General features: G+C 61.9%; 41 protein-coding genes and 1 tRNA gene. 23 read left to right on the top strand and 19 right to left on the bottom strand.

Features of this window, described 5'->3' with window-relative positions; genetic code table 11:
• Positions 1–123: winged helix-turn-helix domain-containing protein (locus tag AC1DWF_RS09015; RefSeq protein ID WP_476841614.1), on the top strand; the 123-nt coding region annotated here is incomplete at its 5' end.
• A complete protein-coding gene (locus AC1DWF_RS09010) occupies positions 120–1,505 on the top strand; it encodes a sensor histidine kinase (RefSeq protein WP_476782740.1) in 1,386 nt (461 codons plus the stop codon). The genes AC1DWF_RS09015 and AC1DWF_RS09010, both read left to right, overlap by 4 nt.
• Before the next feature lie 3 nt (positions 1,506–1,508).
• Here AC1DWF_RS09010 and AC1DWF_RS09005 read toward each other — a convergent pair whose 3' ends face one another.
• Positions 1,509–2,273, bottom strand: a complete 765-nt coding sequence (locus AC1DWF_RS09005) for a DeoR/GlpR family DNA-binding transcription regulator (RefSeq protein ID WP_476782745.1) — start codon at positions 2,271–2,273, stop codon at positions 1,509–1,511.
• A gap of 217 nt (positions 2,274–2,490) precedes the next feature.
• On the opposite strand from AC1DWF_RS09005, the gene AC1DWF_RS09000 reads away from it, so the two are divergent.
• From AC1DWF_RS09000 to AC1DWF_RS08990, 3 genes are all read left to right on the top strand, one after another.
• Complete coding sequence (locus AC1DWF_RS09000; RefSeq protein WP_476782741.1) at positions 2,491–3,375, top strand: phosphotransferase; 885 nt, start codon at positions 2,491–2,493, stop codon at positions 3,373–3,375.
• 2 nt (positions 3,376–3,377) lie between these two features.
• Positions 3,378–5,819, top strand: a complete 2,442-nt coding sequence (locus AC1DWF_RS08995; protein ID WP_476782742.1) for a GcvT family protein — start codon at positions 3,378–3,380, stop codon at positions 5,817–5,819.
• Between the two features lie 74 nt (positions 5,820–5,893).
• A complete protein-coding gene (locus AC1DWF_RS08990) occupies positions 5,894–6,379 on the top strand; it encodes a CAP domain-containing protein (protein ID WP_476782743.1) in 486 nt (161 codons plus the stop codon).
• A 3-nt stretch (positions 6,380–6,382) separates the two neighbouring features.
• Here the strand turns inward: AC1DWF_RS08990 and AC1DWF_RS08985 are convergent, their stop codons facing one another.
• From AC1DWF_RS08985 to AC1DWF_RS08955, 7 genes are all read right to left on the bottom strand, one after another.
• A complete protein-coding gene (locus AC1DWF_RS08985) occupies positions 6,383–7,303 on the bottom strand; it encodes a DMT family transporter (RefSeq protein ID WP_476787974.1) in 921 nt (306 codons plus the stop codon).
• A 111-nt stretch (positions 7,304–7,414) separates the two neighbouring features.
• Positions 7,415–7,627: a hypothetical protein gene (locus AC1DWF_RS08980; protein WP_476841613.1), complete on the bottom strand. Its 213-nt coding sequence runs from the start codon at positions 7,625–7,627 to the stop codon at positions 7,415–7,417.
• 100 nt (positions 7,628–7,727) lie between these two features.
• Positions 7,728–9,020 carry an amidohydrolase family protein gene (locus AC1DWF_RS08975; RefSeq protein ID WP_476783132.1) on the bottom strand — a complete coding sequence of 431 codons (1,293 nt, stop codon included), beginning with the start codon at positions 9,018–9,020 and terminating at the stop codon, positions 7,728–7,730.
• Positions 9,017–9,958, bottom strand: a complete 942-nt coding sequence (locus AC1DWF_RS08970; protein WP_476783131.1) for an ABC transporter permease — start codon at positions 9,956–9,958, stop codon at positions 9,017–9,019. The genes AC1DWF_RS08975 and AC1DWF_RS08970 overlap by 4 nt, the downstream gene beginning before the upstream one ends.
• Before the next feature lie 2 nt (positions 9,959–9,960).
• Positions 9,961–11,010: an ABC transporter permease gene (locus AC1DWF_RS08965; protein ID WP_476783130.1), complete on the bottom strand. Its 1,050-nt coding sequence runs from the start codon at positions 11,008–11,010 to the stop codon at positions 9,961–9,963.
• Positions 11,000–12,538, bottom strand: a complete 1,539-nt coding sequence (locus AC1DWF_RS08960) for an ABC transporter ATP-binding protein (RefSeq protein ID WP_476783129.1) — start codon at positions 12,536–12,538, stop codon at positions 11,000–11,002. Before AC1DWF_RS08960 ends, AC1DWF_RS08965 begins: the two co-directional genes overlap by 11 nt.
• A gap of 173 nt (positions 12,539–12,711) precedes the next feature.
• Positions 12,712–13,737 carry a BMP family protein gene (locus tag AC1DWF_RS08955; protein WP_476783128.1) on the bottom strand — a complete coding sequence of 342 codons (1,026 nt, stop codon included), beginning with the start codon at positions 13,735–13,737 and terminating at the stop codon, positions 12,712–12,714.
• Positions 13,738–13,958: 221 nt separating this feature from the next.
• Between AC1DWF_RS08955 and AC1DWF_RS08950 the strand changes: the two genes are divergently transcribed.
• From AC1DWF_RS08950 to AC1DWF_RS08935, 4 genes are all read left to right on the top strand, one after another.
• Positions 13,959–15,713 carry an ABC transporter ATP-binding protein gene (locus tag AC1DWF_RS08950; RefSeq protein ID WP_476783127.1) on the top strand — a complete coding sequence of 585 codons (1,755 nt, stop codon included), beginning with the start codon at positions 13,959–13,961 and terminating at the stop codon, positions 15,711–15,713.
• Positions 15,714–15,878: 165 nt separating this feature from the next.
• Entirely contained in the window at positions 15,879–16,526 is a 648-nt protein-coding gene (locus tag AC1DWF_RS08945; protein WP_476787986.1) for a glutathione S-transferase family protein, read from the top strand.
• A 12-nt stretch (positions 16,527–16,538) separates the two neighbouring features.
• A complete protein-coding gene (locus AC1DWF_RS08940) occupies positions 16,539–16,892 on the top strand; it encodes an ArsR/SmtB family transcription factor (protein ID WP_476783126.1) in 354 nt (117 codons plus the stop codon).
• Positions 16,889–17,359, top strand: a complete 471-nt coding sequence (locus AC1DWF_RS08935) for an SRPBCC family protein (RefSeq protein ID WP_476783125.1) — start codon at positions 16,889–16,891, stop codon at positions 17,357–17,359. The genes AC1DWF_RS08940 and AC1DWF_RS08935 overlap by 4 nt, the downstream gene beginning before the upstream one ends.
• Positions 17,360–17,361: 2 nt before the next feature.
• On the opposite strand, the gene AC1DWF_RS08930 is transcribed toward AC1DWF_RS08935, so the two are convergent.
• Both AC1DWF_RS08930 and AC1DWF_RS08925 read right to left on the bottom strand, forming a co-directional pair.
• Positions 17,362–18,840, bottom strand: a complete 1,479-nt coding sequence (locus AC1DWF_RS08930) for an aldehyde dehydrogenase family protein (RefSeq protein WP_476783124.1) — start codon at positions 18,838–18,840, stop codon at positions 17,362–17,364.
• Between the two features lie 120 nt (positions 18,841–18,960).
• Positions 18,961–19,605: a carbonic anhydrase gene (locus AC1DWF_RS08925; protein ID WP_476841612.1), complete on the bottom strand. Its 645-nt coding sequence runs from the start codon at positions 19,603–19,605 to the stop codon at positions 18,961–18,963.
• 234 nt (positions 19,606–19,839) lie between these two features.
• On the opposite strand from AC1DWF_RS08925, the gene AC1DWF_RS08920 reads away from it, so the two are divergent.
• Positions 19,840–20,010 (top strand): hypothetical protein, encoded by a 171-nt coding sequence (locus tag AC1DWF_RS08920; RefSeq protein WP_476783122.1) that lies wholly within the window; start codon positions 19,840–19,842, stop codon positions 20,008–20,010.
• Positions 20,011–20,025: 15 nt separating this feature from the next.
• Here the strand turns inward: AC1DWF_RS08920 and AC1DWF_RS08915 are convergent, their stop codons facing one another.
• The 7 genes from AC1DWF_RS08915 to AC1DWF_RS08885 all read right to left on the bottom strand — a co-directional run bounded on the left by AC1DWF_RS08915 (position 20,026) and on the right by AC1DWF_RS08885 (position 28,065).
• Positions 20,026–21,339, bottom strand: a complete 1,314-nt coding sequence (locus tag AC1DWF_RS08915; protein ID WP_476787972.1) for a BatD family protein — start codon at positions 21,337–21,339, stop codon at positions 20,026–20,028.
• Positions 21,336–22,901, bottom strand: a complete 1,566-nt coding sequence (locus tag AC1DWF_RS08910) for a vWA domain-containing protein (protein ID WP_476787971.1) — start codon at positions 22,899–22,901, stop codon at positions 21,336–21,338. The genes AC1DWF_RS08915 and AC1DWF_RS08910 overlap by 4 nt, the downstream gene beginning before the upstream one ends.
• Positions 22,898–23,905, bottom strand: a complete 1,008-nt coding sequence (locus AC1DWF_RS08905; protein WP_476804391.1) for a vWA domain-containing protein — start codon at positions 23,903–23,905, stop codon at positions 22,898–22,900. The genes AC1DWF_RS08910 and AC1DWF_RS08905 overlap by 4 nt, the downstream gene beginning before the upstream one ends.
• Entirely contained in the window at positions 23,892–24,419 is a 528-nt protein-coding gene (locus tag AC1DWF_RS08900; protein WP_476785960.1) for a DUF4381 domain-containing protein, read from the bottom strand. The genes AC1DWF_RS08905 and AC1DWF_RS08900 overlap by 14 nt, the downstream gene beginning before the upstream one ends.
• A gap of 2 nt (positions 24,420–24,421) precedes the next feature.
• Entirely contained in the window at positions 24,422–25,423 is a 1,002-nt protein-coding gene (locus AC1DWF_RS08895) for a DUF58 domain-containing protein (RefSeq protein WP_476785959.1), read from the bottom strand.
• A gap of 11 nt (positions 25,424–25,434) precedes the next feature.
• A complete protein-coding gene (locus AC1DWF_RS08890) occupies positions 25,435–26,409 on the bottom strand; it encodes an AAA family ATPase (RefSeq protein WP_476787969.1) in 975 nt (324 codons plus the stop codon).
• 87 nt (positions 26,410–26,496) lie between these two features.
• Positions 26,497–28,065 carry an arylsulfatase gene (locus AC1DWF_RS08885; protein WP_476787985.1) on the bottom strand — a complete coding sequence of 523 codons (1,569 nt, stop codon included), beginning with the start codon at positions 28,063–28,065 and terminating at the stop codon, positions 26,497–26,499.
• A gap of 372 nt (positions 28,066–28,437) precedes the next feature.
• Here AC1DWF_RS08885 and AC1DWF_RS08880 point away from each other — a divergent pair, with 372 nt between their 5' ends.
• The 13 genes from AC1DWF_RS08880 (at position 28,438) to AC1DWF_RS08820 (ending at position 43,230) form a co-directional block, all read left to right on the top strand.
• Positions 28,438–29,445 carry an HAD family hydrolase gene (locus tag AC1DWF_RS08880; RefSeq protein ID WP_476841611.1) on the top strand — a complete coding sequence of 336 codons (1,008 nt, stop codon included), beginning with the start codon at positions 28,438–28,440 and terminating at the stop codon, positions 29,443–29,445.
• 35 nt (positions 29,446–29,480) lie between these two features.
• On the top strand, positions 29,481–30,449 hold the full coding sequence (locus AC1DWF_RS08875) for a polyphosphate kinase 2 family protein (RefSeq protein ID WP_476783653.1): 969 nt from the start codon (positions 29,481–29,483) through the stop codon (positions 30,447–30,449).
• Between the two features lie 13 nt (positions 30,450–30,462).
• The gene (locus tag AC1DWF_RS08870) at positions 30,463–31,416 is read left to right on the top strand and encodes a formylglycine-generating enzyme family protein (RefSeq protein WP_476783654.1); all 954 of its coding nucleotides are present in this window, start codon (positions 30,463–30,465) and stop codon (positions 31,414–31,416) included.
• Between the two features lie 211 nt (positions 31,417–31,627).
• Positions 31,628–31,819, top strand: a complete 192-nt coding sequence (locus AC1DWF_RS08865; protein WP_476783655.1) for a hypothetical protein — start codon at positions 31,628–31,630, stop codon at positions 31,817–31,819.
• 385 nt (positions 31,820–32,204) lie between these two features.
• A complete protein-coding gene (locus tag AC1DWF_RS08860) occupies positions 32,205–33,200 on the top strand; it encodes a BMP family lipoprotein (RefSeq protein ID WP_476783656.1) in 996 nt (331 codons plus the stop codon).
• Positions 33,201–33,216: 16 nt separating this feature from the next.
• Positions 33,217–34,800 (top strand): ABC transporter ATP-binding protein, encoded by a 1,584-nt coding sequence (locus tag AC1DWF_RS08855; protein ID WP_476841610.1) that lies wholly within the window; start codon positions 33,217–33,219, stop codon positions 34,798–34,800.
• Positions 34,775–35,872 carry an ABC transporter permease gene (locus AC1DWF_RS08850; RefSeq protein WP_476841609.1) on the top strand — a complete coding sequence of 366 codons (1,098 nt, stop codon included), beginning with the start codon at positions 34,775–34,777 and terminating at the stop codon, positions 35,870–35,872. Before AC1DWF_RS08855 ends, AC1DWF_RS08850 begins: the two co-directional genes overlap by 26 nt.
• Before the next feature lie 2 nt (positions 35,873–35,874).
• Positions 35,875–36,834 carry an ABC transporter permease gene (locus AC1DWF_RS08845; RefSeq protein WP_476841608.1) on the top strand — a complete coding sequence of 320 codons (960 nt, stop codon included), beginning with the start codon at positions 35,875–35,877 and terminating at the stop codon, positions 36,832–36,834.
• A gap of 1 nt (position 36,835) precedes the next feature.
• Entirely contained in the window at positions 36,836–37,633 is a 798-nt protein-coding gene (locus AC1DWF_RS08840; protein WP_476783660.1) for a purine-nucleoside phosphorylase, read from the top strand.
• A 44-nt stretch (positions 37,634–37,677) separates the two neighbouring features.
• Positions 37,678–38,664 (top strand): sugar-binding transcriptional regulator, encoded by a 987-nt coding sequence (locus AC1DWF_RS08835; protein ID WP_476787964.1) that lies wholly within the window; start codon positions 37,678–37,680, stop codon positions 38,662–38,664.
• Positions 38,661–39,896: a phosphopentomutase gene (locus AC1DWF_RS08830; protein ID WP_476787095.1), complete on the top strand. Its 1,236-nt coding sequence runs from the start codon at positions 38,661–38,663 to the stop codon at positions 39,894–39,896. The genes AC1DWF_RS08835 and AC1DWF_RS08830 overlap by 4 nt, the downstream gene beginning before the upstream one ends.
• Positions 39,889–40,887: a deoxyribose-phosphate aldolase gene (gene deoC / locus AC1DWF_RS08825; protein ID WP_476787984.1), complete on the top strand. Its 999-nt coding sequence runs from the start codon at positions 39,889–39,891 to the stop codon at positions 40,885–40,887. Before AC1DWF_RS08830 ends, deoC begins: the two co-directional genes overlap by 8 nt.
• A gap of 15 nt (positions 40,888–40,902) precedes the next feature.
• Entirely contained in the window at positions 40,903–43,230 is a 2,328-nt protein-coding gene (locus AC1DWF_RS08820; protein ID WP_476804392.1) for an aldehyde dehydrogenase family protein, read from the top strand.
• A gap of 426 nt (positions 43,231–43,656) precedes the next feature.
• On the opposite strand, the gene AC1DWF_RS08815 is transcribed toward AC1DWF_RS08820, so the two are convergent.
• Both AC1DWF_RS08815 and AC1DWF_RS08810 read right to left on the bottom strand, forming a co-directional pair.
• A complete protein-coding gene (locus AC1DWF_RS08815; RefSeq protein WP_476787962.1) occupies positions 43,657–44,268 on the bottom strand; it encodes a hypothetical protein in 612 nt (203 codons plus the stop codon).
• A gap of 200 nt (positions 44,269–44,468) precedes the next feature.
• A tRNA-Arg gene (locus AC1DWF_RS08810) sits at positions 44,469–44,545 on the bottom strand.
• Positions 44,546–44,561 lie beyond the last annotated feature (16 nt).

Below are 44,561 nucleotides of genomic sequence, written 5' to 3'. Positions count from 1 at the left end.
ATCCAATCCAACGCGCTCGACACGCATGTGTCGCGGCTGCGGCGCAAGCTGRCTGAAGCCGACGGCAAGGTGGAGATCAACGGCGTGCGCGGCGTCGGCTACCTGTTGCGCGAGATTTCATGAACTTCTTCTTGCGGATTCTCCGGCCGGTCACGCGCTTCTTCCGCCCGATCTCGCTGAAATGGCGGCTGGTATGGCGGCTGGTGGTGCTGCAGGTCGTCCTGCTCACGCTGCTGATCTTCATGATCCTCGGCGCGCTCATCGTCACCGGCGTCATTCCGGACGAATATGAAGGCCGCGCGGTCGAAGTCCTCAAAAAAGCTGTCCAAAAGGACGCATCGGGCGAACTCGTTCTCAAACAGGGCCGGGCGCTGACCGACCTGCGCGAAGAGGTGCCCGACCTGTGGTTCGTGCTGCGCGACGAGCAGGGCCACACCCTTTCCGAAGGCACCGTGCCCCCTGAATTCACCCGCATGGCCGCCGCGCTCGACCATATCGACAATGCCAAGCTGGTCTGGAAGAAGGGCACGACACTGCCCGCTGCGACGGTTCAGTGGTACGACACCAGCGCTGGCAGGGTTCAGATTTTCACCGGCGCGCAAGGCCGGTTCCAGATCACCGCATTGCTTGCCGTGACACCCGAACTCTTCATGGAGGTCATCCTCCCTGTCGGCGGGGTGATGGCGGTGGCGACGTTGCTGGTGATCCCGCTGGTGGTGCGTAGCGCCTTCCGGGGCCTGAGGCAGGCAGCGGCGCTGGCTGAGAAGATCGATATCGATGAGCGCGGCGTGCGACTGCCGGTCGATCGCATCCCCTCGGAGATCGCGCCGCTGGTCAAGGCCGTCAACGGCGCGCTCGATCGCCTCGACAAGGGCTATGAACGACACAAAAGATTCCTGATCGACGCAGCGCATGAATTGCGCACGCCGGTCGCGATCCTCAACACCCGCATCACCTCACTGCCGGCGACGCCCGAGCGGGCGAGGCTCTTGCAGGACACGGCGCGGCTGTCGACGCTGACCGATCAGCTTCTCGACATCCAGCGCCTCAGCCGGCAGGCGCAAAGCTTCTCCCGCATCGACATGGTGGCGGTGGCGCGTGGAGTTGTCCTTGATCTCGCGCCGATGGCGTTTGCGGCAGGCTACGAGATGTCGTTTGAGCCAGCGCGCGGCGAGCTGTTCGCCAAAGGCGACCGGACCGCAGTAGAACGCGCCATCACCAATCTCGTTCAGAACGCGATCGAACATGGCGGCGGCACAGGCAAGATCACGATTGCGGTGAACAGCCCGGCCATCGTCGAGGTTTCAGACGAGGGCGACGGCGTGCCTGCAGCCGAGCGTGAAAAAATCTTCGAGCCCTTCTACCGGCTGCGGCCGCGCGGGCATGGGGCGGGCCTCGGGCTCAACCTGGTGCAGGAGATCATGCAGATACATGGCGGTCGTATCGAGCTTGCGTGCAGCGAGCAAAAAGGCGCCTGCTTCAGGCTGGTCTTCGTACAGGCTTAAGCCTCAGGCGCCGGCGATGGTGAGCTGCGCGCCAGCGTCTGCAAGCGCTTTCGCCAGGTCGGCCGATGGCTGCTGGTCGGTGACCAATTCGGTGAAGCCGGAGAAGCCGCAGACCTGGACCAGGCCCTGGCGGCCAAACTTGGTGTGGTCGGTGACCACGACCGATCGCTGGCCGCGCGACAACACCACGCGGGCGAACTCGGCCTCTTCCAGATTGTAGTCCATCACACCGTTGGCGACGTCGACAGCACCGGCCGAAATCACCGCGTGGGTGACGGCGAAACGGCTGACGAATTCGATTGCCGAGACACCGAAGGCCGCACCGCTGTCGCTGCGCAGTTCGCCGCCCGCCATGTAGACCTTGTTGCCGTTTACGGTGGCCAGCGTGCGGGCGATGTCGGACGAATTGGTCACGACCGTCAGGCGGCGGTGGCCGAGCAGCTCGCGGGCGAGGTAGCTGGTGGTGGTGCCGGTATCGAGCATGACCGCCTCGCCGTCATGGATCGTTGCCGCGACCGCCCTGGCGATGGCGCGCTTGGCGTCGGCATTGTCGCGCATTCGCCGTTCGAAGGGCGCTTCGCCCACCACCGACGGCAGGCCGATGGCGCCATGCATCTTCAGGATCGACCCGTCCGCCGTAAGCGGCTTGACGTCGCGCCGCACGGTTTCCAGCGACACGCCAAGCTTGTTGGCGAGGTCGGCGATGGTGATCGTGCCCTCATCGTTGAGCAGGCGCAGGATTTCGTTGTGGCGCTTGGAATGGTTCATCATGCGGCCCTGGTCGAATGCGCGGCATGGCCGCAAATGGGGAGTTTTCTGCCCGAGTCTACCGCGACATTGCGCTCCATCTCAACAGATACGGTCATAAAAACAACTAAAGCCACAAACTTGCGTTGACATCGGCGCTTCCGCTGCGTGAGACTATCACCCAATAAGATCAAGACGCGACAATGGGGAACGCGTCATGCACAGCGCGGAGGGCTGGATGACGACGAGCGAGGACCGCATCCGCGCCCTGCCGCTGTGGAACGGGGCGCTGACGATCGCCCCGCTCAAGGGCGGGATCAGCAACGAAAGCTGGGTGGTGAGGGATGCCTCAGGAGCCCACGTGGTACGCTTCGGACAGGATTTTCCCTTCCATCATGTCTTTCGCGACCGCGAGGTGATGGTCGCCAAGGCAGCCCATGAGGCGGGCTTCGCCCCGGAATTGCAATACGCCGCGCCTGGTGTGATGGTGACCGAATTCCTCGGTGCCAAGACTTATGGCGCTGACGATGTGCGCGCCAATGCGGCACGTATCGCGAAGCTGGTCAGGCGCTTCCATGACGAGATGCCCTGGCATGTCTCGGGCCCCGGCTTCATGTTCTGGGCGTTCCATGTCATCCGCGATTATGCCCGCACGCTCGAGGCCGGCAAAAGCCGGATGGCGGCCGAGCTGCCGCGCTATCTCGCATTGGCCGACGCGCTGGAAAAGGCGCAGACGCCGCTGCCGATCATCTTCAGCCACAACGACCTGCTGCCGGCCAACTTTCTCGACGATGGCAAGCGGCTTTGGCTGATCGATTTCGAATATGCCGGCTTTTCGACCGCGATGTTCGATCTTGCCGGCACGGCTTCCAATGCCGGGATGACATCCGAGGAGTCTGACGAGTTGCTTGCCAATTACTTTGGCGCGGCGCCCGACCGGGAAATCAGGCGCTCGCACGCGGCCATGCAATGCGCCTCGCTGCTGCGCGAAGCGATGTGGAGCATGGTCTCGGAACTGCACCTCTCCGCCCCCGGTGTCGACTACGTCGCCTACACCACCGAGAACCTCGAAAAGCTCGAGACGGCACTCGAAACCTATCGCACGCAATACGGAAAGCTCTGACAATGGCCCTCCCCTCACATGCGCAGATCGTCGTCATCGGTGGTGGTATCATCGGCTGCTCGACGGCCTACCATCTCGCCCGCGACCACAAGGCCGACGTCATCGTGCTTGAGCAGGGCAAACTGACCTCTGGTTCAACCTGGCATGCGGCCGGTCTTGTCGGGCAGCTGCGTTCGTCGGCGTCGATCACGCGCGTGCTCAAATATTCGGTCGACCTCTACAAGGGGCTGGAGGCTGAGACGGGGCTGGCCACTGGCTGGAAGATGACCGGGTGCCTCAGGCTCGCCACCAACCAGGCCCGCTGGACCGAATACAAGAGGCTGGCAACGACGGCAAAGAGCTTCGGCATGGACATGCAGCTGGTGTCGCCGCAAGAGGTCAAGCGCATGTGGCCCTTAATGGAGACGTCCGATCTTGTTGGCGCCTCTTGGCTGCCGACCGACGGCCAGGCAAGCCCCTCCGACATCACCCAGTCGCTCGCCAAGGGAGCGCGCATGCATGGCGCCAAGCTGTTCGAGAATGTGTGCGTGACCGGCTTCGAGATGAAGGACGGCCGCATCCTGAAGGTGAAGACCGACCAGGGCGACATCGCCTGCGACAAGGTGGTGAACTGTGCCGGCCAATGGGCGCGGCAGGTGGGTGCCATGGCCGGCATCAACGTGCCGCTGCAGCCGGTGAAGCACCAGTACATCATCACCGAGAAAGTGCCGGGGCTTTCGACCGACGCACCGACCATTCGCGATCCCGACCGCCGCACCTATTTCAAGGAAGAGGTCGGCGGGCTTGTGATGGGCGGCTACGAGCCGAACCCGCAGGGATGGACCACCGGCGATGTGCCCAATGACTGGGAGTTCCGCCTGTTCGACGACGACTACGACCATTTCGAACAGCACATGACGCAGGCGATCGCGCGCGTTCCGGCCTTGGAGACCGTCGGCGTCAAGCAGATGATCAATGGCCCGGAGAGTTTTACGCCTGACGGCAATTTCATTCTCGGTTCGGCACCGGAATGCTCGAACATGTTCGTCGGTGCCGGCTTCAACGCCTTCGGCATCGCCTCGGGCGGCGGTGCGGGCTGGGTACTGGCGCAATGGGTGGTCGACGGCGAAGCCCCGCTCGACCTTTGGGTCGTCGACATCAGACGCTTCTCCAACCTGCACCGCGACCGCCAATGGGTGTCGGACCGCACGCTCGAAGCCTATGGCAAGCACTACACGATCGGCTTTCCGCATGAGGAATATGAAAGCGGCCGGCCCTACATCGTCTCGCCGCTCTATGAGCGGCTGAAGAAGCATGGCGCGGTGTTCGGCTCCAAGCTCGGCTGGGAGCGCCCCAACTGGTTCGCGCCTGATGGCATCGAGGCCAAGGACATCTATTCGATGGGCCGGCAGAACTGGTTCCAGCCCGTCGGCGACGAACACGCTCATGTGCGCAAGGCGGTCGGCACTTTCGACCAGTCGTCCTTCGCCAAATACGAGATGAGCGGCCCAGACGCGCAACAGGCGCTCGATTTCATCTGCGCCAACGACGTGGCGAAGCCTGCAGGGCGACTGACATACACGCAATTGCTCAACACCCGTGGCGGCATCGAAGCCGACCTAACCGTAGCGCGGCTGACTGACGACAAATTCTACATCGTTACCGGCACGGGCTTCCGCACGCATGACCTTGCCTGGATCAGCGACCACATCCCATCAGGGCTCGACGCCAGGCTTGTCGACGTGACCGAGGAATTCGGCACGCTTTCGCTGATGGGGCCGAAAGCGCGAAACGTGCTGGAAGCCGTGACAAAGGCCGATGTTTCGAACGCTGCTTTCCCGTTTGGCCATGCCCGCGAAATCGTCATTGCAGGCACGACCGTCAGGGCGCTGCGCGTCACCTATGTCGGCGAACTCGGCTGGGAACTGCATGTGCCGATCGCCGCCACCGGCGAGGTGTTCGACGCACTGATGGCAGCGGGCAAGACGCACGACATCCGCCCCATCGGCTATCGCGCGCTGGAATCGCTGAGGCTGGAGAAAGGCTACCGCGCCTGGGGCTCCGACATCACGCCCAACGACACGCCATTCGAGGCAGGGCTCGGCTGGGCGGTGAAGCTCAGGAAAAACACCGATTTCCTCGGGCGAAAGGCGCTGGAAAAACTTGCCGGCACGGCCCCAACCAAGCGGCTCGCCGGCTTCACCGTCGACGACAAGGACGTGGTCCTGGTGGGGCGCGAGACGATCCTGCGCAATGGCGAGCCGGTGGGATATCTGACCAGTGGCGGTTACGGCTACACGGTGGGCAAGAACATCGGCTACGGCTATGTCCGCAACCCGTCAGGCGTCAGCGACGACTTCCTCAAATCGGGCGACTACGAACTCGTCGTGGCGACTGAAAAAGTGCCCGCCAGGATTCATCTCGACCCAATGTTCGACCCGACAGCAAAGCGCGTGAAGGCCTGAAGATCGCCGGAATTCGCCAAAAAGCCATGATCTGCACTATCAAGGCTGGCGGGGGACGGAACAAGGATCGGACAATGGCTCAGCGGATGATCAGCGCAGTGTCGCGCGCAATGACGATGGGCGGCTTGCTATTCCTGGCGGCCTGCCAGACGGGTTCGAACGTTGTCGGCGAAGGCGGCGGCGCTTCGACGACCGGTGTTGCCTACCTCCAGACCATCCGCTCGGAGCACGGCTTGCCGCCGCTGACGCCCAACCCCACGCTGGAGCGCGCCGCGCTACAGCAGGCCGGCTATATGGCGCGCGCCGGGCGCATGGCGCACACCACGGGCCTCGGCAAGGATTTTGCGACGCGCATGAACGCCAATGGCGTCGAAGGTGCGGCCGCTGAAAACATCGCCCATGGCCGGATGGAGCCGGCCAAGCTGTTTTCGATGTGGATGAACTCGGACGGCCATCGCCGCAACATGCTCGACCCGCGCTTCTCCAGCTTCGGCCTCGCCTATGTGCGCGCCGACGCCGGCAGCGAAGAACGCTATTGGGCGCTCGTGCTGGGCAGATAGGCCTCAGTGAACACTGGTCGGGACCGTCTCGGGCTCGGCCTTGTCCACCACTTTCTGACGGTGGAAGATGAACAGGCCGGCAACGACGATGATCGCGGAACCTATGAGGCCCTGCGCGTCGGGGTAATCGCCGAAGAAGACGATGCCCATGACCACCGCCCACAACAGCAGCGTGTATTGCAGCGGCGCCAATAGCGAGGCCGGCGCGAGCTTGAGCGCGCGCGTGATCATCAGGTGCGCCGCGCAAGAGACGACGCCGAGCAGCAGCATGGCCGACCAGTCGAGCGCATTTGGCGTGCGCCAGTCGGCGATCGCAAGCACGCCGCCGACGGCGAGTGCGCCGAGCGTCTGCCAGGTGACAAGCGTGGTGTCGTTGGTGGCGCGCAGCTTCCGGCTGAGAATCAGCGTGATGGAGAACGACAGGCTGCCGACGATGGCAAAGAGCGAAGGCCACGACAGCGAGGCGGTGGACGGGCGCAATGCGATGACCACGCCGCAGAAGCCGAGCATGATGGCGATCCAGCGCCGCCAGCCGACCTTTTCGCCCAGGAAGAAGTGCGACAGGGCGGCGATATAGATCGGCCCGGCCATGTAGAAGGTCATCACGTCTGCAAGCGGCAGATAAGCGACAGCGGCATAGAAAAACCCGGTATCGGCGGTGGCGAGCACGACGCGCAGCACCTGCAGGCCGGGACGCTCGACCTTGGTCAGCGGGCCGACGCCTTGCTTGGCGATCATCGGGCCCAAGATGATGAAGGCGCCGATGGAACGGATCAACAGAACCTGGCCAACGGAGAAGCTGGTGACCAGCCATTTGCCCATGGCGTCGTTGAGCGCGAACATGAAGTCGCCCAGCAACATGAGAAGGATGCCCGCAAGAACAAGATTGTTCTTCGGGAGGGCGATGGCTTGTCGGAAGGTCATTGGCAAGGAATCCGCCGGGCAACGAGCCCGAATGGCGCTATCTAGGCCGAGAAGGCCGCATTTGCGAGGGCTAACTTGGCGATCGCGATGCGTTGCGGCGTCGCACGCCGGTCAAGGCCTGACGATGGCCGGGCGATAGTAGAACGGCCCGTAGAAATCGTCGTATGTCCTTTCCCTGAAGGCGGCGCGACGGTCGAGATCGATGCGTTGAAGGCACGCGGCGAAAGCGTCGTTCTTTTTGTTGAATCCGTAGGAGCGGCACTTTGCTTCATCGAGCGCGCGCTGCTCTTGAGCCGTGACGCAGCCGGCCAGCAACGTGGTCATCAGGAGCATCAAAATCGTGCTGTTCCTCATGGCCCTGCTTCTCCTGCGCTCGTTAGATTGTAAGCTCTTCATACGACTTCGAAAAGCTGTCCGGCAAGGTTCAGTTCGCCTGCGGTGGCACGATGTGGCGGCGATTGACCGAGGCCGGGCGGCCCCTGATCGACAGGCTGGTTTCGCGCTTTTCCCGCTCGGCAACGACCTTGCCCTTGGCAATGACGCACAGCCGCTCGGCGCGCAGGCGCACGGCTTCGATCGGGTTGCCGGCGTCGAGCACGACGAGGCTCGCTGTCTTGCCGACGGCGATGCCAAGATGGTCGAGCCCCATGATCTCGGCATTCACCTTGGTGACCATGTCGAAGCAGTGGCGCATGTCGGCCGGGCTCGACATCTGCGCGACATGCAGGCCCATGAAGGCGACGTCGAGCATGTCGGCTGTGCCGAGCGAATACCAGGGGTCGAGCACGCAATCCTGGCCCCAGCCGACGCGGATGCCAGCCTTCAGCATCTCGGGCACGCGGGTCATGCCGCGGCGCTTGGGGTAGCTGTCGTGGCGGCCCTGCAGCATGATGTTGATCAGCGGATTGGGGATGGCCGAGACACCTGCTTCGGCGATCAACGGGATGAGCTTCGAGACATAATAGTTGTCCATCGAATGCATCGAGGTCAGATGCGAGCCCGCCACCCTGCCCTGCAGGCCGAGGCGCTGGGTTTCATAGGCAAGCTGCTCGATGTGGCGCGACAGCGGATCGTCGGTCTCGTCGCAATGCAGGTCGACCATCAGGCCGCGCTTTTCGGCGATCTCGCAAAGCTCGGTCACCGAACGCGTGCCGTCGGCCATGGTGCGCTCAAAATGCGGAATGCCGCCGACGATGTCGACACCTATATCGAGAGCCCGGATCGTGTTGTCGCGCGCATTGGGCGAGCGGTAGAGGCCGTCCTGCGGGAAAGCTACAAGCTGCAGGTCGATATAGGGCGCGATCTCCTTCTTGACCTCGAGCAGTGCTTCCACGGCCAGCAGGCGGTCGTCGCAGGTATCGACATGGGTGCGGATGGCGAGCAGGCCCATCGACACGGCCCAGTCGCAATAAGCCAGCGCGCGCTCCTTGACCGCTTCATGGGTTAGCAGCGGCTTCAGTTCACCCCAAAGCGAGATGCCTTCGAGCAGCGTGCCCGAGGCATTGATGCGCGGCAGGCCGTAGGACAGCGTCGCGTCCATGTGGAAATGCGGATCGACAAAGGGCTGGCTGACGAGGTTGCCCGACGCGTCGACAATGGTCTTGGCCGCAGCCTCGATCCTGGGCTCAATCGCTGCGATCTTGTCGCCCTTGATGCCGATGTCGGCAATGGTTCCGTCGGGCAGCGTGCCGCCCTTGACGATCAGGTCGAAGCTCATCTCTCGCCTTTCTGATAAGGGATCATCAGCGCTTTCGGATAGGTGGCGCGGCGCGCCACCAGGATCAGCGCCAGGATCGATAGTGCATAGGGCATCATCAGGAACACCTGATAGGGCACGATGCCGCCGGAAAGCTGCTGCAGGCGGACCTGGTAGGCATCGAAGGCAGCAAACAGGATGGCGCCAAGCAGCGCCTTGCCCGGCCGCCATGAGCCGAAGACGACAAGTGCGATGCAGATCCAGCCGCGACCATTGATCATCTCGAAGAAGAACGAGTTGAACGCCGACATGGTGAGGAAGGCGCCACCCACCGCCATCAGCGCGCTGCCGACCATGACCGCGCCCATGCGGATGGCGGTGACCGAGATGCCTTGCGCCTCGACGGCGGAAGGGTTTTCGCCGGCGGCGCGGACGGCAAGACCGACCGGCGTGCGGTAAAGAACCCAGGCAACGACAGCGACGGTCACGAAGGCGAGATAGGTGAGCGGCGTCTGTGTAAACAGCGCCTCGCCCAACAGCGGGATCTTCGACAGGCCAGGAATCGGCAAGGGCTGGAACGGCTCGATCTTGGGCGGCGAAGTCACTTCCGGCAACGCCAGGCGATAGGTGAAGTAGGTAAGACTGGTGGCAAGCAAGGTGACGCCGATGCCGACGACATGCTGCGACAGGCCAAGCGGCACGGTAAGCGTTGCATGCAAGAGCCCGAACATGGCGCCGGCAAGAGCTGCCACCAACACCCCGGTCCACAGGTCGCCGCCGGCATAGACGGTGAACCAGCCAGCGAAGGCGCCGGCGGTCATGATGCCTTCGATGCCGAGATTGAGCACGCCAGCGCGCTCGCAGATCAGTTCACCCATGGTGGCGAAGATCAGCGGCGAGGCGATGCGGATGGCAGCGACCCAGAACGAGGCGGTGAAGAGGATTTCAAACGCGTCCATGGTCACTTCCACCTCACCCGGAACCGCGTCAACAGGATTGCGACCACCATGGTGAGCAAGGCTGTCGCGACCATGACGTCGGCGATGTAGCTCGGCACGCCGGCGGTGCGGCTCATCGCGTCGGCACCGACGAAGATGCCGGCCACGAAGATCGCCGAGGCAATGACCCCAAGCGGATTGAGCATCGCCAGCATCGCAACGACGATGCCCGAATAGCCGTAGCCAGGCGACAGGTCGAGCGTCAGATTGCCCTTGAGGCCCGACACTTCCGAAAAGCCGGCAAGGGCGGCGAGGCCCCCCGACAGGAGTGCCGTCTTCATCAGCACGCGGTTGACCGGAATGCCGACGAAACGCGCGCCCTCGGGGTTGTGACCGACCGCGCGCATCTCATAACCGAGCACGGTCTTTTTCATGATGACCCAGACAACAATCGCCGAAATGATGGCTACAACGAAGCCGTAGTGCAGGCGCTTGCCCTGGATGATACGCGGCAGTTGGGCCGACGCGATGACCTTTTGCGACTGCGGCCAGCCAAGGCCCATCGGATCCTTGAGTACGCCTTCGAGCAACATCGAGACAAACAGCAAAACGATGAAGTTGAGCAGCAGCGTGGTCACCACCTCATCGACGCCAAAGCGGGTCTTGAGGATTGCCGGACCAAGCAGCAACAGGCCACCGGCGAGCATCGCCGCAAGCATGATGACAGGGATAAGGATGACCGAGGGCAGTGGCAGCGCGCCGGTGCCGAGGACGACCGTGACCACACCGCCGATATAGAGCTGGGCTTCGGCGCCGATATTCCACAGCTTGGCGCGGAAGGCGACGGCAACGGCAAGGCCGGTGAAGATCAGCGGGGTGGCGCGCGTCAGCGTCTCAAGCAGGGCGAATTGTGATCCGGCGGCACCCTTGGCGACGAGGTAGAATACCGACAGCGGCGAAGCGCCGGCAGCGAGCACCAGCAGCGATGTCAGCACCAGCGTGGCAGCGACGGCCGCCAACGGAAACAGCAAGGTCATGCCGAGCGAGGGTGCGGGTTTGGGCTCAAGCCGCATCCTTGCCTCCCTCTTCGCCGTGTCCGGCCATCAGTTCCCCAAGTTCGCGAATGCTGCGTTCGCCGCGAGCAGACGGGCTCGACAGCCGGCCCTTGGACATCACGACGATGCGGTCGGACAGGGCCAAAATCTCTTCAAGGTCTTCGGAAATCAGCAGGATCGCAGCTCCCCTTTGCCGCGCGGCGAGCAGCATGCGGTGGACATAGGCGACAGCGCCAACATCGAGGCCGCGCGTCGGCTGGCTGGCGAGGATCACGGACGGTTCGGGATCGAGCGCACGACCGAGGATGAGCTTTTGCATGTTGCCGCCCGAAAGAAGGCGGATGCGTGCCTCAGGCGACGGACATTTGACGTCGTAGTCGGCGATGATCTGTTCGGCGAAATCACGCGCTGCCTTCCAGTCGAGAAAGCCCATGCGGCTGAAGCGCGGGCTGGCGTAACGTTCGGCAATGACATTCTCTGTCACGCTCATGTCGCCGATGGTGCCGACGGCATGACGGTCCTCGGGGATGCGGGCAATGCCGTGACCAAGGGCTGCCTTAGGTGACCAGTCGCCAATTTGCCTGCCGCCGATCACGACTTTCCCGCTTGTGGGTCGTTCCGTGCCGGCGAGCAGCGCGGCAAGTGCCGCCTGGCCGTTGCCGGAAACGCCCGCAAGGCCAGTGATTTCGCCGGCGCGCAAGGTGAGCGAGACGCCGTCGAGTGCAGCACCATTGCGACGGCCGGTGGACACTGCGTCGAGCACGAGAAGAGCAGCCCCCGGCTCGACCGGCACGACCTCGGCGGGCTTGACCTCCTGTCCGACCATCAACGCCGCAAGCTCCTTGCGGTCGGTTGCGGCAGTGGCGCGCTCGCCGGCAAGGCGACCCGACCGCAGCACCAGCACGCGGTCGCTAACGGCCATGACTTCATGCAGCTTGTGCGAGATGAAGATGATCGACAGGCCCTTGGCGACCAGCAGCTTGAGCGTGCGGAACAACGCGTCGGTTTCGGCCGGCGTCAGCACCGCCGTGGGCTCGTCGAGGATCAGGATGCGGGCGTCGCGGTAAAGCGCCTTGAGGATTTCGACGCGCTGGCGCTCGCCCACCGAAAGACCCGACACAATAGCGGCAGGATCGACCGCCAGGCCGAAATCGGTAGAAAGCTGCTCAATGCGCAGGCGCGCTGCGGCCCGGTCGAGGCGCGGCAGCCAAAGGCTTTGCGTGCCGAGCGCGATGTTTTCCAGAACCGTCATATTGTCGGCAAGCGTGAAATGCTGGTGCACCATGCCGATACCGGCGTCGAGTGCTGCGCGCGGGTCGCCCGGCTGCAAGGGCTTGCCGAACGCCTCGACGCTGCCCTCGTCGGCGACATAGTGGCCAAACAGGATATTCATCAGCGTGGTCTTGCCCGCACCATTCTCGCCAAGCAGGGCGATAACCTCGCCCCGCTTGAGTTCGAAGGAAATGGCGTCGTTGGCCGTGAGCGGGCCGAAACGCTTGGTGATGCCGGACAGGCGCAGGACGGGAATGGCAGGGGCGATGGACATGGGATGGCCGCAGCGATGGAGGTCCCTTCTCCCCGTTCAAGGGAGAAGGCGGCCCGAAGGCCGGATGAGGGGCGGCACCAACTTCTGAGAGGCTGATGCTGCCCCTCATCTGCCTGCCGGCATCTTCTCCCCGTCCCTTCGACAAGCTCAGGACGGGGAGAAGAGAGCTGTCATCAGCTCGATTTCGGCTCCGCATCGTTGATCTCGACAGTGAACGACCCGTCCTTGATCGCCTTTTCTCTCTCGGCGACCTTGGCCTTGACGTCATCCGGCACCTTGTTTTCGAAAGTGCCAAGCGGTGCAAGCGAGGAACCGCCGTTCTTCATGAATGAGTAGACGCCGTAGTCCTCGGCCTTGAAGGCGCCGGCCTTGACCTCGGCAATCGCCTTGTCGAGCGTCGGTTCGAAGTGCCAGAGCGCCGAGGCAACCACGGTTTCGGGATATTCGGCCTGGGTGTCGATGACGTTGCCGATCGCCAGAACCTTCTTTTCCTTGGCGGCATCGGAAACGCCAAAGCGCTCGGCGTAGAGCAGGTCAGCACCGCCGTCGATCTGGGCGAAGGCGGTTTCCTTGGCCTTGGGCGGATCGAACCATGAGCCTATGAAGGAGACTTGGAATTTGGTGTCGGGCGCGGTTTCCTTTACGCCGGCCATGAAGGCGTTCATCAGACGATTAACCTCGGGGATCGGGTAGCCGCCGACCATGCCGATGTTCTTCGACTTGGTCATGGCGCCTGCGACGATGCCCGAGAGGTAGGAAGCGTCCTGGATGTAGTTGTCGAACACCGAGAAATTCGGCACCGCGGCATCCGGCTTGAAGCTCGATCCCATCAGGAAAGCAACGTCGGGATAATCCTTGGCGACCGCGCGTGCGGCGTCTTCGACGCCGAACACTTCGCCCAGGATCAGCTTGTGGCCGGCCTCGGCGTATTCGCGCATAACGCGCTCATAGTCGTTGTTGGCGGTGTTTTCCGAATAGACATATTCGATGTCGCCGCGTTCCTTGGCAGCGTTTGCCGCCTTGTGGATACGGCTGACCCACTGCTGCTCCACAGGCACAGTGTAGACGGCGGCGACCTTCAGCGGGTCAGCCGCAAACAGGCGCACGGGCAGACCGGCCATCGCGACGGCCGCGGACGCACCCGCAGCCTTGATCAGGGTACGCCTGGACAAGCCGAAATCAGTTGAATTTCTTGGCATTCTTTCCACCTCTGGCTGGTTTTGGTCTTCTTTGGCGAAGGCGTGTTTTTATCGTTTGGTCAAGGGTATGCGAAATCGCATATAGCAGCAATCGCTACCCACCCGCTGTCCACGAGTCCTTGCCACCCGCGACCGTTGGTCCCAAAATTTGCCGGTTTCCCTTCGCCAATCGTTGCTTTATATAGACCCGCGCAGGGGTGCGACCCAAGGGACTCATTGATTTGTTTCGTTTTTTTCGTCCGACACAGAACCATCTCCTGATCTGGCGGCTGATCCGGGAGTCATTCCGCCAGCATGCGTTCGGCTATGCCATTGCAATCGCTTCGATGATGGTCGTGGCCGGCATGACGGCTGCAAGCGCCTGGATCATGCAGGACATCACAAATGAGTTCGTGATCGGCAAGGATCTCAACCGCGTTTACCAGATCGCGGGCTTGGTTGCCGCGATCTTCATCACCAAAGGGATCGCGACCTTTGTGCAGGCGTTTTTCTTGAGCCGCGTCGGCAACAGCATCATCGCCGACCGCCAGCGCAAGATCTACGACCGCATCCTCGCCCAGGGCATTTCCTTCTATCACTCGGTCCCGTCGTCGGACCTGATCACCCGCGTCACGCACAATGCGCAGGCAGCGCGAACCGTGCTTGACGTCATCGTCACTTCGTTTGTGCGCGACCTGTTTTCACTGATCGGCCTGATCTTCGTGATGGTCTACCAGCAGCCGGTCATGTCTCTGGTCGCCTTCATCGTCGGGCCGATGGCCATCTTCGGCGTCAATCTGATCCTGCGCCGGGTGCGCAAGATCATGGAGGCGGAGTTCCTGTCGCTTGCCCAAATCGTTCAAGTCATGCAAGAAACGACGGTCGGCGTCAGGATCGTCAAGTCCTTCAATCTTGAGCCGATCATGCGCACCCGCATGTACCGCGCCGTTTCCGACGTGGAAAAGCGCGCCAACTCCATCGCAGCTTTGGAAGCAGGCACCAGCCCGATCATGGAAACGCTGGCCGGCCTCGCCATCGCCGGTGTGGTTCTGGTCAGCGGCTATCTGGTCGTCCAGGGTGGACAGACGCCGGGCAGCATCATGTCCTTCATCACGGCCCTGCTGCTCGCCTATGAGCCTGCCAAGCGGCTGGCGCGCTTCCGCGTGTCGCTGGAAGCGGGCCTGATCGGCGTGCGCATGATGTTTGAACTTTCGGACCGTCCGCTGACGCTTTCCGAGCGGCCCGGGGCTACGCCACTGGTGCCCGGCTCCGGCACGATCGAACTCAAGGATGTCAGTTTCTCCTATGCCGATGGCGAGCCGGTGCTGCGCGATCTCGACCTCATCTTCCCGCCCGGCAAGATGACGGCACTTGTCGGCCCGTCCGGCAGTGGCAAGTCGACGGTCATGAACCTGATCATGCGCATGTACGATCCTGACAGTGGCGAAGTGCTGTTCGACGGACAAGACATCGCGCATGCGACGCTGCACTCGGTGCGCGACCGCATCGCTTATGTCAGCCAGGACACGTTCCTGTTCTCCGGCACCATCATGCACAACATCCGGCTCGGCCGCGAGGGCGCCAGCGACGAAGAGGTGATCGCAGCCTCCAAGGCCGCCAATGCGCATGACTTCATCATGTCGCTGAAGAACGGCTACGACACCCAGGTCGGCGAAAACGGCGCGCTGCTTTCGGGCGGCCAGAAGCAACGCCTGTCGATCGCACGCGCCATCCTGCGCGACGCCAACGTTCTCTTGCTCGACGAAGCGACCAGCGCGCTCGATGCCGAGTCGGAGTCGCTGTTCCGCGAAGCGCTGGAGAAGCTGGCGTCAGGGCGCACGACGATTGCCATCGCGCACCGCCTGTCGACCGTGCACCAGGCCGACAACATTGTGGTGATGCAGGACGGCAAGGTTGTCGAGCAGGGTCGCCATACCGACCTGATCAAGGCCGATGGCCTTTATCGCAGGCTCTACGAATTCCAGCTCATGGGCTGAGCCGAACCAGCCTGTAGAATTTGCGAAAGCCGCGACCGGGATGCCGGCCGCGGCTTTTTTCATTTTGCACGCATTCTCCAAGCGCACTTGCCGGCGCCCTGGCGTCGTGATACTTAAGCAATTACTTCAGTGTTTGAACCCAGCATGGTCCATGAGGTTTCCGGCATGTCGTTGACGCTGCATTTCCACCCTCTTGCCTCGTTCTGCCACAAGGCACTGATCGCCTTGTACGAGAACGATATCCCGTTTGAGCCGCTGATCGTCGACCTTGGCGAGCCGTCATCACGAGCGGCGTTCCTGAAGCTCTGGCCGATCGGCAAGATGCCGGTGTTGCAGGATCATGCGCGCGACAGCATCGTGCCGGAATCGAGTATCATCATCGAATATCTCGAACAGCATTACCCCGGCGCGGTGAAGCTTGTGCCTGTCGATCAAGATGAAGCGACGCAGACACGGCTCAGCGACCGCTTCTTCGACCTCTATGTCCAGGCGCCGATGCAGAAGATCGTGACCGACAAGATCCGGCCAGAAGGCAGCAACGATCCGCACGGCGTGGCGGCGGCACGGGCACAGCTCGAGACCGCGCTCGGCATGGTGGAACACGATATGCAATCCAAGACCTGGGCGATGGGCGAGAACTTCACGATGGCCGACTGTGCCGCGGCCCCTGCCCTGTTTTATGCCGACAAGATCATGCCGCTCGCGGCAAACCATCCCCATTCCGCCGCCTATCTCGGTCGTCTGATGGCGCGGCCTTCGGTGGCGCGCGTCTACAAGGAAGCGGAGCCCTACTTCCACATGTTCCCCGGCTGATGGAAAATCCCGATGCTGCATGATCCGGCACAACTCGACCTGATGTTCCAGGCACTGGCCGACCCGGCCCGGCGTGGCATGGTCGACCGTCTGTGCCAGGGGCCGGCATCGGTCAGCCAGTTGGCTGAGCCTTTCGCCATGTCGCTGTCGGCAGTGATGCAGCATCTGCAAGTGCTGGAAGCAAGCGGCCTTGTCCACACGGCCAAGGTGGGCCGCGTGCGCACCTGCCAGATAGAGCCCACGGCACTGAGGCGCGCCGAGGGCTGGATTTCCGAACGCCGCACGCAGTGGGAACACCGCCTCGACAGGCTGGGCGAATTCCTGGCCGAGACATCAAACGAACCAGAGCAAGGGAGTTCGAAATGACCAAACGATCCGTGACGCATGCCACATTCACCATCGAGCGCCGCTATGACGCATCGCCGGCGCGGGTCTTTCATGCGCTGAGCGATCCTGTGGCCAAGGCACGCTGGTTTTCCGGGCCCAAGGAATGGGACACTCTGGAGCGCAAGATCGACTTTCGCGTCGGCGGCCGCGAGGTGAGTTCGGCAGGGCCGAAGGGCGGGCCGGTGCACCGCTTCAACGCGATCTATCAGGACATCGTCACTGATGAACGCATCATCTACAGCTATGACATGCATCTCGGCGACACCCGCATTTCGGTGTCGCTGGCAACCTTCGAGCTTGCTCCTGACGGCCAGGGCACGCGGCTTACCTTCACCGAGCAAGGTGTGTTTCTCGATGATTTCGACGACGCCGGCGGCCGCGAGCGTGGCACGCGCCAGTTGCTCGACGCGCTGGGTGCCGAGCTCGAACGGCAGGCGATCGCCTGAGTTCAGTCGATGCGGATGAACACGCCCTTGGTGTTGAGATATTCGTCGAGGTGCTCGGCGCCGCCCTCGCGGCCGTAGCCGCTCATCTTGTAGCCGCCGAAAGGCATGGCCGGGTCGATGGCGTGGTAGGTGTTGACCCACACCGAGCCAGCATGGAGCCGCCGCGACAGCTGGTGCGCGGTGGCGAGGTCGCGGGTGAAGACGCCGGCGGCAAGGCCGTAGGGGGTGTCGTTGGCGCGTCGCACCACCTCGTCGAGCGTGTCGAAGGGCAATGCTGAAATGACCGGGCCGAAAATCTCCTCACGCGCAATGCGCATCGTGTCGGAGACGCCGGCAAAGACGGTGGGGGCAACGAAGTTGCCGGCAGCGAACGCGCCATCAGACAGCCTGTTGCCGCCGGCGACGAGGCGAGCGCCCTCCTCAGTGCCGGCGCGCAGATATCCCTCGACGCGGTCGAGCTGGCGCGGAGAGATCAGCGGGCCGATCTCGGTGCTCGGGTCGATGCCGTTGCCGATGCGCAAGGCTCCGGCATAGGCGGCGAGACGCGCGACGAATTCGTCATGGATGGAACGCGCGACGAACAGCCTGGAGCCGGCGATGCAGATCTGGCCGGAATTGGCGAAGACCGACATGGCGGCAACAGGCACCGCGCGTTCGAGATCGGCGTCAGCGCAGACGATGACCGGCGACTTGCCGCCGAGTTCGAGCGACACGCGCTTGAGGTTGCCAGCCGAGGCGCGGACGATGCTCTGGCCGGTAGCCGTGGAGCCGGTGAAGACGATCTTGTCGACGCCCATATGTTCGGCGAGCGGCGCTCCAGCCTCCGGGCCAGTGCCGGTGACGATGTTGACGACGCCGTCAGGGACGCCCGCCTCGGCCATCAGTTCGGCGATAAGCAACGGCGTCAGCGGCGCTTCCTCTGATGGTTTCAAGACCACGGTGCAGCCGGTGGCGAGGGCCGGGCCGATCTTCCACACTGAAGCTGCCGTGGGGGCATTCCACGGAATGATGGCGCCAACGACGCCGACCGGTTCCTTTCGCGTGTAAGAGACGATGTCGCCAGGCAGCGAGTTTTCGATCGTCTGTCCGTGAATGGCGGTGGCCATGCCGGCGTAGTAGCGCAGCATGCCAAGAACGCGGTTGGCATTGCCCCGCGCCCTGACGATGGGCAGACCCATATCGGTGGTGTCGGAAATGCAGATCTCTTCCCAGTGGCGCTCGAACAGATCGGCGATCTTCAACAACAGCTTCTGCCGTTCATGCGGCTTGAAACGGCTCCACGGGCCGTCAAAGGCGTTGCGAGCGGCAGCGACCGCGCGTTCGATGTCTCGCTTGCCGCCACGCGGCACGGTGGCGATAATCTCGCCGGTGGCGGGATTGCGCGTCTCCATCGTCTGGCCGGACGCAGCCTCCACCCACGCGCCGCCAATGAACATCGGGCGATGGCTGCCGTCGAGCGAATGGCGGGTGGCGATGGTCATCAATTGGCTCTCCGCTGGCGCAGCAATGGGCACAGGCGCCAAAGGCAACGTCTGTCCCGCAAGCCTAGGCTGGAGACGTCAGGCCATTCAAGTCATTGAGATGGAGCCAGCCGCGAACGCTCAGGCGATGGCAGTGCGTTCGAAGTCGCCGGTGTTGCGGTCCATCAGCCACAACTCGCCCGCCGAGATGTCGAACCAGGCGCCAAAGATCTCCAGCCGCCCCTTCTGCTCAAGGATCTTCACGCATGGAAACGTGCGCAGATTGGCTATCGAATAGCGGATCGAAATGCGCTCGAGCGCGGTCTGCCGCTCGGTCTGCGTCATCATCGTATTGCCGGTCACCGTCTCTGCGGCAGGCGCGACCAGGCTCATCCATTTGCCGATGAAGTCGCCGGGCGACAGCGGCGCGGAATTGGGATCGAGCGCCGAGCGGATGCCACCGCAGCGGCCGTGGCCCATCACCACTATGTTCTTCACCTTGAGCGCCTGCACGGCGAATTCGAGCGCGGCCGAAGTAGAATGGAATTCGCCGTCCGGCGAATAAGGCGGCACGAGATTGGCGACGTTGCGGACGACAAACAGTTCGCCCGGGCCGGAATTGAAGATAGTTTCGGGTGCAGCGCGGGAATCGCAACAGGCAATGACCATTGTCTCAGGCGACTGTCCCTCGCGCGCCAAGGACTTGTAGTGGTCAGTCTCGGCCGCATAGCGTYCGGTCATGAAGTTGCGGTAACCAGCGAGCAGTGTCTCAGGCAGATGCGACATGCGTTTGCCCTTAAACAAAAATGGCCGTCGCGGCAAATGCAAATACGCTGGCAGAGCTACGGCCTCCACTCCGGCACGAGCGCTCCTTGCCTGCACAACCACCAGGCAAGGCACCTGGCGCTTTACCGCGCTGGCAGTTGGGTTATGCTGCGCAAATGGCCGTGAGAAGACGCCTAGGCAGGTGTGCCCGCTCGTTGCGGCCAACCCAATCTGCAATGCATCAAGGAGAGTGACATGCGCTTGCTCCTTTACGCAGTTTCAATCTTGAGCCTGCTGGCCGTGCCGGACACGCCGTGGCACTTCACCGCTCGTGCAAAAGCGCAGGAATGCACAGGGGAGAATTGCCCCAAACCGAGCGGCCAGGGCCGGGACTGCGAACAGAAGAAAGAAAAGACCGTCAGCTGACGCCCAGAAAAAGGCTCAAGGATTGAGCGCTGGCAAGGCTGAAACGGGCGAGAAGCTACCTGCGCTGCTGGCCAGCCATTGTTTTCTGGCGCGCGCTACTCCGAGCTGAAGTTTCTGTGGATCGCAAGGCACGGCATCCGCCTTGGCAGCGAAGATTGCACCTTCAAGCCGCTCGAATTCAGCTTGTGTTGCCGTGTCGCCGGTCTGGCGGAGCCAGGAAGACACCGGCGCGACACTGGACCGGCGCGCCCAGGAATCGAGCGCCGCATAGATGACGGGCAACTTGCCCGACCGGCAGGCGTGCTCGAAACGCTGGAAGTAGGCAGCCTCGGATTGTTCGTGTTCCAGCATGCGCGCGTGACGCCAGGCGGCGAGACACGGCAAGGCGCTGGTGATGAGCCAGGCCAGGACCGCCAGCCCGGCAATCGCAGCCGCCGCCCACGGCCAGTATTTCAGCCATGCGTCCCAAGCCGGGGGCGCCGGTTTTTCGGGAGCAGCCGGCGGTGCGATGGCGGGTTTGAAGGCAGCGGCCTCGACGACCGACACAGCTATTTCGGGGGCCTGCGCCGTTTCGTGCTTTTGCGATGCCGGGTCGTACCAATCGATCTCGATGGCGGGCAAAATGTAGCTGCCCGGCTTTTCGAAGGCGTAGGTGACGCGGTCGATGCGCTTGCCGTTGCCATCCTGATCCGACAGCACGGGATCATGCGGATACATGCGCACGCCGTCGGGGGCGCCAAAATCCGGCACCGGGATCATCATCGCCTGCATGCCCTGTGCATCAGTGGTGACGATGCGGACCAGCGTGTCGCCGGCTTTCAGCCCATTGGGCTCGCGGTCGAGGTTTTGGCTAACGGTCAGCGCGGCCGCGGTCGCCACATTCCCTGCGGGTGCGCCCGGCACGCCGGCAACGGTGAATTTCACCGGCGTCAGCTTCACCGACCCGTTGGTCGCCTGGCCTGGAACCGCCGCATAGGCGAAGGTGATCTCCGCCGGCGGCAACACGTATTCGCCGGGAGCTTGCGGAGTGACGAGGTACAGTCGGCGAATGCCCGAAAAACTCTCGCCGTCGATTGTCTCGACCATGTTCTGGGCCCGTATGTCGGGCAAGGTGACGACGGCGTTCGGAATATCGAAGTTCGGAAACTGCGGCGGCGACATGAAGAAATTCGGCACTAATACATCGACCTGGACCTGAACCTGCTGGCCCGCAACGATGGGCGCAGGCGTCAGGATCTCGACCCGGACGGTCGGCTCAGCGGCATGAAGCGGTGCAGCAGCGGCGATGACGAAGAACAGGGCAGCCAGGCAGCGTGGGAAAAGGTTCATTGCTTGCCTCCCGCTGCTTCAAGGGCAAATCGGCGGGCTAGCAGGTCGGTCGGCGTGACCTGGATGTTGCGCATCCACATTTCGGCGGTCTGTCGGGCAAGGTCGACCGTGCCTGCCTTGCCCTTTTTGCCCTTGTCGTCGAACTGGACCTGGTCCGGCTTCTCATTGGGGTCCTGTTGCTGCTCGTCCTCTTCGTCCTTCTTCTCGGCGATGAGCTTTTCCAGGACGGCGAGGTTGGCCTTGGCTTCGGGCCAGTCGGGTCGCAGCTTCACCGCCTCGTTGAGGCTGACTACTGCCTCATCGAGCTTGTCGAGATGGGCCAGCGCGCTGCCCTGATTGTAATAACTCTCGGCAGTCCTGACCTGCGCAAAAGCGTCGATCGCGTCGGAAAACTTGCCCGCCCGATAAAGTGCCGCGCCGCGCCACATGGGGTCAGCGAAATGCGCCGCAGCACCGGCATAGTCGCCCTTGTCGAAGGCAAGCCGCCCCTGCTGGTCAGGCGTCAGCCACATGCCGGCGAAATCGAACCCGGCAGCGTTGGCGCGGTCCGGTGCAACAAGGGTTGCCACGACGAGGGCCGCGAAAGCCCATTGCACCGTCCAGCCGCGACGGAACCAGAACGCACCGAGCACGGCGATGGGAATGATGAGCCACCAGCCGACATCGAGCCAGCGTGTGTGGCCTTCGGCGAGCTTGGCCTGCAGATGGCTTTGCACCCGCTGCGCGATCCAGCGGATGTCGCTGTCGTCCATGGTGATGGTGGCGACGCGGACGCCGGCATCGCGCCCGAGCGCCTGCAACTGCGCGACATCGAGTTTCGCAATGACGCGGCCACCGCCTTCGGACAGGAACTCGCCCTCCCCGGTCTTCACCGGCCCGCCTTCTTCAGTGCCGACACCCAGAACCATGATCTCATTGTTGCCGGCATAATTCTTGAAGGCATCCGTCGCCGCCGGCTCGACGCCGTCGGTGAGGAAAAGCAGCGTGCCCGGCACCTGCTCGTTTTTCAGCCCGGCTTCGACGGCTAGCAGCGCCTTGGCCGTATCCTTGCCCTGCACGGGCATGATCCGTGTCTGCAGCGCATTGACATAGGTCTTGACCAGATCGGCGTCGTCGGTCAGCGGCAGCACCATGTGGGCCGAACCGGCATAGGCGTAGACAGCGGTGCGCGCGCCGGGCCTGAGCTTGAGCAGGTCCTGGACCTTGAGCTTGACGCGCTCGAGCCGCGACGGCGAAATGTCGATGGCGTCCATCGTCTGCGAGACGTCGATCGCCAGCACCAGCGGCGCCCTGTCTTCGACAAAAGGCGGCTGCTGACGCTGCCATGTCGGTCCGGCCGCCGCGATGGCGCCAAGTGCGATGACCACGGCGATGAAATGCACCGGCCGCCACCGCTTGCTGCTTTGCCGATCGATCAGAAGACTGTCGAGCAGATGCGGGGCGATGAGCCCACTCAACCTTGCTCGCGCGTCGGTCTGCCGGGACACCAGAAACACCAGCGCAATGGCGGCCAAGATGGCCAGAAGCCACCATGGTCGCAGGAAATGAAAATCCCCGATCATGAGGCCTGCCCTGCCCGGTCGACAGGCTTGCGGCGCAGAACGACCCACAGCCACGCGAACAGGTGATAGGCGATCAGCAACAGCAGGGCAGCGCCCAGGGGATAGCTGAACAGCTCGATCTTGGGACGCCAGGACAGTGTCGTCTGGTTGGCGGGCGTGATCTTGTCGAGGGTAGCGTAGATATCCGCCAACTGGTTCTGGTCCTGCCCGAAGAAATAGCGGCCGCCGGTCGTCGTGGCGATCTTCTGCAGCGCGGCGATGTCGAGCTTGTCTTCGCCGGTGGCGCTGGGGTCGCCGATGCCGACCGTGTGGATGACGATCTTGTTCTGGCTGGCGATATCGGCCGCGCGGTCCGGCGGCATCTTGCTTGCCGTATCGTTGCCGTCGGTCAAAACGACCAGCACCTTCTCCGGCGCCTTGCTGTCGGCGAACATCTTGATGGCAAGGCCGATGGCATCGCCCAGAGCCGTTCGCGGCCCCGCCATGCCGGGCAGCGCGTCTTCGATCATGGTCTGGACGGTGAGATGATCGAGCGTGAACGGCACAAGCGGATACGGCGCGTCGCCGAAGGCGATCAGCCCGACGCGGTCGCCCTGCCGGCGCTTGACGAAATCGGCGACGACCTGCTTCACGGCATCGACGCGGGCTTCAAGCTGGCCCGTCGGATCTCGAAAATCGCGCGTGTCCATCGATTGGGAGAGATCGAGCGCCAGCATCAGGTCGCGCTGCGGCTCTGTCTTGGTAATCGGGGGCTCGACAAACTGGGGCCGTGCCAGAGCCAGCACGATGAGAAACCAGCACAGCGGCGCGAGCAGCCTTTGCACCCAGTTTGTGCGCGGTATGACCGAACCTTGGGTCGGCACAACGCCGGCAGCATCGGCCACCTCGCCGAAGAACGGGATGCGGATGGCGGCGGTTTCCTCGCGGTAAGCCGGCACCAGCCACCAGATCAGCAATGGCAGCGGCAGCACCGCAAGCAACCATGGGTACTCAAGCTGATACACTATGGCCCTCGATCCATCGGCGCGCGGAGGCCGCAAACATGCGCGCGTCATCCTCGCTGACAGCGGTGCGCGTTTGCCTTGAACGGTATTCGAGATCGTCGAGCAACTGTGCGGCCGGCTCAGGAAAGGATTTTTCGCCGCCATGCTTGCGCAGGAAAGCGAGCCAGTTTCCGCCGCTGAGCGAGGCCACGGCATCGCGCGGCCAGGCGGCGAGCGCGACACGCTTCAGCAGTTCGGGCATGGCTTCAAGGGCTTCAGCGCGCGCCGCTGCATCGCCGAGCGTCTGTTCGATCCTGGTCAGTTCGGCAAGCGCCTCGCGACGATAGCGGTTAGCGACGCGCCGCCTGTGCCAGCGCCACACGGCAAGGACAAGCAAAGCTGCGGCTATCAGCGCAAGCAGCGCCCAACCCCAGGTCTGCGGCATCCATGAGACAGGCGTTGGAACGGCGATGTCAGCCAGCTTTTCCAGCGCCAGTCTGGTCAGTGGATCCTGTTGGGGCTGTACCGGCTCCATGGTCAGCGCCTTCTTTGCCGCCAGGCAAGCTGGCCCAGCGTTCGGCGCAGTTGCGGTGCGGTTGCCTCGGCTGCGGAAACCAAAAGCATCGGCAGGCCGAGTTCCTTTTGCCAGGCCATCAGCTCATCGCCGCGCTTTTTGGCGAAATCGGCAACCCCGCTCCGGACCCTGCCGTGCCCGAGAGGCAGCTCGGCCTGCATCGAGCCGCCGCTGACGACGATGTGGCCGGTCTCAGGCAGCTCGAGCAGAAACGGATCGTAGACCAGCACGGCAATCACGTCGTTGCTGATCGTCAGCCGCAAAAGCAGGTCGCGGGTGCGCGGACCATGGCCCTCGAAATCGCTGATGACCACGACCAGATGATCGTGACGCGCCACATTGGCGACAGCCTCCAACGCGACGTCGAGCTGGCCCGAGCCGCGATGGTCGGACAGATCGGCCTTCAGCTCGTCGGCATTCTGTTTTGCGATCACGCCGGCGAGTTCAATCACTGCCGCCCGGCTTCGATGGGGTCGTAGTTCATCGATGCGGGTGTCGTTGAAGACGAAGCCGCCGACACGGTCGCCGAGGTTCATCACCCGCCAGGCGCAGAGCGCCGCCGTCTCCGCCGCCGACACCGATTTCATCATCAGGCGGCTGCCGAAAAACATGTTCATGCGCTGGTCGACGACGATCAGCGCGGGCCGATCCTTCTCTTCGTCATAGACGCGAACGAAAGGCTTGCCGGTGCGCGCCGTCACCCGCCAGTCGATGGTGCGGACGTCGTCGCCTGGCAGGTAGTCGCGCAGTTCCTCGAAGGAAAGCCCGCGCCCCCGCATGTTGGAGGCGTGGCGGCCGGCGAGCAGGCGATTGACGGGTTGCTTGCGGAGGAAATTGAAATCCCGCGCCGCTGCTTCCAGCGCCACCAATTGCTCGACCGTCGTATACACCCCCTCGGCTGACGCCGTGGTGCGCGGCCTCGTCAGCCCCTTCGACCGTCCCAGCGCTGACAAGGAGAAGCCCATGGATGCCTCCGTCAGGCGACCGCCACCAGTTCGACGACACGATCGACCACCTGGTCGGCGGTGACGCCGGCGGCATGCGCCTCGTAGGACAATATCAGGCGGTGGCGGAAAACGTCATGTACCACCGCCTTCACATCGTCGGGACTGACATAGTCGCGGCCCTTGAGCCAGGCGTAGGAGCGGGAAACCTTGTCGAGCCCGATCGAGCCGCGCGGACTGACGCCGACCTGGATCCAGCTCGCCAGATCCTTGTCGAGCTTGGCCGGCTCACGCGTCGCGTAGACAAGCGCGACGATGTAGTTCTCCACCGCTTCGGAAACGGTGATGCCGCCGATCTGCTTGCGCGCGTCAAAGACCGATTTGGGGTCGAGCTTGGCGGCTTGCTTGGCTGCGGGTTTGGCGCTGCCATCCTCTTCGCTGCGCACCAGCCGCATGATCTGGGCTTCGGCCTCGCGGGCGGGATAGTCGACCCGCACATGCATGAGGAARCGGTCGAGCTGKGCTTCGGGCAGCGGRTAGGTGCCCTCCTGCTCGATCGGGTTCTGCGTCGCCATGACGAGAAACAGTTCAGGCAATGGATGGCTGTCGCCGCCGACCGTGACCTGCCGCTCCTCCATCGCCTCCAGGAGCGCCGACTGCACCTTGGCGGGGGCGCGGTTGATCTCGTCGGCGAGGATCAGATTGGCGAAGATCGGCCCTTCCTGGAACTTGAATTCGCCCTTGCCGCCCTCGCTGAAATAGACTTCCGAGCCGGTGATGTCGGAGGGCAAAAGGTCGGGCGTGAACTGGACGCGCGACAGCTTGGCGTCGAGGTTTTTTGCCAGGCTCTTGATGGCGCGGGTCTTGGCAAGGCCGGGCAGGCCTTCGACCAGAAGGTGGCCATCGCTCAAAAGGCCGAGCAGCAGGCGCTCGATCATGGCATCCTGGCCGATGATTGACTGGCCGATACGTTTGCCGAGGTCGACAATGTCGTCGTGTGCGGTCATGCGAGCCCCGTATTTCGTCTCCGGACGCACCGATGATGGTGCGCCCGTGTTGCTTTGAAAGCGAGCTAGAGCTGATCGATGGTTCGATTATTTCTCAATGCCGCGATCCTTGAATGACTTGTCGATCGCCTTGTTCACCTCGTCGCGAACGCCCTCGATGTTGAAGCTGGCAACGCGCTGGCTGGGCGGGTACTTCACGAAGGTTTCGAGGAAGGCGGCTCCCTGCAATTGCCCCTTTACGAGGAGATAGTCGTTCCTGACCAGCCAATCATTGTACTGGTCGGAGACGATATCTGCCCGCTCGTAGGGATCCATACGCAGGTTGAATAGTTTGGGCAGGCGCAGAACTGTCAGCGGGTCCTGCCAGACGCCGAACCCGCCCGGTGTCCGCTGCTCATGGAAGACCACCTTCCAGTCATCGTAACGCGTGGCAACGAGATTGCCATCGTCATCGAAGTAGTAGAAGTCGCTGCGCGCGCTCTTCGGAGCTTTACCGGTGAGGTAGTCGAGCTGGTTGTAGCCATCGAGATGGTTCGTGAAGGTGGTCTGACTCCCCTCAGGTTTCCATCCCTTCAGCAGGCGATCTTTGACCTCCGGATCGCCGGCGGCCGCAAGCAGGGTCGGGAACCAGTCAAGGCCGGAAACCATTCCGTTCGAGACCTGCCCCGGCTGGATGTGCCCCGGCCAGCGGACCATTGCCGGTACACGAAACGCGCCTTCCCAGTTGGTGTCCTTTTCGCTGCGGAACGGCGTCGTTGCCGCATCCGGCCAGGAGAACTGGTTCGGGCCGTTGTCGGTGGCGTAGACGACGATGGTGTTGTCGGTGATGCCCAAGTCATCGAGCGCCTTCAGGAGCTTGCCGACGTCGCCGTCATGCTCGACCATACCGTCGGCATATTCGTTTCCGGGCATGCCGCTCTGGCCGCGCATGGACTCGCGGACATGGGTGAAGAGATGCATGCGCGTCGTGTTCATCCAGGTGAAGAAAGGCTTCTTGGCCTTGGCCTGGCGATCCATGAAGTCGATAGCAGCAGCGGTCGTCTCGTCGTCGATCGTCTCCATGCGCTTCTTGGTCAGCGGGCCGGTATCTTCGACCTTGCCGTCGGCAGAGGCTTTGATGACGCCGCGCGGAGAGTATGCTTTGAGGAATTCAGCGTCGTCCTTTGGCCAATAAGGGGCTTCCGGCTCTTCTTCGGCATTGAGGTGGTAAAGATTGCCGAAGAATTCGTCGAAGCCGTGATTGGTCGGCAGATATTCGTCCTTGTCGCCAAGGTGGTTCTTGCCGAATTGCCCCGTGGCATAACCCAAAGGCTTGAGTGCTTGAGCGATCGTGATGTCACCTGGCTGCAGGCCAACGGGAGCGCCGGGAGCGCCGACCTTGCACAAGCCCGTCCGCAGGCACGTCTGCCCGGTAATGAATGTCGAGCGCCCCGCCGTGCAGCTGTTTTCGGCATAATAATCCGTGAACATCATGCCTTCCTTGGCGATGCGGTCGATGTTCGGAGTTTTGTATCCCACCAAGCCCATGGAATAGGCTGAGATGTTGGTCTGGCCGATGTCGTCGCCGAAGATGACGAGGATGTTGGGTTTTTGCGCGTCCTGCGCGCTGGCGGATGAAACCGCCCCGATGGCCAAACAACTGGCCGCAGCGATCATCGCCGCCCTCAAGATACTTCCCTTCCGCATAGTCATACTCCTGAGCGAAATCAGTTGGAACGAACCGGTGCTTTCAAGACGGGGGTGTCCGCCAAAATGTCGGCGGACTTTGTGCCGGACCTCCTTTCGGCACAGTCACTGTATTGGCGCACTTCACGCAAGGGAAGACGGAACGTATCAGGAATGTATTGGTCGGCGCCAAAGCTTACGCATTGTAAATAAACTGATAATCCGATGGTCTTTTTCGGTCCATGTATGAGATTGTATTAGTATCAACGAGTGCTAACAGAAACGGCATTCGGTTTCGCTCTGGAGGATTGGAGAAAACGCATATAGCATCACAGATGAGCAGTTCAGACGGAGGCGATTTTGATGACCCCCTCACGCAACTTCTTCCTGCAAACATTCCTGGCACTTCCTCTCCTTTTGCTGGCGCTTGTCTCCAGCGCCCTTGCCCAGGCCGACCCGTTGCCGTCGTGGAAGGACGGCGCGGTGAAGTCGGCGATCACGGATTTCGTCGCCAAGGTGACGAAGGATGGCGGCGCGGATTTCGTAAAACCCGAAGAGCGCATCGCTGTCTTCGACAATGACGGAACGTTGTGGTCGGAGCAGCCAATCTACTTCCAGCTGGCTTTTGCTCTCGACCGCATCAAGGCGATGGCGCCACAGCACCCGGAATGGAAGGACACCGAGCCTTTCAAGTCCGTGCTGGCAGGCGATATAAAAGGGCTCGCCGCATCGGGCGAAAAGGGCCTGATGGAGCTGATGGCGGTAAGCCATTCGGGCATGACCACGGATGAATATGCCGCCATCGTTTCCGATTGGCTGAAAACAGCGCGCCACCCCCGTTTCGATCGCCCCTATGACGAGCTGGTCTACCAACCGCAACTGKAGCTTCTCGACTATCTCCGCGCCAACGACTTCAAGACGTTCATCGTCTCGGGCGGTGGCGTCGAATTCATGCGCGGCTTCGCTGAAAAGGCCTATGGCATTCCTCCCGAACAGGTCATCGGATCAGCCGGGGTGACGAAGTTCGAATTGCGCGACGGCAAGCCGGTTCTGGTCAAGGAGCCCAAGGTCGAGTTCATCGACGACGGCCCTGGCAAGCCTTCGGGCATCAACAATTTCATCGGCCGCCGTCCCATCCTCGCCTTTGGCAATTCGGATGGCGACCAGCAGATGCTGGAATGGACGGCGGCCGGCGACGGCGCGCGCTTCATCGGCATCGTCCACCACACCGACGCCGACCGCGAATGGGCTTATGAYCGGCARTCGCATATCGGCAAGCTCGACAAGGCGCTCGACGAAGGCACAGCCAAGGGCTGGACGATCGTCGACATGAAGAGCGACTGGCTCACCATTTATCCGCCGGCAAAATAGCGGCGAGTTCCCGTTCAGCATCAGAGGCAACCGACATGCTGCCAGCCGAAATCGTCAAGGCATTTCGGGTGAAGAAAGGCCGGAAGTTCCATCTTGCGGATTTCGACCCGGGCGACACATGTGGCCTGGACATCGAAAAGGACGACGCCAAGGAGCTGCTGGAAGCCGGCGTCAAACGCCTGCGCGGGCTTCAGGATCGGCTTTATGCCGAGGGCCGGTGGTCGGTGCTGATCGTCCTGCAGGCCATGGACGCCGCAGGCAAGGACAGCGCCATCGAGCACGTCATGTCCGGGGTCAACCCCCAGGGCTGCGACGTAACCTCGTTCAAGGCGCCGAGTTCGACCGAACTGCGCCACGACTTTCTGTGGCGCTGCGCGGTCAAGCTGCCGGAGCGCGGCCGCGTCGGCATCTTCAACCGCTCCTATTACGAAGAAGTGCTTGTCGCCCGCGTGCACCCAGAAATCCTCGCCGGCCAGAACCTGCCGCCGGAACTTGTGACCGACGACATCTGGAAGGAGCGCTTCGAAGACATCTGCAGCTTCGAAAATCACCTGGCGCGCAACGGCACGGTCGTTCTCAAGTTTTTCCTGAACGTCTCGAAGGACGAGCAGAAACGGCGTTTCGTCGAACGCATCGACGAGCCCGAAAAGAACTGGAAATTCTCCAGCCAGGACCTTGTCGAGCGCCAGAAATGGAGCGCCTACATGGAAGCCTATGAGGACATGATCCGCCACACCGCAACGAAAAGCGCCCCCTGGCATGTGGTCCCGGCCGACAACAAATGGTTCACACGGCTGGTGATCGCGGCAACGATCGTCGACCGACTGGAAAAGCTCGACCCTCAATTCCCGACCGTGGACGACGACGCCAGGCGAGCGATGGAAAAGGCGCGCAAGCAGCTTGCAGACGAGAAATCCCGAGACCCAGAAGCGCGAGCGCAAGGCGGCGAAAAGATCGACACCGCCAAGGCAAGGTGTATGCTGTCACGCGTGCGAAGCCGTTGAAAGAGAAATCGCCATGAACGAAAGCGCAGTCATCGGCAAGGCGGATATGCTGTGGATTCCAGGCGGCACGTTCCGCATGGGCTCGGACAATCACTATGCCGAAGAACGCCCTGCCCACCGCGGCACCGTGGACGGGTTCTTCATGGACAAGACCCCGGTCACCAACCGCCAGTTCCGGCGTTTCGTCGAGGCGACGAACTACACCACCTTCGCCGAGATTCCGCCGAATCCGGCGGACTATCCCGGCGCGCTGCCGCATTTGCTGCAAGCCGGCTCGCTGATCTTTTCGCCACCCAAAGGCCCGGTTGACCTGCGCAACTGGGGGCAGTGGTGGGCCTTCAAATTTGGCGCCAACTGGCGCCGTCCCTACGGCCCGGGCAGCAACATCAAGGGGCTCGACGAGCACCCGGTGGTCCATGTCGCTTATTGTGACGCGGAGGCCTACGCCAAATGGGCGGGCAAGGAGCTGCCGACCGAAGCCGAGTGGGAGTTTGCGGGCCGTGCCGGGCTGGAGGATGCCGAATATGCCTGGGGCGACGAACTCACCCCCGGCGGCAAACACATGGCCAACACCTGGCAAGGCATGTTCCCGCACGAAAACCTCAAGAGCGACGGCTACGACCGCACCTCGCCGGTGACCGCCTTTGCGGCCAACGGCTACGGCCTCTATGACATGATCGGCAATGTCTGGGAGTGGACCAGCGACTTCTGGTCGACCAAGCACACGGAGGATGCGCCGAAGGCCTGCTGCGTGCCGCTAAATCCGCGCGGTGGCCCGATCGAATCGAGCTTCGACCCGAACCAGCCCCGGATCAAGATCCCGCGCAAGGTGCTGAAGGGCGGCTCGCATCTGTGCGCGCCCAACTACTGCCGCCGTTACCGCCCGGCCGCCCGGCACGCCGAGCCGGTCGACACCTCGACCAGCCATGTCAGCTTTCGCTGCGTGCTGCGGCAAAAGCCGGAGTAAGGCCGAGAGGCTTCAGCCGGCTGGGCTGCAAAACCCATTGGAATGCAGGGTTACGAAGGCGCCACCGGCGTTCACTGACTCTGGCCGCCAATTCTTATGACATTTTGATTTCCGTGCCGTTTCGGTCACCTCGAAACCCTATGCGCCGCGACGTATTGGTGTCGCGCAAGCGGCACTCCAGTCGCTGGCGACATCGGGTGGCGGAACGAAAATGTGGCTCAGCGCGATAGATCAAGGATTGCAGTGGTACGACCGATTGCAGGTCTTTTCACAAGGCGACCCGTTCGAGCGCTTCGTTCCGCAGCGGATGAGAACGTCCGGTTTGGAGACTTTCGGCGCAATAGCCATGGTCTTGTCGGTAATCGGCTCCGCCGCCGCGATCCTTGCGAAAATCCTGCTCTGATGCGTCCGCGTGTGGCCTGTGCCACGCGGTGAAAGGGTGCGGCCACCGAAAAGTGGCACCTCGACCACACCTCGCGCGAAATGGACCCACGCTGTCGTGTCTTCGCGAGCGTAGGTGACGCGAGGCGTCGGGAGCGATCGTACGCGCCTCAATCTGCATGCCGCCTTGCCGACCCACCTTGCCGACGTCGAACCGCGGCCACCACACAAAAATGTGGATGGTCTCGGTGGGCCGCTGCTCGCCCGGTCGTCAACAACGCAATTGCCTGGCGCTTTTGCGACCCGATTGCTGCGCCGGTACCCGCTGGAAAATGCGTTTGAATAATAATTCATAGTGTGCATTATTATCAACCAAGGGTCGGGAGCCCTTGTTTGGAGAGGACATCATGAATTTTGTGCGCGCCGTCGTCGTAGCCAGCTCAATGCTTGGAGCCGTGTCCGCGGCCCTGGCCGATGCCAACCCGGCGGTCATTTTCGACCTGGGTGGCAAATATGACAAATCGTTCAACGAGGCGTCGTCTGTTGGAGCCGAAAGGTTTCGCCAGGAAACCGGCATTGCCTACCGCGAATTCGAGCTGCAGTCGGATGCGCAGAGAGAACAGTCCTTGCGGCGCTTCGCCCAGCAAGGGCACAATCCGGTGGTCGTCACCGGCTTCTCGTGGGGACCGGCGGTAAAGGCGGCTGCGCCGGAATACCCTGATACGAAGTTCGTGCTCATCGATTCCGTTGTCGACCTTCCCAACGTGCGGTCGGTGACGTTCAAGGAGCAGGAAGGCTCCTATCTGGTGGGCCTCATGGCCGCCATGGCCTCGAAATCAAACAAGGTTGGCTTTGTCGGCGGGATGGATATTCCGATGATCCGCGCCTTCGCCTGCGGCTACAAGCAGGGCGCCAAAGCGACCAAGGCCGACATCGAGGTGCTTGAGAACATGACCGGAACCACCGGCGCTGCCTGGCGCGACCCTGTGAAGGGCGGCGAGCTGGCCAAGTCGCAGATCGGCCGTGGCGCCGACGTGGTCTACCATGCCGCTGGCGGAACGGGCATTGGCGTGCTGCAGGCGGCTGCGGATGCCGGCGCGCTTGGCATTGGCGTCGACAAGAACCAGAACCATCTGCATCCCGGAAAGGTGCTGACTTCGATGCTCAAGCGCGTCGATGTCGCCGTATATCAGGCCATGATGGACGTTCAGAAAGACGCCTTCACGCCCGGCCTTCAATCGCTCGGCCTGGCCCAGGACGGCGTCGACATTGCCGTGGACGACAACAACAAGGCTCTCATCTCGCCCGAGATGGCTGCGGCTGTCGCAGCGGCCAAAAGCCGGATCGTCTCCGGCGAGACCAAGGTGCACGACTACCGCACTGACGACACCTGCCCGCTCTAAAATTTGAGGCCGTCAGATGGTCAGCAACGAGACAGGGGAGACCGTTTCGGTCTCCCCCGCGATTGAGCTCATTGGCATATCCAAATCGTTCGGTTCTGTTCACGCGAACAAGAACATCTCGATGACGGTGGCCAAAGGGACAATTCACGGAATCGTAGGTGAAAACGGCGCCGGCAAATCGACGTTGATGTCGATCCTGTATGGCTTCTACCAAGCCGACAAGGGCGAGATACAGGTCAACGGCAAACGAGTGGCAATCCGCCACTCCAACGATGCGATCGCGGCCGGAATTGGCATGGTTCATCAGCATTTCATGCTGGTGAAGCCGTTCACGGTGCTGGAAAACATCATTTTGGGCGCCGAAGACGGCGTGCGCTTGCAGCATTCCTACAGCAAGGCGCGGCGGATCTTGAAGGAATTGGCCAGCGAGTACGGTCTCGAAGTCGATCCAGATGCGGTGGCGGGCGATCTTTCTGTCGGGTTGCAGCAAAGGGTCGAGATCCTCAAGGCGCTTTATCGCCAGGCCGAGATCTTGATCCTCGACGAGCCGACGGGTGTCCTGACGCCGGCGGAAGCCGACCATCTGTTTCGGATTCTGCAGGGCCTCAAGGCGCAAGGCAAAACGATCGTGTTCATCACGCACAAGCTGCGCGAGATCATGGCGATCACCGATACGGTCAGCGTCATGCGGCGTGGCGAAATGACCGCGACACATCCGACCGCCGACATGAGCGTGACGAAGCTTGCCGAACTGATGGTTGGGCGCTCCGTCGAATTGAAAGTGCTCAAGCCCGCGGCAAAGCCCGGCAAGGATGTACTTTCCGTCCATGATCTGACGGTCGCAAAAGACGGCGTCGAGCGGCTGRAGTCCGTCTCCTTCAATATTCGTGCTGGCGAGATCCTTGGCGTGGCAGGCGTAGCCGGCAACGGCCAATCCGAACTGCTGGAGATCTTGTGCGGGATGCGCCCGGCGACAAGCGGCGAGGTCCGGCTGAACGGTGCGATCCTCGACGTCTCGCGCGGCGGCCGCGCGGCTGAAAAGCGCCAGAAACGGATCGGCCATGTTCCCGAGGACCGGCACCGCCACGGGCTGGTCATGCCATTCAGCGTTTGGGAGAATGCAAGCTTCGGCTATCACCGCAAGCCTGCATTCACAAAGGGGCTGTTCTCGCGCCCCAGCAAGATGAAACAGGCCGCGCGTGCGCTGATCGAAGCGTTCGACGTTCGGCCAGACGATCCATTCCTGAAAACCGCCAATCTGTCGGGCGGAAACCAGCAAAAGATCGTCCTGGCACGCGAGATCGGACAAAACCCCGACCTGCTGCTGATCGGTCAACCGACGCGAGGGGTGGATATCGGCGCCATCGAATACATTCATCGCGAGATCATTTCGCTGCGCGAGCAGGGCAAGGCGATCCTGCTGGTTTCGGTCGAGCTGGACGAGATTCTCGGCCTGTCGGATCGGGTGATCGTGATGTTCGATGGCCGCATATCGGGTGAACGATCCGTTGACGACACCGATGAAAACGACCTTGGCCTGCTCATGGCTGGCGTGAACCAAAGGGAGAGCTCCCATGCCCCAGCTGCCAAAATGGGCTGATGTGTTTCTGGTTCCGCTGCTGAGCGTGTGTCTGGCGCTCGTCGTGTCGGGCCTCGTCGTGCTGGCGATCGGAGAAGACCCGCTGAAGGCCGTTCGCGTGATGGCCACAGGCGCATTCGGCAACAGCTACAATCTCGGTTTCACCCTCTTTTATTTCACCAATTTCCTTCTCACCGGCCTGGCGGTTGCAGTTGCTTTCCACGCCGCGCAGTTCAACATCGGCGGTGAAGGCCAGGCGATCTTTGCCGGGATCGGTGCCGGGCTTGTGGGACTTTCGCTCGACCAGACCCATTGGCTTATCGTGCTGCCAGCGGGAATTCTGGTTGCGTTCGCCTTTGGTGCGGCATGGGCTGCGATACCCGCTTATCTGCAGGTTCGCCGCGGCAGCCACATCGTCATCACCACGATCATGTTCAACTACATCGCGGCGGGCTTGCTGGTTGYGCTTCTCAGCAACATCCTTAAGCCCATCGGCGCGTCCGCTCCCCAATCCCGTACCTTCGACGACGCCGCTCACCTGCCGCGTATCGATGAAGTGCTGGCCTGGTTTGGCTTTGAAGTACAGCGCATGGAGGGCAACATCATGTTCTTCGTTGCACTGCTGGCTTGCGTCCTGGTTTGGCTGCTGCTGTGGCGAACCCATTTCGGCTACGAGATCCGCGCCTTCGGCCATAGCGAGAAAGCCACCGACTACGCCGGGATATCCAGCTTCCGCATCGTCATGCTTGTCATGCTGATCTCAGGCGGGCTGGCCGGATTGATGGCCACCAATTCCGTCCTGGGGCAGCAGCACGCACTGGTGCTTGGATTTGTCGAAGGCGCGGGTTTCACCGGAATAGCGGTCGCGCTGATGGGACGCTCCCATCCCTTCGGTGTTGCCCTGGCCGCGCTTTTGTTCGGCGCGCTTTACCAAGGTGGCGCGGAACTGGCGTTCGAGATGCCGGCGATCCCCGCGAAGATGATCGTCATCATCCAGGCGTTGATCATCCTGTTTGTCGGCGCGATGGAAAACCTTGTCCGCATCCCGCTCACCCGCCTGTTTGCATTCGCCCAATTCTCGCGGAAGTCGTGATTATGGACGTCGATATCATCATTCAAATTCTTGGTGCGACGCTACGCGTGGCGACGCCAATCCTGCTGGCGTGTCTGGCGGGGCTGTACTCCGAACGTTCCGGCATTGTCGATATCGGTCTGGACGGCAAAATGCTGATCGCTGCCTTTGCGTCCGCGGCGACAGCAGCGCTTGTCGGCAACATCTGGATAGCACTTCTCGTTGCCGTGCTGGCATCTTCGGGGTTTGCGCTCATCCATGGCTTCGCATCGATCACACTGCGCGGCAACCAGCTGATTTCGGGTGTCGCCATCAACATGCTGGCGCTCGGCATCGCCTATTTGCTGGCGCAAACGATATTCGGAACGGGTGGTCAAACGCCTGGCCTCAATGCCGACCAACGCTTCCTGGGCATCGAGTTGCCTTTCCACAATCAGTTGGGCGGCGTTTACCAGCAGGTGATCTCCGGCCAGAGCGTGATCGTCTACCTGGCGCTTGCGCTGGTTCCATTGACCTGGTGGATCTTGTACCGGACACGTTACGGCCTGCGGTTAAGGGCTGTGGGTGATGCACCGAGCGCTGTGGATAYGGCCGGCATCAGTGTCACCAGGCTTCGCTATTCGGCCGTCCTGATCGGCGGCGTGCTCTGCGGTGTCGCCGGCACTTATCTTTCCACCGCCCAGGCCGCCGGCTACACGGACGGAATGACGGCGAACCGCGGTTTCATCGCCCTTGCCGCGTTGATCTTTGCGAAGTGGCGCCCATACCCCGCCCTCGGCGCATGCCTGCTGTTCGGCTTTGTCGAGGCCGTGGGTTATCAGATTCATGGAAACGTACACTTCGACAGCCGCGTGCTCGCCGCATTGGTCGAGTTCCTTGAAAGCTCGCTTCCCTACATTTTGACGATCGTAATCCTTGCCGGGTTCGTCGGAAAAGCAACACCGCCCGCTGCGGGCGGTATCCCCTACACAAAGGAACGTTGAAATGAGCACTGAAGAGTCTCTGAAGGTCATCAATGCCCGCTGCGGCAATCCCAAGGTTCGTATCGGCTTCATCCTCGGATCGGGCCTGGGACATCTGACCGAGGCCGTTGACGGCATCGCCATCGACTATACCGACCTGCCCGGCTTCCCCCATGCCAGCGTGTCCGGCCACACCGCCAAGCTTGTCATCGGCAAGCTTGAAGGCGTCGATGTCGCGGTCTTTGGCGGACGCGCGCATTTTTATGAAAAGGGCCAGGCTGACGCGATGCGCGTTCCCCTMGAAGTCCTTGCTGCCCTGGGTGCCGAACAGCTGTTTGCGACGAATGCCTGCGGGTCGTTCTCGACCGACATTCCTCCGGGCGAACTGATGCTGATTTCGGACCACATCAACTTCTCGGGCCGCAGCCCGCTCATCGGCGAGCCGACCGACAAGCGGTTTGTCAATCTCGTCGACGCCTACGATCCCGCGAGCCGCAAAAGGCTGATGGAAATTGCAGCCGCCGAAGGGATCGCGCTGAAGGAAGGCGTCTATTCCTGGTACTCGGGCCCGAACTTCGAGACACCGGCAGAAATTCGCGCGCTGAAAATCCTGGGCGCCGATGCCGTTGGCATGTCCACCGTTCCCGAAGTCATCCTGGCCAGGTTCCTCGGCATGAAGTGCTGTGCCGTGTCGGTCATCACCAACATGGCCGCGGGCCTAGGCACCGAACACATCAGCCACGAGCACACCAAGGCCAGCGCGCCCATCGGCGCGATGAAGCTCGAAAAGCTTATCCGTGGCTTTCTGCGTGGCCTATAAGTAGCTTACGGCATCGCCGTTTGCATTGGCCAAGGGAGACAAGAATGAAAGAAACATCCAGCGACTGGCACCAGTACAATGTGGTCAAGGCTGCCTGGATGTATTTTGTCGGGGGCAAAAGCCAGGCTGAGATCGCAAAAGCACTGAACATGTCTCAGCCCAGCATAAACCGCCTTATCGCCCAGGCGCAGCGCGAGCGGATCGTGCAGGTCTCGGTCAGCCGGCGGCCGAGCGAATGCATCGAACTCGAGATGGCGCTCTGCGCTGAGTTTGGGCTCGACAACTGCGTCGTCGTGCCGGTCGATGCCGCGTCGTCGCGCCGGTTCGAAGACGTTCTTCAACCCGTCAGCAAGATCGCAGCGGCCTACCTGACCTCAGTGCTGTCAGATGCATCGATCAAGCGCATCGGCATCGGCATGGGCAGAACCTTGGCTTGCACTTTTGCCGAGGTGGTTACGATCGAGCGGCCGGACCTGGAGGCGGTGTCGATTTCCGGCTCTCTGACCCGGTCGCTCGCCTCCAACAGAATGGACCCGGTTCAGGTTCTTGCCAGAAACGTTCGCGGAGACATGTACTTCCTGCCGGTTCCCTACCTCGCCAACAGCGTGGAGGAAAAGAACGTTTTCCTGTCCCAGCCTAGCGTTCAGCAATTGTTGGACAAGGCCCGCGCATCGGATCTGTTTGTCGTCGGCATAGGCTCGCTTGGCCGCGAAGACCATTTGTGTGCAAATCAGGTCATCACCGAAGCCGAGTACGAAGCACTGGTTGCCACCGACGCGGTGGGTGATCTGATGGGCCGGTTCTTCGACATCAACGGACGGCTGGTTCCGGTTGAACTCGCCGACAAGGCTGTCGGGATATCTCCCGCGGAAGTGTCGGATCGGCGATGCATCGCCATCGTTTGCGGAGAGACCAAGGCGAAGGCAACGCTCGGCGTGCTGCGCAGCGGATACATCAACGAGCTCGTCATCGACGAAGCTCTTGCAACACGCGTGCTCAAGAGCTTCGATAGCCGAAAATTGGTGTCATGACGAACAACCGAGCCATTTTGATCGTATTGGATTCCGTCGGGATCGGCGGTGCCGACGACGCAGTCCTTTACGGCGACAACGGGTCCAACACCTTGGGCCACATCATCGAGGCAGCCAACCAGGGCAAGGCCGATATCGAAGGCATTCGCCGTGGGCCGCTGATGCTGCCCAACCTGGGCAGCCTGGGTTTGTTCAACGCATTGCGACTGGCTGCAGGCGAGGCTATCGCCAGCGAGCCGGCAACCGGCACATGGGGCGTGGGGGTAGAAAGCTCCAAAGGCAAGGATACGACATCTGGCCATTGGGAGATTTCTGGAACACCTGTCAGCAAGGACTTCCACTATTTTCCGAACCAGGTCCCGACCTTTCCCGACAGCCTGATCGACGACATCGTCACGCGCTTCGGCTTGCCGGGCGTGATCGGCAACAAACATGCGTCGGGCACACAGGTCATCGAGGAATTCGGCGCCGAACACGTCGCCACCGGCAAGCCCATTTTCTACACTTCCGCGGACTCGGTCATCCAGATCGCTGGGCACGAAACCCATTTTGGCCTCAACCGGCTTTACGCGCTTTGCGCGCTGACGCGTGATCTGGTCGACCCGCTGGTGGTCGGCCGCGTCATTGCCCGGCCATTTGTCGGCGAAGAAAATGCCTTCGTCCGCAGCCCCAACCGACGCGACTTCTCGATGCCTCCCTTCGACCAGACCCTGCTCGACGAACTGGTGGCGGCGGGCCGACACGTGACCGGCGTTGGCAAGATCAGCGACATTTTTGCTGGCCGGGGCATATCGGAATCGCGAAAGGCGACAGGCATCGAAGGCACTGTCGATGCGACGCTCCAGGCGATGCGCGATCTGCCGCCTGGCGGGCTCGTGTTTTCGAACATCGTCGAGTTTGACAGCGAATTCGGACACCGCCGCGACGTCGCCGGCTACGCCAACGCGCTGGAGATCGTCGACGGCCTCATTCCCTCGATCCTGCGCGAGCTGGGTCCAGGCGACCTGCTCGTCCTGACCGCCGACCACGGCAACGACCCGACCTGGCCAGGAACAGACCATACCAGGGAAAGAACACCCATCCTGATCGCCGGGCCGGGCGCAAAACCGGGATCGGTCGGGCTCAGAGGGTTTGCCGATATCGGCGCGACGATCGCGACGCATCTTGGCATCAAGACGAACATGCAAAGCAACAGTATCGATTGGAAGGGGAACGTGGATGTCCATGCCTGAAATTGGCGAAGGGATGATCCCTTCTGCTCCCATTGGGCACAATCTGCCGCGCAATCCCGGGATGGCACTTGATCTCGATTGGGTCGAGGCCGTGCGGGCGAATACCTCGGCAATCGAGCGCCGGACCAAGAGCCTCGTTGCGAGGCGCACCGCCAAGAAGGATTATCAGGCGGCCTGGCTGTTGCGAGCCGTGTCATGCATCGACCTGACCACCTTGTCGGGCGACGACACAGAGGGGCGGGTTCGGCGCCTTTGCGAAAAGGCAAAGCGCCCGATACGCGCCGATATCCTTGAAGCGCTCGGCATGTCCGGAATGAACCTGACGACAGGCGCGGTCTGCGTCTATCACGAGATGGTCGAGCCGGCGAAACGCTTCCTCAGCGGCAGCGGCATCCCTGTCGCTGCGGTTTCCACCGGCTTTCCGGCAGGTCTTTCACCGCTCGCGCTCAGGCTGAAGGAGATCGAGGCGTCCGTTGCAGCAGGCGCCAGCGAAATCGACATCGTGATCTCGCGCCGCCATGTGCTCACCCAGAACTGGGCGGCACTGTACGACGAGATTTCAGCATTTCGCAAAGCCTGTGGCGATGCGCATATGAAGTCCATTCTCGCCACGGGCGAATTGAAGACACTGCGCAACGTCTACAAGGCGTCTCTCGTTGCGATGATGGCGGGCTCGGATTTCATCAAGACCTCGACCGGAAAAGAGGCGGTGAACGCGACGCTGCCGGTATCGCTCATCATGGTACGCGCCATTCGCGACTATCATGAGCGAACCGGCCATTTTGTCGGCTACAAACCGGCCGGCGGTGTCAGCACGGCCAAGGACGCGCTTTCCTATCTGATCCTGATGAAGGAAGAGCTGGGGCGCCGCTGGATGGAACCAGACCTGTTTCGGTTTGGGGCATCGAGCCTGCTTGGCGACATCGAACGCCAGCTCGAGCATCATGTCACCGGCGCATATTCCGCCTCTTTCCGCCACCCGCTTGTCTAAAGGGGCATGAAGGCAATGAACGTAAGAGAGATCTACGAAACGATGGAATACGGCCCGGCACCCGAGAGCAAGACCGAAGCTCTGGCCTGGCTGAACTCCCACGACCGCCGGTTTGGCCTGTTCATCAATGGCGCCTTTTCGGCGCCCCTGTCCGGCTCTACCTTCAAGACGTCCTCCCCGGCCACTGGCGAGACGCTGGCCGAGATCGCGCTTGCCGGCGACGGCGATGTCGATGCGGCCGTCAAAGCGGCGAGACGCGCCCAGCCGGCCTGGGCAGCACTGAAGGGAAGCGAGCGTGCCCGCTTCCTCTACGCGCTGGCCCGCCACCTGCAAAAGCACGCGCGGCTCTTTGCCGTGCTTGAGAGCATGGACAATGGCAAGACGATCCGCGAAAGCCGCGACATCGATATCCCGCTCGCCGTGCGGCATTTCTACTATCACGCCGGCTGGGCCTCGCTTCAGGCGAAGGAGTTCGCCAATTATGAGCCGCTTGGCGTTGCCGGGCAGGTCATCCCCTGGAACTTCCCGCTTTTGATGCTGGCATGGAAAGTGGCGCCCGCGATCGCGATGGGCAACACGGTGGTGTTGAAGCCGGCCGAGCAGACCCCGCTCACGGCGCTGCTGTTTGCCAAGATCTGCCAGGAAGCGGGACTGCCTGACGGCGTCGTCAACATCATCACCGGCGATGGCGCAACGGGTGCAGCACTTGTCGACCATCCTGACGTCAACAAGATCGCTTTCACCGGGTCTACGGCAGTCGGCAAGCTCATCCGCCAGCGCACCGCCGGCAGCGGCAAGAGCCTGACGCTCGAGCTCGGCGGCAAGTCTCCGTTCGTCGTGTTCGACGATGCCGATCTGGACAGCGCCGTTGAAGGGATCGTGGATTCGATCTGGTTCAACCAGGGTCAGGTTTGTTGCGCTGGCTCCCGCCTGCTGGCCCAGGAAGGCATTGCCGAAAAGCTGTATGGCAAGCTTGCCGCGCGCCTGCGCACCTTGCGTGTCGGCGACCCGTTGGACAAATCCGTCGACATGGGCCCCATAGTTTCAGCCGAACAATTGGAGCGTGTTCGCGAGCTGGTGCAAACCGGGATCAGCGAGGGGGCTGAACTCATCCAGGCGCCCTGCGATCTGCCCGATACCGGCTATTTCTACCCGCCCACGCTTTTGACCAATGTCGAGACATCTCATCTGCTCGCGCAAGAAGAGATATTTGGTCCTGTCCTGGTGGCGATGACGTTCAGGACTCCCGGCGAGGCAGTCGAGATCGCCAATCACACCCGCTATGGGCTTGCGGCGAGCGTGTGGACCGAAAACGTCAACCTCGCACTCGACATGGCGCCGAAGTTGAAGGCCGGCGTGGTGTGGATCAATTCGGCCAATCTGTTCGATGCGGCCGCCGGCTTCGGTGGTGTCAAGGAATCCGGTTATGGCCGCGAAGGCGGACGCGAGGGGCTGTTCTCCTACCTCAAGCCCATCGCTCCCGCAAAAGCAGCACAAAAGCCAGCCAAGAAAAACAAGGTCCAGGCGGTCGAGGGCGTCGATCGCACGCCCAAACTGTATATCGGCGGCAAGCAGGCGCGGCCCGATGGCGGGTACTCCATGGAGGTCACCGCAGCTGAAGGCTCCTTGCTCGGCCATGTCGGTCTGGGTGGCCGCAAGGATATCCGCAATGCCGTGGAGGCCGCGCAAAAGGCCAGCAGCTGGGCCAGCGTGTCGGGCTACAACAAGGCGCAGATCCTCTATTTCGTCGCGGAAAACCTGGCCGCCCGCCGCCAGGAATTCGAAGCCAGGATCGCGGCGATGACCGGCGGGGACGACGGTGCCGCCGAACTGGACGAGGCGCTCGACATCCTGTTCACCTATGCAGCATGGGCCGACAAATATGACGGTGCTGTGCATTCCGTGCCGATCCATGGCGCGGTGCTGGCAATGAACGAACCCAACGGCGTCGTTGGCATTGTCTGCCCGAATGAGCGTCCATTGGCTGGATTGCTTGCGCTGGTCGCGCCAGCGCTTGCCACGGGTAATCGCGTGGTCGTCATTCCAAGCGAGACGCACCCGCTGTCGGCCACCGATCTCTATCAGGTATTCGACACATCCGACCTGCCGGCCGGCGTGGTGAACATCGTGACCGGCAATACGCTGGATTTGGCGCAGGTTCTGGCGCAGCACAATGAAGTCGACGCGCTTTGGTATGACGGCCCTGTCGAAGGCATCGCCCCGGTAGAAAAAGCGTCTGTCGGCAATCTGAAAAAGGTCTGGATCGTTGGCCCCGAAGGTGACCGCGACGTACTTCGTCACGCGACACAGGTCAAGAATGTCTGGATCCCCTACGGAGAATAGGGCCTAAACAGCTCGGTCGACGCCAGTCTCTTGGTCAGAGGCGTCGACCGGTTCAGCCGCAGCACATGTGCAACGGAGCTTCAAAATGACAGCTATCCAAGAAGACCCTCCGATAGCAGTCCCCTCACACCCTGAGGAAATCAAATCCACTTTCGATCTGCGCGTGGGGAAGAACATTACCTTGCAAGGCAGTGCCAGAATAACGCCAGCCGGCGTGATCAGCACCGGAATAGCGGTCGCCGCCATGACGCTTGCAGCGGCTTATCTTATATCGTCAATGCGGCGTCCCGGGAGTTAGGCTGACGTCAGTTGGGCGGACAGGCAATCACCTTGCAACGAGTGCGGCGGCCCGGCGAAGTGGGATCACTTCGCCGAACAGTTTCGCGCCAAATCGCTCAAAATCTTCAACTTTGGCGGCGTTTTGCTCTAGGACCACTGAAGCGAGCTCACCTTGTCCGCCAGAATTCCAAAGTCGGTCCGGTCGCCAGCAAAGTCGATCATTGCGCCCGTGAAGTCGCGATGCTCAAAGAGCCTCGTACGACAATTGGCGAAGGTTTTGATTGATTCTGCCTCGTCATTCCACTCATCGCCAACATATGGTTCTGCAAAATCTATGTCGAAGAGCGACCCGGTGCAGTCACCATCGGCGCTGTACGTCAAAGAGCTGCCTCCGAAATTGGCGCCAGAATGCAGAATGGCAATGACGCGCTCCACGCCTCTTGGCTGGATGTCATCGTTTTTCGTTTCACCAGTGGGCCTCAATCTCTCCAGGAGGCGCTGATCGTTCACCGCCGTCCGTACATCGGCCGGCGCATCGGTGATCTGGCCGCCGGTCGCCGCCCGTATGGCATCTGTGAAGGTGTCATAGCACGCGGTCTGGGCTTTAGGTTTCGTCAGGCTCTGGACGCAGTGTCGAGAAACCTCTGCGGATTGAGCCATCGTTTCGCTGGGCGTGAGCCAAAGTGCTGGGATGGCGATAGCGGTCGCGACCACAAGCATGATCGTGGCAGGCACATGATTGCGTACAGGGTGCGCCATGGAAGTGCTCCTCATCATGAGTTCAAGGAATCCTCCCTTGCGGGAGTGACCATGAGGCTGCCTGACGTGGGCTTACATTTCACTTATGGGCGGGCGAAGGGCCGATGCTGGCAGAAKCACACGCGTGGCTGATTTCGTTGCTAGCTACCCATTTGTAGCCCTGCCAAAATGCCCAAGCTATCGATTTGTTATTGAATTAATGGCGCGCCCGAAAGGATTCGAACCTCTGACCCCCAGATTCGTAGTCTGGTGCTCTATCCAGCTGAGCTACGGGCGCGCAACAGGCCATGAAT

This window comes from Aminobacter sp. P4_D5 (genome assembly GCF_056401815.1).
Note: the sequence above shows the minus strand (reverse complement) of the source record. Positions and strands in the feature narration are given on the sequence as shown.

Bases quoted from the DNA above. Each gene is read 5' to 3' on its own strand.
- AC1DWF_RS09010 (WP_476782740.1), top strand. From the start codon at position 120: ATGAACTTCTTCTTGCGGATTCTCCGGCCGGTCACGCGCTTCTTCCGC.
- AC1DWF_RS09005 (WP_476782745.1), bottom strand. From the start codon at position 2,273: ATGAACCATTCCAAGCGCCACAACGAAATCCTGCGCCTGCTCAACGAT.
- AC1DWF_RS09000 (WP_476782741.1), top strand. From the start codon at position 2,491: ATGACGACGAGCGAGGACCGCATCCGCGCCCTGCCGCTGTGGAACGGG.
- AC1DWF_RS08995 (WP_476782742.1), top strand. From the start codon at position 3,378: ATGGCCCTCCCCTCACATGCGCAGATCGTCGTCATCGGTGGTGGTATC.
- AC1DWF_RS08990 (WP_476782743.1), top strand. From the start codon at position 5,894: ATGGCTCAGCGGATGATCAGCGCAGTGTCGCGCGCAATGACGATGGGC.
- AC1DWF_RS08985 (WP_476787974.1), bottom strand. From the start codon at position 7,303: ATGACCTTCCGACAAGCCATCGCCCTCCCGAAGAACAATCTTGTTCTT.
- AC1DWF_RS08980 (WP_476841613.1), bottom strand. From the start codon at position 7,627: ATGACCACGTTGCTGGCCGGCTGCGTCACGGCTCAAGAGCAGCGCGCG.
- AC1DWF_RS08975 (WP_476783132.1), bottom strand. From the start codon at position 9,020: ATGAGCTTCGACCTGATCGTCAAGGGCGGCACGCTGCCCGACGGAACC.
- AC1DWF_RS08970 (WP_476783131.1), bottom strand. From the start codon at position 9,958: ATGGACGCGTTTGAAATCCTCTTCACCGCCTCGTTCTGGGTCGCTGCC.
- AC1DWF_RS08965 (WP_476783130.1), bottom strand. From the start codon at position 11,010: ATGCGGCTTGAGCCCAAACCCGCACCCTCGCTCGGCATGACCTTGCTG.
- AC1DWF_RS08960 (WP_476783129.1), bottom strand. From the start codon at position 12,538: ATGTCCATCGCCCCTGCCATTCCCGTCCTGCGCCTGTCCGGCATCACC.
- AC1DWF_RS08955 (WP_476783128.1), bottom strand. From the start codon at position 13,737: ATGCCAAGAAATTCAACTGATTTCGGCTTGTCCAGGCGTACCCTGATC.
- AC1DWF_RS08945 (WP_476787986.1), top strand. From the start codon at position 15,879: ATGTCGTTGACGCTGCATTTCCACCCTCTTGCCTCGTTCTGCCACAAG.
- AC1DWF_RS08940 (WP_476783126.1), top strand. From the start codon at position 16,539: ATGCTGCATGATCCGGCACAACTCGACCTGATGTTCCAGGCACTGGCC.
- AC1DWF_RS08935 (WP_476783125.1), top strand. From the start codon at position 16,889: ATGACCAAACGATCCGTGACGCATGCCACATTCACCATCGAGCGCCGC.
- AC1DWF_RS08930 (WP_476783124.1), bottom strand. From the start codon at position 18,840: ATGACCATCGCCACCCGCCATTCGCTCGACGGCAGCCATCGCCCGATG.
- AC1DWF_RS08920 (WP_476783122.1), top strand. From the start codon at position 19,840: ATGCGCTTGCTCCTTTACGCAGTTTCAATCTTGAGCCTGCTGGCCGTG.
- AC1DWF_RS08915 (WP_476787972.1), bottom strand. From the start codon at position 21,339: ATGAACCTTTTCCCACGCTGCCTGGCTGCCCTGTTCTTCGTCATCGCC.
- AC1DWF_RS08910 (WP_476787971.1), bottom strand. From the start codon at position 22,901: ATGATCGGGGATTTTCATTTCCTGCGACCATGGTGGCTTCTGGCCATC.
- AC1DWF_RS08900 (WP_476785960.1), bottom strand. From the start codon at position 24,419: ATGGAGCCGGTACAGCCCCAACAGGATCCACTGACCAGACTGGCGCTG.
- AC1DWF_RS08895 (WP_476785959.1), bottom strand. From the start codon at position 25,423: ATGGGCTTCTCCTTGTCAGCGCTGGGACGGTCGAAGGGGCTGACGAGG.
- AC1DWF_RS08885 (WP_476787985.1), bottom strand. From the start codon at position 28,065: ATGATCGCTGCGGCCAGTTGTTTGGCCATCGGGGCGGTTTCATCCGCC.
- AC1DWF_RS08875 (WP_476783653.1), top strand. From the start codon at position 29,481: ATGCTGCCAGCCGAAATCGTCAAGGCATTTCGGGTGAAGAAAGGCCGG.
- AC1DWF_RS08870 (WP_476783654.1), top strand. From the start codon at position 30,463: ATGAACGAAAGCGCAGTCATCGGCAAGGCGGATATGCTGTGGATTCCA.
- AC1DWF_RS08865 (WP_476783655.1), top strand. From the start codon at position 31,628: ATGTGGCTCAGCGCGATAGATCAAGGATTGCAGTGGTACGACCGATTG.
- AC1DWF_RS08860 (WP_476783656.1), top strand. From the start codon at position 32,205: ATGAATTTTGTGCGCGCCGTCGTCGTAGCCAGCTCAATGCTTGGAGCC.
- AC1DWF_RS08835 (WP_476787964.1), top strand. From the start codon at position 37,678: ATGAAAGAAACATCCAGCGACTGGCACCAGTACAATGTGGTCAAGGCT.
- AC1DWF_RS08830 (WP_476787095.1), top strand. From the start codon at position 38,661: ATGACGAACAACCGAGCCATTTTGATCGTATTGGATTCCGTCGGGATC.
- deoC (WP_476787984.1), top strand. From the start codon at position 39,889: ATGCCTGAAATTGGCGAAGGGATGATCCCTTCTGCTCCCATTGGGCAC.
- AC1DWF_RS08820 (WP_476804392.1), top strand. From the start codon at position 40,903: ATGAACGTAAGAGAGATCTACGAAACGATGGAATACGGCCCGGCACCC.
- AC1DWF_RS08815 (WP_476787962.1), bottom strand. From the start codon at position 44,268: ATGGCGCACCCTGTACGCAATCATGTGCCTGCCACGATCATGCTTGTG.